This is a genomic window from Streptomyces sp. NPDC051636 (assembly GCF_044453765.1).
In the GTDB taxonomy this organism is placed as follows: domain Bacteria; phylum Actinomycetota; class Actinomycetes; order Streptomycetales; family Streptomycetaceae; genus Streptomyces.
The window spans coordinates 473,860-529,668 of sequence record NZ_JBITDA010000001.1 but is presented as its reverse complement, the minus strand read 5'-3'; the positions used below and the strand labels follow the sequence as shown (position 1 = coordinate 529,668).

50 protein-coding genes and 6 pseudogenes (2 of these 56 cut by a window edge) are annotated in these 55,809 nt (G+C 71.9%); 25 read left to right on the top strand and 31 right to left on the bottom strand.

Annotated elements, in window-relative coordinates:
* On the top strand, positions 1–897 hold the 3' portion of the coding sequence (locus tag ACIBBH_RS02510; RefSeq protein ID WP_399401480.1) for a S66 peptidase family protein. 105 nt of this gene lie to the left of the window's left edge; 897 of the gene's 1,002 nt are visible here — the last part of the coding sequence; its start codon lies beyond the left edge, outside the window; the stop codon is at positions 895–897.
* 59 nt (positions 898–956) lie between these two features.
* On the top strand, positions 957–2,267 hold the full coding sequence (locus ACIBBH_RS02505; RefSeq protein WP_399401111.1) for an MFS transporter: 1,311 nt from the start codon (positions 957–959) through the stop codon (positions 2,265–2,267).
* A gap of 30 nt (positions 2,268–2,297) precedes the next feature.
* Here the strand turns inward: ACIBBH_RS02505 and ACIBBH_RS02500 are convergent, their stop codons facing one another.
* From ACIBBH_RS02500 to ACIBBH_RS02480, 5 genes are all read right to left on the bottom strand, one after another.
* Positions 2,298–3,299, bottom strand: coding sequence for a TerC family protein (locus tag ACIBBH_RS02500; protein WP_399401109.1), 1,002 nt, complete (start codon positions 3,297–3,299; stop codon positions 2,298–2,300).
* Between the two features lie 222 nt (positions 3,300–3,521).
* A complete protein-coding gene (locus tag ACIBBH_RS02495) occupies positions 3,522–5,486 on the bottom strand; it encodes a TerD family protein (protein WP_399401107.1) in 1,965 nt (654 codons plus the stop codon).
* A gap of 49 nt (positions 5,487–5,535) precedes the next feature.
* A complete protein-coding gene (locus tag ACIBBH_RS02490; RefSeq protein WP_361810727.1) occupies positions 5,536–6,114 on the bottom strand; it encodes a TerD family protein in 579 nt (192 codons plus the stop codon).
* A gap of 157 nt (positions 6,115–6,271) precedes the next feature.
* The gene (gene uvrB / locus ACIBBH_RS02485) at positions 6,272–8,419 is read right to left on the bottom strand and encodes an excinuclease ABC subunit UvrB (RefSeq protein WP_399401105.1); all 2,148 of its coding nucleotides are present in this window, start codon (positions 8,417–8,419) and stop codon (positions 6,272–6,274) included.
* 40 nt (positions 8,420–8,459) lie between these two features.
* Entirely contained in the window at positions 8,460–9,323 is an 864-nt protein-coding gene (locus ACIBBH_RS02480; RefSeq protein WP_399401103.1) for an MHYT domain-containing protein, read from the bottom strand.
* Positions 9,324–9,623: 300 nt separating this feature from the next.
* On the opposite strand from ACIBBH_RS02480, the gene ACIBBH_RS02475 reads away from it, so the two are divergent.
* Together ACIBBH_RS02475 and ACIBBH_RS02470 are read left to right on the top strand one after the other, a co-directional pair.
* Positions 9,624–10,496 (top strand): glycerophosphodiester phosphodiesterase, encoded by an 873-nt coding sequence (locus ACIBBH_RS02475; RefSeq protein ID WP_399401101.1) that lies wholly within the window; start codon positions 9,624–9,626, stop codon positions 10,494–10,496.
* Between the two features lie 51 nt (positions 10,497–10,547).
* On the top strand, positions 10,548–11,099 hold the full coding sequence (locus ACIBBH_RS02470) for a methylated-DNA--[protein]-cysteine S-methyltransferase (protein WP_399401099.1): 552 nt from the start codon (positions 10,548–10,550) through the stop codon (positions 11,097–11,099).
* Between the two features lie 16 nt (positions 11,100–11,115).
* Here ACIBBH_RS02470 and ACIBBH_RS02465 read toward each other — a convergent pair whose 3' ends face one another.
* On the bottom strand, positions 11,116–11,544 hold the full coding sequence (locus tag ACIBBH_RS02465; RefSeq protein WP_399401097.1) for a VOC family protein: 429 nt from the start codon (positions 11,542–11,544) through the stop codon (positions 11,116–11,118).
* A gap of 100 nt (positions 11,545–11,644) precedes the next feature.
* Here ACIBBH_RS02465 and ACIBBH_RS02460 point away from each other — a divergent pair, with 100 nt between their 5' ends.
* Together ACIBBH_RS02460 and ACIBBH_RS02455 are read left to right on the top strand one after the other, a co-directional pair.
* Positions 11,645–12,553: a pseudouridine-5'-phosphate glycosidase gene (locus tag ACIBBH_RS02460; RefSeq protein ID WP_399401095.1), complete on the top strand. Its 909-nt coding sequence runs from the start codon at positions 11,645–11,647 to the stop codon at positions 12,551–12,553.
* Positions 12,550–13,482, top strand: a complete 933-nt coding sequence (locus ACIBBH_RS02455) for a carbohydrate kinase family protein (RefSeq protein ID WP_399401093.1) — start codon at positions 12,550–12,552, stop codon at positions 13,480–13,482. Before ACIBBH_RS02460 ends, ACIBBH_RS02455 begins: the two co-directional genes overlap by 4 nt.
* Before the next feature lie 176 nt (positions 13,483–13,658).
* Here ACIBBH_RS02455 and ACIBBH_RS02450 read toward each other — a convergent pair whose 3' ends face one another.
* On the bottom strand, positions 13,659–14,453 hold the full coding sequence (locus tag ACIBBH_RS02450; RefSeq protein WP_399401091.1) for a methyltransferase: 795 nt from the start codon (positions 14,451–14,453) through the stop codon (positions 13,659–13,661).
* 134 nt (positions 14,454–14,587) lie between these two features.
* On the opposite strand from ACIBBH_RS02450, the gene ACIBBH_RS02445 reads away from it, so the two are divergent.
* Complete coding sequence (locus ACIBBH_RS02445) at positions 14,588–15,715, top strand: magnesium and cobalt transport protein CorA (protein ID WP_399401089.1); 1,128 nt, start codon at positions 14,588–14,590, stop codon at positions 15,713–15,715.
* 27 nt (positions 15,716–15,742) lie between these two features.
* Here the strand turns inward: ACIBBH_RS02445 and ACIBBH_RS02440 are convergent, their stop codons facing one another.
* Positions 15,743–16,156, bottom strand: coding sequence for a PPOX class F420-dependent oxidoreductase (locus ACIBBH_RS02440; protein WP_399401087.1), 414 nt, complete (start codon positions 16,154–16,156; stop codon positions 15,743–15,745).
* Positions 16,157–16,221: 65 nt separating this feature from the next.
* A complete protein-coding gene (locus tag ACIBBH_RS02435) occupies positions 16,222–16,863 on the bottom strand; it encodes a uridine kinase (RefSeq protein WP_399401085.1) in 642 nt (213 codons plus the stop codon).
* Between the two features lie 61 nt (positions 16,864–16,924).
* On the opposite strand from ACIBBH_RS02435, the gene ACIBBH_RS02430 reads away from it, so the two are divergent.
* From ACIBBH_RS02430 to ACIBBH_RS02415, 4 genes and pseudogenes are all read left to right on the top strand, one after another.
* Positions 16,925–17,620 (top strand): DUF2293 domain-containing protein, encoded by a 696-nt coding sequence (locus tag ACIBBH_RS02430; RefSeq protein WP_399401083.1) that lies wholly within the window; start codon positions 16,925–16,927, stop codon positions 17,618–17,620.
* Between the two features lie 58 nt (positions 17,621–17,678).
* Positions 17,679–18,158 carry a DUF1772 domain-containing protein gene (locus tag ACIBBH_RS02425; protein WP_399401081.1) on the top strand — a complete coding sequence of 160 codons (480 nt, stop codon included), beginning with the start codon at positions 17,679–17,681 and terminating at the stop codon, positions 18,156–18,158.
* A gap of 158 nt (positions 18,159–18,316) precedes the next feature.
* Positions 18,317–19,804 (top strand): glutamate synthase subunit beta, encoded by a 1,488-nt coding sequence (locus ACIBBH_RS02420; RefSeq protein WP_399401079.1) that lies wholly within the window; start codon positions 18,317–18,319, stop codon positions 19,802–19,804.
* Between the two features lie 55 nt (positions 19,805–19,859).
* A pseudogene (locus ACIBBH_RS02415) lies at positions 19,860–20,774 on the top strand (IS982 family transposase).
* Positions 20,775–20,897: 123 nt separating this feature from the next.
* On the opposite strand, the gene ACIBBH_RS02410 reads toward ACIBBH_RS02415, so the two are convergent.
* Both ACIBBH_RS02410 and ACIBBH_RS02405 read right to left on the bottom strand, forming a co-directional pair.
* Positions 20,898–21,554, bottom strand: a complete 657-nt coding sequence (locus tag ACIBBH_RS02410) for an antibiotic biosynthesis monooxygenase family protein (protein WP_399401078.1) — start codon at positions 21,552–21,554, stop codon at positions 20,898–20,900.
* A gap of 183 nt (positions 21,555–21,737) precedes the next feature.
* A pseudogene (locus ACIBBH_RS02405) lies at positions 21,738–22,196 on the bottom strand (carboxymuconolactone decarboxylase family protein); the annotation flags it as partial.
* A gap of 103 nt (positions 22,197–22,299) precedes the next feature.
* Here ACIBBH_RS02405 and ACIBBH_RS02400 point away from each other — a divergent pair.
* Positions 22,300–23,667: pseudogene (locus ACIBBH_RS02400) on the top strand (PLP-dependent aminotransferase family protein).
* A 73-nt stretch (positions 23,668–23,740) separates the two neighbouring features.
* Here ACIBBH_RS02400 and ACIBBH_RS02395 read toward each other — a convergent pair.
* The 3 genes from ACIBBH_RS02395 to ACIBBH_RS02385 form a co-directional block, all read right to left on the bottom strand.
* A complete protein-coding gene (locus ACIBBH_RS02395) occupies positions 23,741–24,553 on the bottom strand; it encodes an SAM-dependent methyltransferase (RefSeq protein WP_399401076.1) in 813 nt (270 codons plus the stop codon).
* 108 nt (positions 24,554–24,661) lie between these two features.
* Complete coding sequence (locus tag ACIBBH_RS02390) at positions 24,662–24,916, bottom strand: DUF397 domain-containing protein (protein ID WP_132854465.1); 255 nt, start codon at positions 24,914–24,916, stop codon at positions 24,662–24,664.
* Positions 24,917–25,777, bottom strand: a complete 861-nt coding sequence (locus tag ACIBBH_RS02385) for a helix-turn-helix transcriptional regulator (RefSeq protein ID WP_399401074.1) — start codon at positions 25,775–25,777, stop codon at positions 24,917–24,919.
* A gap of 262 nt (positions 25,778–26,039) precedes the next feature.
* Here ACIBBH_RS02385 and ACIBBH_RS02380 point away from each other — a divergent pair, with 262 nt between their 5' ends.
* The 3 genes from ACIBBH_RS02380 (at position 26,040) to ACIBBH_RS02370 (ending at position 29,258) form a co-directional block, all read left to right on the top strand.
* Positions 26,040–26,741, top strand: a complete 702-nt coding sequence (locus tag ACIBBH_RS02380) for an ATP-binding protein (RefSeq protein WP_399401072.1) — start codon at positions 26,040–26,042, stop codon at positions 26,739–26,741.
* Between the two features lie 50 nt (positions 26,742–26,791).
* Positions 26,792–27,166, top strand: a complete 375-nt coding sequence (locus ACIBBH_RS02375) for a hypothetical protein (protein ID WP_399401478.1) — start codon at positions 26,792–26,794, stop codon at positions 27,164–27,166.
* A gap of 229 nt (positions 27,167–27,395) precedes the next feature.
* On the top strand, positions 27,396–29,258 hold the full coding sequence (locus tag ACIBBH_RS02370; protein ID WP_399401476.1) for an ABC transporter ATP-binding protein: 1,863 nt from the start codon (positions 27,396–27,398) through the stop codon (positions 29,256–29,258).
* 6 nt (positions 29,259–29,264) lie between these two features.
* Here the strand turns inward: ACIBBH_RS02370 and ACIBBH_RS02365 are convergent, their stop codons facing one another.
* From ACIBBH_RS02365 to ACIBBH_RS02345, 5 genes and pseudogenes are all read right to left on the bottom strand, one after another.
* The gene (locus ACIBBH_RS02365) at positions 29,265–29,441 is read right to left on the bottom strand and encodes a hypothetical protein (protein WP_399401070.1); all 177 of its coding nucleotides are present in this window, start codon (positions 29,439–29,441) and stop codon (positions 29,265–29,267) included.
* A gap of 208 nt (positions 29,442–29,649) precedes the next feature.
* A complete protein-coding gene (locus ACIBBH_RS02360) occupies positions 29,650–30,201 on the bottom strand; it encodes a hypothetical protein (protein WP_399401068.1) in 552 nt (183 codons plus the stop codon).
* 160 nt (positions 30,202–30,361) lie between these two features.
* Complete coding sequence (locus ACIBBH_RS02355; protein WP_399401066.1) at positions 30,362–32,236, bottom strand: FUSC family protein; 1,875 nt, start codon at positions 32,234–32,236, stop codon at positions 30,362–30,364.
* A gap of 533 nt (positions 32,237–32,769) precedes the next feature.
* The gene (locus ACIBBH_RS02350; protein ID WP_399401064.1) at positions 32,770–33,501 is read right to left on the bottom strand and encodes a hypothetical protein; all 732 of its coding nucleotides are present in this window, start codon (positions 33,499–33,501) and stop codon (positions 32,770–32,772) included.
* Between the two features lie 41 nt (positions 33,502–33,542).
* Positions 33,543–33,945, bottom strand: a pseudogene (locus tag ACIBBH_RS02345) (nucleotidyltransferase domain-containing protein); the annotation flags it as partial.
* Between the two features lie 154 nt (positions 33,946–34,099).
* On the opposite strand from ACIBBH_RS02345, the gene ACIBBH_RS02340 reads away from it, so the two are divergent.
* The 3 genes and pseudogenes from ACIBBH_RS02340 to ACIBBH_RS02330 all read left to right on the top strand — a co-directional run.
* Positions 34,100–34,516: a RidA family protein gene (locus ACIBBH_RS02340; RefSeq protein WP_399401062.1), complete on the top strand. Its 417-nt coding sequence runs from the start codon at positions 34,100–34,102 to the stop codon at positions 34,514–34,516.
* A pseudogene (locus tag ACIBBH_RS02335) lies at positions 34,513–34,763 on the top strand (histone acetyltransferase); the annotation flags it as partial. The gene ACIBBH_RS02340 and the pseudogene ACIBBH_RS02335, both read left to right, overlap by 4 nt.
* Positions 34,764–34,898: pseudogene (locus tag ACIBBH_RS02330) on the top strand (GntR family transcriptional regulator); the annotation flags it as partial.
* Between the two features lie 13 nt (positions 34,899–34,911).
* Here the strand turns inward: ACIBBH_RS02330 and ACIBBH_RS02325 are convergent.
* Positions 34,912–35,637, bottom strand: coding sequence for a uracil-DNA glycosylase (locus tag ACIBBH_RS02325; protein ID WP_399401061.1), 726 nt, complete (start codon positions 35,635–35,637; stop codon positions 34,912–34,914).
* Positions 35,638–35,736: 99 nt separating this feature from the next.
* On the opposite strand from ACIBBH_RS02325, the gene ACIBBH_RS02320 reads away from it, so the two are divergent.
* Positions 35,737–36,258 (top strand): RNA-binding S4 domain-containing protein, encoded by a 522-nt coding sequence (locus tag ACIBBH_RS02320; RefSeq protein WP_399401059.1) that lies wholly within the window; start codon positions 35,737–35,739, stop codon positions 36,256–36,258.
* A 95-nt stretch (positions 36,259–36,353) separates the two neighbouring features.
* Here the strand turns inward: ACIBBH_RS02320 and ACIBBH_RS02315 are convergent, their stop codons facing one another.
* Both ACIBBH_RS02315 and ACIBBH_RS02310 read right to left on the bottom strand, forming a co-directional pair.
* Positions 36,354–36,815, bottom strand: coding sequence for a DoxX family protein (locus ACIBBH_RS02315; RefSeq protein ID WP_399401057.1), 462 nt, complete (start codon positions 36,813–36,815; stop codon positions 36,354–36,356).
* A 53-nt stretch (positions 36,816–36,868) separates the two neighbouring features.
* On the bottom strand, positions 36,869–37,630 hold the full coding sequence (locus tag ACIBBH_RS02310; protein WP_399401055.1) for a class I SAM-dependent methyltransferase: 762 nt from the start codon (positions 37,628–37,630) through the stop codon (positions 36,869–36,871).
* Positions 37,631–37,874: 244 nt separating this feature from the next.
* On the opposite strand from ACIBBH_RS02310, the gene ACIBBH_RS02305 reads away from it, so the two are divergent.
* On the top strand, positions 37,875–38,195 hold the full coding sequence (locus ACIBBH_RS02305) for a DUF6343 family protein (protein WP_399401053.1): 321 nt from the start codon (positions 37,875–37,877) through the stop codon (positions 38,193–38,195).
* A 10-nt stretch (positions 38,196–38,205) separates the two neighbouring features.
* Here the strand turns inward: ACIBBH_RS02305 and ACIBBH_RS02300 are convergent, their stop codons facing one another.
* From ACIBBH_RS02300 to rpsA, 4 genes are all read right to left on the bottom strand, one after another.
* Positions 38,206–38,586, bottom strand: coding sequence for a tetratricopeptide repeat protein (locus ACIBBH_RS02300; protein WP_399401051.1), 381 nt, complete (start codon positions 38,584–38,586; stop codon positions 38,206–38,208).
* Positions 38,587–38,636: 50 nt separating this feature from the next.
* A complete protein-coding gene (coaE, locus tag ACIBBH_RS02295) occupies positions 38,637–39,269 on the bottom strand; it encodes a dephospho-CoA kinase (protein WP_399401049.1) in 633 nt (210 codons plus the stop codon).
* A gap of 64 nt (positions 39,270–39,333) precedes the next feature.
* Entirely contained in the window at positions 39,334–40,272 is a 939-nt protein-coding gene (locus ACIBBH_RS02290) for a PAC2 family protein (protein WP_399401047.1), read from the bottom strand.
* Between the two features lie 157 nt (positions 40,273–40,429).
* The gene (gene rpsA / locus ACIBBH_RS02285) at positions 40,430–41,929 is read right to left on the bottom strand and encodes a 30S ribosomal protein S1 (protein ID WP_399401045.1); all 1,500 of its coding nucleotides are present in this window, start codon (positions 41,927–41,929) and stop codon (positions 40,430–40,432) included.
* A 227-nt stretch (positions 41,930–42,156) separates the two neighbouring features.
* Between rpsA and ACIBBH_RS02280 the strand changes: the two genes are divergently transcribed.
* Together ACIBBH_RS02280 and hrpB are read left to right on the top strand one after the other, a co-directional pair.
* Positions 42,157–43,107 carry a class I SAM-dependent methyltransferase gene (locus tag ACIBBH_RS02280; RefSeq protein ID WP_399401043.1) on the top strand — a complete coding sequence of 317 codons (951 nt, stop codon included), beginning with the start codon at positions 42,157–42,159 and terminating at the stop codon, positions 43,105–43,107.
* A gap of 4 nt (positions 43,108–43,111) precedes the next feature.
* Positions 43,112–45,652 carry an ATP-dependent helicase HrpB gene (hrpB, locus tag ACIBBH_RS02275; protein WP_399401041.1) on the top strand — a complete coding sequence of 847 codons (2,541 nt, stop codon included), beginning with the start codon at positions 43,112–43,114 and terminating at the stop codon, positions 45,650–45,652.
* Here hrpB and ACIBBH_RS02270 read toward each other — a convergent pair.
* From ACIBBH_RS02270 to ACIBBH_RS02260, 3 genes are all read right to left on the bottom strand, one after another.
* Positions 45,642–46,634 (bottom strand): DUF3068 domain-containing protein, encoded by a 993-nt coding sequence (locus tag ACIBBH_RS02270; RefSeq protein ID WP_399401039.1) that lies wholly within the window; start codon positions 46,632–46,634, stop codon positions 45,642–45,644. The two genes, hrpB and ACIBBH_RS02270, sit on opposite strands and share 11 nt — an antisense overlap.
* Positions 46,635–46,659: 25 nt before the next feature.
* Positions 46,660–46,794 (bottom strand): SPW_0924 family protein, encoded by a 135-nt coding sequence (locus ACIBBH_RS02265; protein WP_399401037.1) that lies wholly within the window; start codon positions 46,792–46,794, stop codon positions 46,660–46,662.
* A 150-nt stretch (positions 46,795–46,944) separates the two neighbouring features.
* Complete coding sequence (locus tag ACIBBH_RS02260; RefSeq protein WP_399401035.1) at positions 46,945–48,708, bottom strand: lytic transglycosylase domain-containing protein; 1,764 nt, start codon at positions 48,706–48,708, stop codon at positions 46,945–46,947.
* A gap of 316 nt (positions 48,709–49,024) precedes the next feature.
* Here ACIBBH_RS02260 and ACIBBH_RS02255 point away from each other — a divergent pair, with 316 nt between their 5' ends.
* A complete protein-coding gene (locus tag ACIBBH_RS02255) occupies positions 49,025–49,879 on the top strand; it encodes a DUF4184 family protein (protein WP_399401033.1) in 855 nt (284 codons plus the stop codon).
* Here ACIBBH_RS02255 and ACIBBH_RS02250 read toward each other — a convergent pair.
* Entirely contained in the window at positions 49,800–50,207 is a 408-nt protein-coding gene (locus tag ACIBBH_RS02250; RefSeq protein WP_399401031.1) for a hypothetical protein, read from the bottom strand. The two genes, ACIBBH_RS02255 and ACIBBH_RS02250, sit on opposite strands and share 80 nt — an antisense overlap.
* Before the next feature lie 274 nt (positions 50,208–50,481).
* Positions 50,482–53,208, bottom strand: a complete 2,727-nt coding sequence (polA, locus tag ACIBBH_RS02245; RefSeq protein ID WP_399401029.1) for a DNA polymerase I — start codon at positions 53,206–53,208, stop codon at positions 50,482–50,484.
* Between the two features lie 236 nt (positions 53,209–53,444).
* Between polA and ACIBBH_RS02240 the strand changes: the two genes are divergently transcribed.
* Together ACIBBH_RS02240 and ACIBBH_RS02235 are read left to right on the top strand one after the other, a co-directional pair.
* The gene (locus tag ACIBBH_RS02240) at positions 53,445–55,724 is read left to right on the top strand and encodes an FdhF/YdeP family oxidoreductase (protein ID WP_399401027.1); all 2,280 of its coding nucleotides are present in this window, start codon (positions 53,445–53,447) and stop codon (positions 55,722–55,724) included.
* 49 nt (positions 55,725–55,773) lie between these two features.
* Positions 55,774–55,809 carry the 5' end (the start) of a PaaI family thioesterase gene (locus ACIBBH_RS02235; protein WP_399401025.1) on the top strand. Its footprint extends 435 nt past the window's final position, so 36 of the gene's 471 nt are visible here — the first part of the coding sequence; the start codon lies at positions 55,774–55,776; its stop codon lies beyond the right edge, outside the window.

The window sequence follows — 55,809 nt, the reverse complement described above, 5'->3', positions numbered from 1 at the left end:
TACCCCACGACGCGGAAGATGGGCGCGACGTCCCAGGATCGGGCCGACGACATCCACGCGGCCTTCGCCGACCCGGACGTCAAGGCGGTCATCGCGTCCATCGGCGGAGACGACCAGATCACCGTACTGCCGCTGCTGGACCGGGAGTTACTGCGGGCCAACCCGAAGCCGTTCTTCGGTACGAGCGACAACACCAACCTGCTCGCGTTCCTGTACAACACCGGCGTCGTCGGTTACCACGGCGCGACCGTGATGTGCGAACTCGGCCGGCCCGGCGCCATGCACCCGCGGACCGCCGACTCCCTCCGGGCCGCGCTGTTCACCTCGGGCCCCTACGAACTGCGGCCCGCCGAGCGCTGGAACGACGTCGACCGCGACTGGGCCGACCCGGCGACCTTCGAGGCGGAACCGGCGACCCGGCCCGGCACCGGATGGACCTGGCTGGGCGCCGACCGCGTGGTGGAGGGCCGGAGTTGGGGCGGCAACCTGGAGATCGTCTCCTGGCTGCTGATGGCCGACCGCGAGGTGTCGCACGACCTGTCGGTGTACGACGGCGGCGTGCTGTTGCTGGAGACCTCGGAGGACCTGCCGAGCGCCACGGAGGTCTTCTGGATCCTGCGCGGCATGGGCGAGCGAGGACTGCTGCAGCGCTTTCCCGCGCTGCTGATGGCCCGCGCGAAGACCTGGTCCTTCGAGCGACCCAACAGCCCGGAGGGGGGCGCGCGGTACGCCGCCGAGCAGCGCGAGGCCGTGCTGCGGGCGCTGCACACGTACGCCCCCGACACGCTGGCCGTCTTCGACGTGGACTTCGGCCACACCGACCCCCAGCTGGTCATCCCCTACGGGGGCACGATCCGCGTCGACGGGCCCGCGCGGCGCATCACGGTCACCTACTGACTCGGGAGGCGATCCCGGGCGCCCCGTAACCCGTGGTCACTGTGGGTAGTTGACGCGGCATGCACGACGTACGCACCGTAAGGGCGCCCTCCATGCTGCGGCTCGCGGCCGCCTCGCTCACCGGAACCGCGATCGAGTTCTACGACTTCTTCGCCTACGGCACGGCGGCGGCCCTGGTCCTGGGGCCGCTGTTCTTCCCCACTTTCTCGCCGGCGGCGGGGACGCTGGCGGCCTTCGGGACCTTCGGCGTGGGGTTCGCGGCCCGGCCGCTGGGTTCGGTGCTGTTCGGGCACATCGGGGACCGGCACGGGCGGCGGCCGGTCCTCGTCGTCTCCCTGCTGCTGACCGGCGCCTCCACGGTCGCGGTCGGCTGCGTGCCGACGTACGGCGCGATCGGTGTGACCGCGCCCGTGCTGCTGCTCGTCCTGCGGTTCCTGCAGGGGCTCGGGCTCGGCGGTGAGTGGGGAGGGGCGGTACTGCTGACCGCGGAGCACGCGCCGGCCGGACGGCGCGCACTGTGGTCGAGCTTCCCGCAGGTGGGGCCCGCGCTGGGGTTCGTGCTGGCCAACGGTGTGATGCTGGCGCTGTCGGCGGCGCTGTCCGACGCGCAGTTCGCGCAATGGGGGTGGCGCGTGCCGTTCTGGGCGGCCGGGGTGCCGGCGGTGGCCGGTCTGTGGCTGCGCTCGTCTCTGGTGGAGAGCCCGCGGTTCCTGGAGATCGAGGACCACGCGCGCGTGCCGGTCGCCGAGGTCGTACGTCACCACTGGCGGCTGGTGCTGCTGACGGCCGGTGCGCTCACGGTCGGCTACGCCGTGTTCTACGCGGTGACGACCTGGTCCCTGGCGTACGCGACAGAACGGCTGGAAGTGAGCCGTACCGTCATGCTGACCTGCGTCATGGCCGCTGTGGCGGTGAAGGGAGCCCTCACTCCCCTGATGGCGCTGCTGGGCGACCGGTTCGGGCGGCGGCCGATGTGCCTGGCGGGGTGTACGGCGACCGCGCTGTGGATGTTCCCGATGGTCGCGCTCCTGGCGACCGGGGCGCCCCTGCTGATGTTCCTCGGCTTCCTGGGGGCGCTGGTCGCGTTCATCACCATGTTCGCGGTGATCGCCGCGTACCTGCCGGAGCTGTACGAGCCGAGGGTACGGTGCACCGGCGCCGCGGTGGGCTACAACCTCGGCGGGGTACTCGGCGGCGCGCTCACACCCATCGCGGCCACCGCGCTCGCCCAGCACTCGGGGCGCGTCCCGTGGGGCGTGGGCGCCTATCTGACGGTGATCGCGCTGTTCAGCCTCGGCTGCTTCGCGCTACTGCCGGAGACGCGTCCGGTGCCGGCCCGCGGGGCGGCGGTCGAACCGGTCGGCGGCTGACGACGCGGGTCCCCACCTGTCCGGTGCCGATCAGGCGTCGACGCTGTCCCTCGCAGCGCCTTCGCTCCTCGCCTGTGCTTCCTCGGCCACCACCTGCTTCCTGGACGCCACGAGGCTGGTGAGGGTGGTGACGGCCAGGACCGCGCAGATCACGCCGAGCGAGACCGGGATGCTGATCTCCGGGACGTGCACCCCGGACTCGTGCAGCGCGTGCAGCACCAGCTTCACACCGATGAAGCCCAGGATGATCGACAGGCCGTAGGAGAGGTGGACCAGCTTCCGCAGCAGGCCGCCGATGAGGAAGTACAGCTGGCGCAGGCCCATCAGGGCGAACGCGTTGGCCGTGAAGACGATGTACGGGTCCTGCGTCAGGCCGAAGATCGCGGGGATCGAGTCGAGCGCGAAGAGGACGTCCGTGGTGCCGATCGCGAGCATCACGACCAGCATCGGCGTCATGACGCGCTTGCCGTTCTGCCGGATCCACAGCTTGGTGTCGTGGTAGCGGTCGGCCACGCCGAACTTGCGCTCGGCCGCTTTGAGCAGCCTGTTCTCCTCGTACTCCTCGTCCTTCTCGTCGGCCCGGGCCTCCTGGATGAGCTTCCAGGCGGTCCAGATCAGGAAGGCGCCGAAGAGGTAGAAGACCCACGAGAAGCCGGCGATGATCGCGGCTCCGGCGGCGATGAAGACGGCCCGCAGGACCAGGGCTATGAGCACGCCGACGAGCAGCACCCGCTGCTGGTACTGCGAGGGCACCGCGAACTTCGCCATGATCAGCACGAAGACGAAGAGGTTGTCGACGCTGAGCGACTTCTCGGTGACGAAGCCGGCGAAGAACTCTCCGGCGGGCTGTCCGCCGCCGAAGACGAGCAGGCCGAGGCCGAAGAGCCCGGCGAGGGCGATCCAGACGACGGTCCAGATCCCGGCTTCCTTGACGGACACGTCATGCGGCTTGCGGCCGATGAAGAAGTCGACCGCGATCAGGGCGGCGAGGCCGACCATGGTCAGGACCCACAAGGTGGCGGAAACTTCCACTGCGCCTCCGGCAGTTGCGTAACGGCGAACAGTCAGCGTCATCGCTGCCGGAGGTCTCTTCCGCCCGGGATGGGCCGACGCCCCGGGATCTCGTCCGATCCGTATTGACGGGTGCGTCGCAGTCAGGGAGTACTCCCCTCCGTACGGAAGACAGTACCCCATTCACCAAGGAAAGGTAAAGCAATCGGCAAAGAAAGAATCAAATGCCCTGGTCAGGCGAGTTTACTTGTACTTGGGACAGGCTGCCGCGACCTTGGCGAGCACGTGCTGGAGCACCTCGCTGCCGGGCGGCACCAGCGACGGCTCGTACGTCCATGCATGGCCGACCCAGGGGTCGGCGAGATGGTCGTCGGGCACCGGGCTGAGTCGCATGAGGGAACGCCACAGCGGGTCGAGCAAAGGCCCGTACGCGGCGGCGTCCTCGCGGTCGGCGACCACCAGCAGGTGCACGCCGACGGCCGGTCCCTCGTCCGCGAGGTAGCGCAACGCGGTCACGGCACGGTCGTCGAAGCCGTGCGGGAAGTCGGTCACGATCAGCAGCTGCCGGGACGTGTCCAGACCGGGCGGCAACGACTCGGCCGCGCCGCCGCGCACCGCCATCTGCACCAGGTCGACGCGCCGGGTGAGGCGGTCCAGGACGTCCGCCACGCCCGCGGCGCCGGCGGCGGGCGGAGCGGCGAGCACGCCGCTGCGCACCAGCGGTCCGAGCGCCTGGGCCGCCGAGCCGGCCGGGTCGATCACCTGGACGCCGAACTCCCCCGCCGGATGCACGGCGAGCAGCCGGGCGGCGAGCGCCACCGCCGCCCCCATCGCGAGGTGCCGCAGCTCGCCCGGCTCGGTGACCGAGCCGTCGGGGGCGGTCGCGCGACCGCTGTCGATCCACAGGCCCCGTTCCAGCGGGAGCCGGACCAGCATCGGGACGCGCAGCGGGGCGCTCTCCGGCAGGTGGAGGTCACCCAGGCGAAGGGCCAGCGGCGGTTCCGTCGGCACCTGGTAGCCGTGCCAGACGGGGTTGTCCCAGCGGGCGTAGGCCGGCGGCAGGGCGGGCTCGACGACCTCGGCCTCGGCGGTGAGCTGGGCGAGGTCGCGGTCGAGGGCCGCCCGCGCCTGGTCGACGATCCCGTCCCGCTTGGCGCGGGCCGCCTCGCGCGCCGCGTCGCCGGCCGAGCCGAGCCGGCCGCGCGGGTCGGACAGGATCTGGTCGAGCTCCTTCTCCAGGCGGGAGTCGGCGAAGTCGACGGCGCTGCGGTAGGCGGCCGTGGTGCGCGCGAGGTCCTCGAACATGCCCCACACCTGGTTGTACAGCCGCTCGTCCATGGACCAGCCGGCCGCGTCCCCCGCGATCGGCGCCGCGGGCTGGCCCGACGGGACGGGGGGCGCCTGGGGGGCAGGCGGTGGCGGGGTCGCGTTGCGGCGGGGGTGGGTGTAGTCGACGGGGCCGCCGGAGGGCTCGAACGGACCGGGGTCCACGGGCGGCGTCTGTCCGCCGTAGGGATGCGCGCGCCCGGGTGGTACGGCGTCGGGGGTGCCCCGCGGTGCCGAGTGGGGCTGATCGAAGCCGGCTGAGGGAGCCGCCGCTTGCTGGGAACGGTCCCCGTCCGCCGTGCGCGGCGGAGGCACCGGTATGGAACGGGCCTGGCCCCGCGCCACCGCCTCCTGGATGCTGCCCGCGAGTTCGTCGGCCTGCGGCAGCCCCTGGTCGGTGAGGAGCGCCGCCAGGCCGCCCGCGTAGCCCTGGCCGACGGCACGTACCTTCCACGCGCCCTGTCTGCGGTACAGCTCCATGGCGACGACGGCCGATTCGGCGTCCAGGCCGGTGATCGTGTAGCGCGCTGTTTCGGTCCCGTCGAGGCCGGTGACCGCGACGGAAGGGGCGGCGACGGCGCCGAAGCGGAGCGGGCCGCCCACACCGGAGGGCAGGGCGAGCAGCACGTCGACGCGGTGCACGGGCTCGGGCAGGGCGGCCAGGTCCACCGCGAGGCGGTGTTCGGCGGCCGCCTGGCGGGAGACCTCCAGGCCGGGCAGGGTGGGGGCGCCCGGGTGGGCCACCCATTCGACGCCGTGCACCTTGCCGTTCTCGTCGCTGAGCGTGGCCCCGGCCACGACCGGTACCCCGGCCGTGATCCGGATCTCCAGCCGGACCTGCGAGAGCGGGTGGTTCTGCCCCCGCACCAGCTCGGCCGTCATCGCCTGCGTCCCCCCGTGTCGTGTGTGGTGTGCCGTTCGCCGGACCGGCCTACAGGTGCGGCAGGATCGCCGGCATCAGGTCCTGGAAGGTGCGGCCGTTGGACGGGGTGCCCAGGGCGGTCATCGTCCAGCCCGAGCCCGACCGGTGCACCTTGGCCATGATCTGGGCGGTGTAGGCCCCGCCGCCCGCCAGCGTGTAACGGGCCAGTTCCTGGCCGTTGGTCTCGTCCACCAGGCGGCAGAACGCGTTCTGCACCTCCTGGAAGGTCTGGCCGGTGAAGGAGTTGACGGTGAAGACGATCTGGTCGATGTGGACCGGGACGCGCTGCAGGTCGACGAGGATGGCCTCGTCGTCACCACCCTGGCCGACGCCGCCCACGAGGTTGTCGCCCGTGTGCCGCACGGAGCCGTCGTCGCTGACCAGATGGCGGAAGAAGACAACGTCGACGGGCTGCTTGTCGGCGAACAGGACCGCGGAGGCGTCCAGGTCGATCTCCCGGGTGCGCGAGCCGAACAGGCCGCGTCGGGGAGCCGCCTGCCAGCCGAGACCCATACGGACCGCGGTCAGGCTGCCCCCGTCCTTCTTCTCCAGGCTGATGGCCTGACCCTTGGTCATGTTGACGGTCACGGCGGTTTCCCCTCTCGGATTTCCCCAGTTGCCGCGGAGCGCGCGGTTGACCAAAACCCTACGCAGATGCACTGACAGTGACGAACCCCGGCCCGCGCTTTGTGTCGGTGTTGCAACACTCTGCGCGGATGCCCGGGTCCGGCGGTGGCGGCCGGACTCAGGCCAGGCCCGCCTCCTTCATCTGGCGCAGCTCCTTTTTCATCTCGGCGACCTCGTCACGCAGCCGGGCCGCGATCTCGAACTGCAGGTCCGCGGCGGCGGCGCGCATGCGCTCGGTCATCTCCTCGATCTGCTCGGCGAGTTCGGCAGCCGGCCGGTCCGTGGGCACCGTGTCCTTGGCCTTGCCCTTGGCCGGCTTGGTGGCCTTCGCGCCCTTGGCCGCCTTGTCGCCGAGCGACGGCACCGGGGTCTTGGCGCCCTTGCCGTCCTTCAGCTTGCGGTAGCCGGAGCCGAGCAGCTGCTCGGTGTCGACCTCCTCGCGGGCGATCTGCGCGACGATGTCGTTGATCTTCTTGCGCAGCGGCTGCGGGTCGATGCCCTTGGCCTTGTTGTAGGCCACCTGCTTCTCCCGGCGGCGGTTGGTCTCCTCGATGGCCCGCTCCATCGCCGGGGTGATCTTGTCGGCGTACATGTGGACCTCGCCGGAGACGTTCCGCGCCGCCCGGCCGATGGTCTGGATCAGCGAGGTGCCCGAGCGCAGGAAGCCCTCCTTGTCGGCGTCCAGGATCGCCACCAGGGACACCTCGGGGAGGTCGAGGCCCTCTCGGAGGAGGTTGATGCCGACCAGGACGTCGAACTCCCCGGAGCGCAGCTCGCGCAGAAGCTCGACGCGGCGCAGGGTGTCGACGTCGCTGTGCAGATAGCGCACCTGGATGCCGAGCTCCAGGAAGTAGTCCGTGAGGTCCTCGGCCATCTTCTTCGTGAGCGTGGTGACCAGGACGCGCTCGTCCTTCTCGGTGCGCTTGCGGATCTCGTGCACCAGGTCGTCGATCTGCCCCTCGGTGGGCTTGACGACGACCTCCGGGTCGACCAGACCGGTGGGGCGGATGATCTGCTCGACCACGCCCTTCGAACGTGACAGCTCGTAGGTGCCCGGGGTCGCCGACAGGTAGACGGTCTGTCCGATGCGCTCCTGGAACTCCTCCCACTTCAGGGGGCGGTTGTCCAGGGCGGAGGGCAGCCGGAAGCCGTGGTCGACGAGGGTGCGCTTGCGGGAGGCGTCGCCCTCGTACATGGCGCCGATCTGCGGGACGGTGACGTGCGACTCGTCGATGACGAGCAGGAAGTCGTCCGGGAAGTAGTCGAGCAGGGTGTTGGGCGGGGAGCCGGGCGAGCGGCCGTCGAAGTGCATGGAGTAGTTCTCCACGCCGGAGCAACTGCCGATCTGGCGGAGCATCTCGATGTCGTACGTGGTGCGCATCCTCAGGCGCTGGGCCTCCAGGAGCTTGCCCTGCTTCTCCAGCTCGGCCAGGCGCTCCCCGAGCTCCTTCTCGATGTCGTTGACGGCCCGCTCCATGCGTTCGGGGCCGGCGACGTAGTGGGAGGCCGGGAAGATGTACAGCTGCTGGTCGTCACTGATGATCTCGCCGGTGAGCGGGTGGAGCGTGGACAGCGCCTCGATCTCGTCGCCGAACATCTCGATGCGGACGGCCAGCTCCTCGTACACCGGGAAGATCTCGATGGTGTCGCCGCGGACCCGGAAGGTGCCGCGCGTGAAGGCCATGTCGTTGCGTGTGTACTGGATGTCCACGAAGCGGCGCAGCAGCTCGTCCCGGTCGGTCTCGTCGCCGACCCTGAGGGGGACCATCCGGTCCACGTACTCCTGCGGAGTACCCAGGCCGTAGATGCAGGAGACCGAGGCGACCACGACGACGTCGCGGCGGGTGAGCAGCGAGTTGGTCGCCGAGTGACGCAGGCGCTCGACCTCCTCGTTGATCGAGGAGTCCTTCTCGATGTAGGTGTCCGACTGCGGGACGTACGCCTCGGGCTGGTAGTAGTCGTAGTACGAGACGAAGTACTCGACCGCGTTGTTCGGCAGAAGCTCGCGGAACTCGTTGGCCAGCTGTGCTGCCAGCGTCTTGTTCGGCGCCATCACGAGTGTGGGGCGCTGGAGCTTCTCGATCATCCACGCGGTGGTGGCGGACTTGCCGGTGCCGGTCGCGCCGAGGAGGACGACGTCCTTCTCACCGGCCTCGATGCGTCGGGCCAGCTCGGTGATGGCCGCAGGCTGGTCGCCGCTGGGCTGGTAGGGGCTGACGACCTCGAAGGGCGCCACCGTGCGTTCGATGTGGGAAACGGGCCGCATGGAATCAACCGTACGACCCCGCACTGACAACGGGTCCTGATCAGCGGTTCTGCGGAGTGCGCGAGCTGTGGTGCCCCTGCGGCCGGACCGGGCGCGGCGCCGGGCGGCGGCCCGGGTGGGCCACGCCGCCGGCCGGGACGCCCGGCTTGTGTTCGACCCGGGTGAAGTCGGGTTTGCCCATGACCATCAGCGGGTCGAACATCACGACGACGCCGGCGAGGAGGAGGAAGGCGAGGGGGCCGATCAGCATGGGCGCGAGCAGAGCGGCGGGCGAGTCGCCCGCGGGCGTCCCGGCGGTGCCGTGCAGGTGGATGCTGAGGGCGGCCATGCCGGTGTAGTGCATGCCGCTGACGGCGAGCCCCATGACCAGGCTCGCGCCCACGCTCCACAGGAAGCCTCGCACCTGTCCGGCCGCCCACAGGGCGGCGGTGGCGGCCACGACCGCTATCACGACCGAGGCGGCGACGGTGAGCGTGTTGTACTCGAGCTTGCCGTTGAGGCGCATGCCCGCCATGCCGAGGTAGTGCATCGAGGCGACACCCAGACCGGTGATCGTGCCGCCGGTGAACAGGGCCGTGCCCGTGGCGCCGCGGTAGCCGACGATGAAGATCCCGATGCCGACCATGACGATGGCGAGGCCGAGGCTCGCGTACGTGGTCGATTTGTCGTAATGGACCGGCGTCTCCCTGACGGTGAAGCCCATCATCGCGACGAAGTGCATGGTCCAGATGCCGGAGCCGATCGCGGCCGCGCCGAGAGCGAGCCAGGCGGGGCGCGAGGAGCGGGCCACGAGCATGGACCGTGTGGTGCAGCGCAGGCCGAGGGCGCCACCCAGGCAGGCCATCAGATAGGCCACCAACGGGGTGACGACCCCGTAGCTGAATCCGTCGACCGTGCCTTGCATGCGCGGCTGTCCTTCCGCCCTGTTGCGTCCCGGAATGTATGACGAGCGCCCCCGTCCCAGGACCGCTCCAGCGGTCAGGGTCGTCGCAGAGAGTATGACTCCCACCGGAATGGTCGAACGATTTTCCGGCAAAGAAACACACCCTTGCCCCACTTGTGCGGCACCAGTGAGCGGACTTGGGCAAGTCCATTCAATGTGTGGCCATCGCACGCACCACCGCCGTTGACCCTCTGCTGTCAGTCTAGTGCTGTCCGTATTCGTCAGTTGACCGTCAGCATCCGCTCGACGCGAGGAGTACGCATGCACGCGCGCGCCATTGCCGCCACGACCACCGCACTCCTGGGGACGGCCGCCCTGCTGACCCCCACCTCCCACGCCCGGACGGACGACGTCAGCGGGCAACCCGAGATCATCGCCCACCGGGGCGCCTCCGCTTATGCGCCGGAGAACACCCTGCCCGCCATCGACAAGGCGGCCGGCCTGGGCTTCACCTGGGTCGAGAACGACGTCCAGCGCACCAAGGACGGCGAACTGGTCGTCATCCACGACGACAGCCTCGCGCGCACCACGAACGTCGAGGACGTCTTCCCCGGCCGGACGCCCTGGAAGGTGAGGGACTTCACGGCCGCCGAGATCGCCCGCCTGGACGCGGGCAGCTGGTTCGGCCGCGCGTACGCGGGCACGCGCGTGCCGACGCTGAAGCAGTACATGCGCCGGGTCGAACACAACCACGAGAAGCTGCTCCTGGAGATCAAGAACCCAGAGCTGTACCCGGGCATCGAGCGGCAGACCCTGAAGCTGCTGAGCAACGAGGGCTGGCTGGACCACCGGCACCGGGGACGGCTGATCGTGCAGAGCTTCAGCGCGGACAGTCTGCGGATCGTCCACGACCTGAGGCCCGGCCTCACCACCGGCTTCCTCGGCAAACCGTCGGTGGGGAGCCTGCACCGGTACGCGGGCTTCGCGGACCTGATCAATCCCTCGTACACATCGCTCTCCGCCGGCTACGTCGCCACCGTGCACAGGTTCGACGGACCGCACGGCAGGCCCATGGGCGTGTTCGCCTGGACCGTCGACGACGCGGCCACGGCCCGGACCGTGGCCCGCTACGGCGTCGCGGGCTTGATCACGAACAAGCCCGATGTGGTGCGGGCGGCACTGAACGGGTCGTGAGCGCCGGCCGGCGGCGGGGCATTGTCGGTGGCGGGTCGTACGGTGGGGCGCATGGACAGCCATGGGCAGTACGAGCAGCGGGTCGCGTGGGCCGTCGTCGGCACCGACATCGGCCCGCTGCTGCTGGCGGCGACCGGTGAGGGGCTGGTCAACGTCGTGTTCCACGCCACCGACGCGGTCCGTGACCGGGCGCTGGAGCGGCTGGCGGCCCGGCTGGGCACCGAGCCCGTCGAGGCGCCCGGCTCGCCGTTGCTGGCCGAGGCGATACGCCAGGTGCGGGCGTACCTCGCGGGGGAACGGCACGACTTCGAGCTGCCGCTGGACTGGTCGCTGATCTCCGGCTTCAACCGGCAGGTGCTGCGCGAGCTGGCCGCCGTCCCGTACGGCACGGTCGTCGGGTACGGCGACCTGGCCGGGCGGGTGGGCCAGCCCGGCGCGGCGCAGGCGGTGGGGGCGGCGATGGGCGCCAATCCGCTGCCGGTCGTCGTGCCGTGCCACCGGGTCGTCGAGAGGGACGGCGGCATCGGCGGGTTCGGCGGCGGGCTGGAGACCAAGCGGAAGCTGCTCGCCCTGGAGGGCGTGCTGCCCGAGCCGCTGTTCTGACGGCCCGGGCCCGCGGTCACTCGTAGTGCCGGGCCTCGAAGACGTTGCCGTCGGGGTCGCGGAAGTAGAAGCTGCGCCTGGCCTTGCCGCGGGCGCCGTAGGAGTCGTGCGCGATCTCGGACACCGGGACGGCGCGCTCCTCGAGGCGGGCGCGGAGCGCGTCGAAGGCGTCGGACGGCAGGGAGAGGCAGACGTGGTTGACAGGGTGGCCCGCGCTGTCGGCGGAGGCCGGGAGCATGTTCATGCCCTCGGCGAGGGTGAGGGGCGCGAGGTCGAGGATGGTCTCGTCGTTGACCCGTACGGAGGGGAACGACACCGTGCCCGCGGTGAACTCGGCGAGTCTCAGGGGTTCCAGGCCCACCGCCTTCTCGTAGAAGTCGGCCGCGGCGGCCGGATCGCCCACCCACAGGACGATGTGGTCGAGACGTGTGCTGTTGTCGGTCATACGGCCAAGGCTGGTGGCGGCCGCTACAGGCCGCAAGCGTTTATCCGGGGGTGCGGCCCGCCAGAGATGAGGGAGGAACGGACTGACAGGAGGCAGGTGCGTGGTGCTGGTGGTGTCCGAGGAAGTACGTGAGGCGATTGACGCGCGTCGACCCGTGGTGGCGCTGGAGTCCACGATCATCGCGCACGGGCTGCCACGCCCGCGCAACCTGCAGGTGGCTCTGGAGCTGGAGGAGGCGGTACGGCGGGAGGGTGCCGTGCCCGCCACGATCGCCGTGCTGGACGGGCGGCCCCGTGCCGGCCTGGACAAGGAGCAGTTGGAGCGGGTCGCGAACGAGGACGGGATCCGCAAGCTGGGCCACCGCGACCTGCCGCTCGCGGTGGCGGCGGGGGCGAGCGGGGCGACCACGGTGTCGGCGACCGCGCTGCTGGCGGCGCTGGCGGGCGTCCGGGTGTTCGCGACGGGCGGGCTGGGCGGTGTGCACCGGCAGTGGACGGTAACGCAGGACGAGTCCGCGGACCTGGGTCTGCTGGCGCGGACGCGGATCACGGTGGTCTGCGCGGGGGTGAAGTCGATCCTGGACGTCCCGGCCACCCTGCAGCGCCTGGAGACGCTGGGCGTGGCCGTCGCCGGGTACGGCACGGACCGCTTCCCCGGCTTCTACCTGTCCGACTCCGGGCACCCCGTCGACTGGAGGCTGGAAACCCCGGAACAGGTGGCGGAGGCCATGCGGGCCCAGGACGGCCTCGGGGTGCCGGAGTCGGCTCTGATCGTCGCCAACCCGGTCCCGGAGGAGGAACAGCTCGACCCCGCGCTCCACGCCCGTGTGCTCGCCGACGCGCTGCACGCGTGCGAGGAGGAGGGCGTCACCGGTCAGGCGGTCACACCGTTCCTGCTCGACTATCTGGTCCGGCACACGGACGGTGCCTCCCTGAGCGCCAACCTCGCGGCGGTGCGCGGCAACGTACGCCTGGCCGCGCGGATCGCGGCGGCGTGGGCGCGGGGGTGACGACGGACGCCGGGGCCGCGAGCGGTGGCAACGGTGCGCTGCTGGTCGTCGGGGACGTCGTCACGGACGTCGTCGCCCGGCACCGGGGGCCGCTCGCGGCCGGCACCGACACGGCGGCCGCGATCCGGACGCTGCCCGGCGGCGCGGGTGCCAACGTGGCCTGCTGGGCCGCCCACACGGGCTGTGCGGACGTACGGCTGCTGGGGCGCGTGGGCGCGGACGCGGCGGTGTGGCACGAGCGGGAGCTGCGCGCCGCCGGAGTGCGGCCACGGCTCGTGGTCGACCCGGAGGCGGCCACCGGGACGGTGGTCTGCCTGGTCGACACGGGCGCCTCGGCCGAGCGCACGTTCCTCACGGACAGCGGCGCGTCGTTGCGGCTCGAACCCGCGGACTGGTCCGGCGCGCTGCTCGACGGGGTCGCCCGGCTGCACCTGTCGGGCTACCTGCTGTTCTCCGAGCCGAGCCGGGCACTGGCGGCGGTGGCCCTGGAGGCGGCACACGCGCGCGGTGTGCCGGTGAGCCTGGATCCGGCGTCCGCGGGCTTCCTCGCGGAGCTGGGGGTGGACCGGTTCCTGGCCTTCGCCGAGCGGGTGGACGTGCTGCTGCCCAGCCGGGACGAGGCGGCCCTGCTGACCGGGTTGCCGGATCCGGTGGACGCGGCGGCCAAGCTGAGCCGCCACGTCCCGCTGGTGGTGGCCAAGGCGGGCGCGGACGGGGCGCTGGTGGCCCGGTCCGGTGCCTTGCTCGCCCGTGTCCCGGCCGCCCCGGCGAAGCCGAGGGACACCACGGGCGCCGGGGACGCGTTCACCGGCGCGTTCCTCGCCTCACTCGTGACGGGCGCGGACCCCGAGGAGGCGGCGGTCTCAGGCTGTCGGGCAGGCGCGCGGGCGGTGGAACGGGTGGGCGGCAGACCGCCGGTACCCCACTGACGGCACCACGTCAGCGAGCCCGCGCGACCTGCGCCCCGGGCGGGCATCGGGTGCCTCGGGCCGGGCACCTCACACGAGGCGCCGCACCACGCCCCGGCCGAACCGCACCGCGGAGGCGGCCCCTCACCCGACGCGCACACGCCCCCACTCCCCCACCGGACCCCGCCCGAAACGATCTATCCCTTCCGTCCCCACGCCGAGATCATCGGTGCCGTGGCCAGGTCCATGGTGCCGGAGGCGAGGCTGGACAGGTGCCGGTCGATCTCCTCGTCGGTGGCCAGGCCCGCGGCCACGAGGCGGCCGCGGATCTGGCGGACGGTGGCGGCCTCCAGAGCGGTGCAGGCGGGTGAGGTGACGGGGAAGTAGGCGTCGGCCTCGACGTCGTGCAACCCGGCCTCGCGGAGCAGGCGGGGGAGCTTGCGGCCGTACGACAGGTCGGCGCCGCGGTCGGCGAGCAGCTTGCGGAAGCCGTGCCGCAGCCGGTTGGCGAGCCGCTGCTCCGGGCCGTACTCGTCGGGGCAGAGGAGGGGTTGCAGGGCGGGATCGGCGTCCTCGACCAGGAGCCGGCCGCCTGGCCGCAGCGACTCGACCATCGACCGCAACGCCCTTTCGCGCTCCGGCACATGGACGAGGACGAGCCGGGCGTGCACCAGGTCGAAGCCCTCGCCCGGCGGTTCCTCGGCGCCGACGTCGTGGACGCGTACCTCCACCGGCGGGCGGGCGGCGACGGCGACCCGCGAGACGTCGATGTCCGTGGCGACCACCTGGCCGCCGGGTCCGACCTTCCCTGCCAGCCAGGACACCACGGAGGTGCCACCGGCCCCGACCTCCCAGCAGCGCCATCCGGGCCCGGTACCGAGCCCTTCCAGGTGCCGGAAGGTGGTGGGGTCGAAGAGGGTGGCGAAAGCGTCGAAACGCTGCTCCGCCTCAGCCTGCCGGTTGGCGAGGAGATACCCGTCGGATCGCGTCATACCCCGATCATCCAACGTCCGTCCACAGCCGGGAACAAAGCGGAATCACCCTTTTCCACAGGCTTACCCGCAGCTCAGCCCGGGCTGGCAGACTTGCCCGGCAAGGCGCGGTGGCGTTACGCAAGGAGATCCGGATGTCCATGGCAGGGAACCTGCGGAAGGTCAGGGGCCTCGGCGGGGTCGGCGGTCTGCGCAGGGTGGCGCAGCTGGCCCGGCGGCGGCCGAAGGTCGACCTGAGCCATCCCGCCCGCTCCCCGCTGGGCTCCTCGGTGGTGAACTGCGTGACGTACCGGGACGGCGTCCGGGTCCCCGGGGACGGCGATCTGGTGGACACCGTGGAGCGGGTCCGCAAGAGCGGCGACGGCTTCGTCTGGCTGGGGCTGCACGAGCCGACGAACCGTGAGTTCGCCGGCATCGCGGAGCTGTTCGACCTGCACCCACTGGCGGTCGAGGACGCGGTCGAGGCCCATCAGCGGCCGAAGCTGGAGCGGTACGACGAGACGCTGTTCGCGGTGTTCAAGACGGTCTGCTACGTCGAGCACGAACAACTGACGGCGACGAGCGAGGTGGTGAACACCGGCGAGATCATGGTGTTCGTCGGCCATGACTTCGTGATCACGGTCCGGCACGGACGGCACGGCTCGCTGGGCCCGCTGCGCGAGGAGCTGGAGGCGGATCCGCAGCAGCTCGCCAAGGGGCCGGCGGCCGTGCTGCACGCGATCGCGGACCTTGTGGTCGACGACTATCTGACCGTCACGGACTCGGTGCAGGCCGACATCGACCAGGTCGAGACGGCAGTGTTCGCGGAGAACGGCGCGCGGGTGGACCCGGGGCGCATCTACCAGATGAAGCGCGAACTCCTCGAATTGAAACGGGCCGTGGCGCCCCTCGGCCGCCCGATCGAGGATCTCGCGACCCGGCCGATCCGGGTGGTCGCCCCGGAGATACAGGCCTACTTCAGGGACGTCCTCGACCACCTGATGCGGGCCAAGGAACAGATCGCGTCCTTCGACGAACTGCTCAACTCCATCCTGCAGGCGCACCTCGCGCAGGTGACGGTCGCGCAGAACGAGGACATGCGGAAGATCACGGCCTGGGCGGCGGTGATCGCCGTACCGACCATGGTGTGCGGTGTGTACGGCATGAACTTTGATCACATGCCGGAGCTGCACTGGCGGTTCGGCTATCCGCTCGTCATCGGTGTCATATCCGTCGCGTGTCTGGCGCTGTACCGCGGGTTCCGGCGCAACGGCTGGCTCTGACACCGGCCGGCGGTCGGTGGCCGTGCCTCAGGCCGAGAAGGCCACGACCTTCCGCGGGACGATCCGGATGATCACGCGGGCCTCGTCGTCCTTCTCCGCGGGCGGGTCGATGCCGAGGTACTTGTGCGAGAGCTCGTGCGGGAGCCGCTTGTTCGGGTCGGGGAGGATCTCGGCGGTGCCGCGGATCTCGGCCGAGTCGTAGGGGTTGGCCAGGTCGAAGACCGAGAGGCTGACGCGCGGGTCGCGGCGGAGGTTGCGGACCTTCTGGCGCCCGTCGACGGAGGAGAAGAGCACGGTGTCGCCCTCGCGTTTGATCCAGACCACCGAGTTCTGCGGGGCGCCGTCGGGGCCGAGCGTGGCGACGCCGGCGAAGTTCCTGCCGTCGAGGAGCGCGCGGACGGATTCGTCGAGGGAGACGTGATCGTTTGGGGAGATCGTCATGACGCCAGCATAGTTACATGCACGTGCATCGAAAAGGGGTTTGCGGAATCGGCTGCCGGGCCGGGTCAGCCGTTCCACGCGGGATGCCGGGGATCGTCGGCGCGGACCAGGACGTCGGCCGTCCCCGCGGGGTCGGTCTCGGCCGCGTAGCGGTCGAAGGCGGGAAGCGTCCAGTGGTCGGGCTCGGGGGTGCGGCGGCGCAGGGCGGCCGGGGAGAGCGAGACGTGGACGGTCAGGTCGAAGGGGAACCAGTGCCGCAGGAGGAGGGGGCCGTGCAGCAACAACAGACCGCCGGGCGGGAGTTGGACGTGGGGGCTGCGGGTGGCACGGTCGGTGGCCGGATCCCACAGGTCGGGCAGGACGCGGCCGGTGCCGCCGGGGTCGAGCGGGCCGAAGACCTCGCGCCACAGGGCGCCGGTGTCGAACCAGCCGCTGTAGTAGGACTCCACGTCCCGCCGGCCGTGCTCCAGCCGGAGCGAGGCCGGGCGCAGGAAGCCCTCGGCGCCGACGACCAGCGAGGGCCGCCCGCGCACCCGCAGCGCCGCCGCGACACGCTCGGCAAGGTCTCCCGGCCGGGCCGCCGGAGCCCCGTCGAAGCCGACGCGGGTCCAGGAGCTGCCGTCGGCGGTCCTCAACTCGGCCAGCCGCTCGGCGAGCAGCTCACCGAGCCGGTCCCAGGTGATCGCTTCGAGTCGCACAGGGCCCATGATGCCGCGCGGCCGGGACGGACGAGGTGGCAGCCCGGACCACAGGGGGAAGGAACCGGATATGGCACGACCCGCAACTCCCCTGCCGTACCCCGGACTTCTCGTCATCCAGCCCCTGCGGCGCAAGCATTGTGCCGCGTGCCGGCGCGGGCCGCTGTCGCTGCTCGTGCTGGAGGAGGGCGTGCCGCGCTGCCTCGTCTGCGCAGACCTCGGGCACCTGGTGTTCCTGCCGCGCGGAGACGCCGCGCTGACACGCAGGTCGCGGGAGGAGAGCACGCTGTCGGCGGTGGTGGTGCGCTTCAACCGGCGCAGGAGCCGGTACGAGCGGCAGGGCGTCCTCGTCGAGGAGCGGGCGCTGGCCCGGGCCGAGGAGCGGTGCCTGGCGGACGCGGAGGCGCGGCGGCGGCGCCGGGCGCGGGACGCGCGGCGCAGGGCGGCGCAGGACACGCGGTTCGCGGAGGCGTTCGCGGCGGAGATCCGGCGGCTGTTTCCCGGGTGCCCGGCCGAGCGGGCCGGGACGATCGCCGCGCACGCGTCGGTGCGCGGCAGCGGGCGGGTCGGGCGGAGCGCGGCGGGGCGTGCGCTGACCGAGGGCGCGGTGATCTCGGCGGTCGTGGCGTCCGTGCGGCACGTGGACACGCCGTACGACCAGCTGCTGATGAGCGGGGTGCCGCGGTACGAGGCGCGGCGGCGGATCGCGGCGGCCGTGGAGACGATGCTGCAGGGATGGCGGGCGGCCGAGGTGGCGGCCTGCTGATGTGGCGGCGGCCGGGGGTTGCCGGGGTGCCCGGTTCGAGGCGGGAGGTGGTCGCGGCATGATCGAGGGGCCGTATCTGGTGCTGGTGGTGCTGGGTGTGCTGGGGACCGGGCTGGTGGCCGGGGTCTTCTGCGCCTTCTCGGCGTTCGTGATGAGGGGGCTCGCCGCACTGCCGCCCGCACAGGGCGTCGCCGCGATGAACGCGATCAACGTGGCCGCGGTGACACCGGCCTTCATGATGGTCTTCGTCGGGTCGGCCGTGCTGTGCGCCGTGATAGCGGTGGTGACCTTCGTGCTGTGGCCGGACGACGGGAAGGTGGAGCTGCTGCTGGGCAGCGGGCTGTACCTGTTGGGTTCGTTCGGGCTGACCATGGTCGCGAACGTGCCGCGCAACGAGACGCTGCTCCGGCTGGATCCGGGCACCCCGGAGGCCGCCGCGCACTGGCCGGCGTATGTGCGCGAGTGGACCTTCTGGAACCACCTCCGCACGGCCGCCTCGGCCGCCGCCGCGCTCGTGTACGTGCTGGCTCTCACCTGAGGGAGGTCTCGGAGAAACCTGGCCCCCGGCTGGGGCAGGCCCCGCAGAAAGCGCTGTCGACCACTCTGCGGGCGGGGCGGACGGGACGTAAAGTGGCCGAAAGAGTGTGCCGCCCGATGACGCACGGCCCGTCCCACGCCTACACAAGGAAGACGGCCATGGCCGATCCCAAGGGTTTCATGACCACGCCCCGCCAGGAGTGGCCGCGCAGGCCGGTCCCGGAGCGGGTCCGGGACTGGGACGAGGTCTACGTCCCCGGTGCCCTGCTGCCCATCATCAGCAAACAGGCCGACCGCTGCATGGACTGCGGTGTCCCGTTCTGCCACGACGCCTGCCCGCTGGGGAATCTCATCCCCGAGTGGAACGACCTGGTCTCGCGCGAGGACTGGCGGGCGGCGAGCGACCGGCTGCACGCCACGAACAACTTCCCCGAGTTCACCGGACGGTTGTGTCCGGCGCCCTGCGAGGCGGGGTGCGTGCTCGCGATCAACCAGCCGGCCGTCACCATCAAGAACGTCGAGTGCGCGATCGCCGACCGGGCCTGGGAGGAGGGTTTCGCGCCGCCGCGGCCACCGGACCGGCTGTCCGGGCGGACGGTCGCGGTGATCGGCTCCGGTCCGACGGGGCTGGCGGCGGCCCAGCAGCTGACCCGGGCCGGGCACACCGTCGCCGTGTACGAGAAGGACGACCGGATCGGCGGGCTGATGCGGTACGGCATCCCCGCGTTCAAGATGGAGAAGCACCATCTGGAGCGGCGGCTGGAGCAGATGCGCGCCGAGGGCACGAAGTTCCGCACGTCGACAGCGGTCGGGCGGGACGTCGACGCGGCCGAGCTGCGGACGCGGTACGACGCCGTCGTCATCGCCACGGGAGCCACCGCCTGGCGGGAACTGGACGTACCGGGCCGGGAGCTGGCCGGGATACACCAGGCGATGGAGTACCTTCCGCTGGCCAACCGGGTGTGCGAGGGCGACCTGGAGGTGTCGCCGCTGTCGGCCGCCGGGAAGCACGTCGTGATCGTGGGCGGCGGCGACACGGGCGCCGACTGCCTGGGCACGGCGGTGCGGGAACAGGCGGCGTCCGTCAGCCAGCTGGACATCTACGCCCAGCCGGGCACCGAGCGCGACGAGGACACCGAGCCCTGGCCGACGTACCCGAAGATCTACCGGCTGTCGGCCGCGCACGAGGAGGCGCGCGACCTGCGGACCGCGCCGGCGGCGGACGCGGACGCGCGGCTGTTCGCGGCGTCCACGCTGCGCTTCACCGGCGACGAGGACGGGCACGTGCGGTCGCTGCACCTGGTCGAGGTGGACGCACAGCGCCGCCCGCTGCCCGGCACCGGACGGGCCATCCCCGCCGACCTCGTCCTGCTCGCGCTCGGCTTCTCCGGGCCCGACCGCGAGGACGGCCTCGTCGACCAGCTGGGACTGGGTCTCCAGCCGCGCGGCACGATCGCCCGTGACGCCGGCTTCGCGACCAACGTCCCCGGCGTGTTCGCCGCCGGGGACGCCGCGCGCGGGCAGTCGCTCATCGTGTGGGCGATCGCGGAGGGGCGGGCGGTGGCGGCGGCCGTCGACCGCTATCTGACCGGCAGTTCAAGGCTGCCGGCGCCGATCGGGCCGTACGACCGCCCCATGGCCGTCTAGATGATCAATTCCAAGGGGTGTCTGCGGAGACGAGAACGAGGGTGTAGATCGTTGTGTGACGAACAACCTGGACACCCTCGCGACAGCACTCTATGCGACGACCGACGACCTGCTGAAGGAGCGTCCGGACCTGGCGCCGTGGCGGCCGGCCGTGGGGATCGCGCCGCAGCTCACTGACGCCGAACTGGTCACCCTCGCGATGATGCAGGCCATGCTCGGCTTCACCTTCGAGGCGAGATGGCTCCGCCATGCCCGGGCCCACCTGCGGCACCTCTTCCCGTACGTGCCGCAGCAGCCCGCTACAACAAGCGGCTGCGCAAGGCCGCCGAGTTGCTCCGCCGCATCACCCGGATCCTGGCCACCAGCACCTCGGTGTGGAGCGACGACGTGTGGATCCTGGACTCCACGCCCGTGGAATGCGGCCGCTCGCGGGAGACGGTGAAGCGCTCCGACCTGGCCGGATGGGCCCAGTACGGCTACTGCGCCAGCCACAGCCGCTTCTTCTGGGGCCTGCGGCTGCTTCTGGTGTGCACCCTCCAGGGCCTGCCCGTCGCCTTCGCCCTGACCGGGGCCAAGACCGACGAGCGCGAGACCGTGCTGGACCTGCTCGCGGCCGAACGAGACCTCCTCGCCGCCCTGCCCGACCAGACGCTGATCGGGGACAAGAACTACTTCGGCCGCGACTTCGAACGCGAACTGGCCGAGTACCGCACCCAGTTGCTGCGACCGACCCGCAGGGGCGAACGGCAGCGGCCCGGCGAAACCCTGTTCAAGCCATTGCGGCAGATCATCGAGTCGGTCAACGAAACGTTCAAGGGCCAGCTCGACCTCGAACAGCACCGAGGACGCACCCCCCGTGGTGTCATCGCCCGCGTCATGCAGCGCATCCTTGCGCTGACCGCCGCTCTCTGGCACAACGACCACACCGGACAGCCCCGTCCTTCGCTCACTGACCGCCTATGATCACTGACGACAACGCCGGGCGGCGCGCTACGCGGGCCGCCCGGCGTTCGGATTACTTGTCGTAGTTGCCCGTTGCCTACATCGCGGATCCGACCACCGGGGCGAACGGCTCGGGAGCAACGACCCGCGCTCAGAACTCGACGACAACCCGGAAGAGTGCGGGGTCGGCGATGGCGAAGTCAGGGAAGGTGGACAGGCGCTGTCGGAAGCGGGGGTCATTGCCTGCTGTGCGCCATGCATCGGGGCTGTCCCAGTGTGCGATGCTGACCAGCTGGAAGCGAGTGTCGGGGTCCACCGCACGGTGCAGCCGGTTGTCCCGGAAGCCGGGCGCCTTGCTCATCAGCTCCGCGCGGCCGAGCCAGTGCGGGAGGAATTCATCGATCCGCTCGGCGGGCAGCTCGAAGACATTGACGAAGGTGATTCCCGGCCCTTCGCCTGAATCGTTTCCCACTGCGCAAAATTCGGCCGCCACCTCATACCAGCCGCCGTGCACGGTGGCATAGCTGGCCGCGGTGGCTGCCGACGCGGTGAAGCCGGGATTCGCCAGCGCCGCGTCCCGGGCTTCGATGCTGTCCCAGTGCGCCACATTGACCAGGCCGAGCCGGGACTCCGGGGACAGTCTGCGGTGCAGTCGGGCATCCCGGAAACCGGGGGCGGCATGGATGAGCCCGACGCGCTCCCGCCAGCGTGCGATGGACTCGTCGATCCGGTCCTCGGGCAGTTCCCACGCGTCGATCAGAGTGATTCCGTTGTCAGTCACCGCACCATCGTGAAACCTCAACCACACTTCAGGTCAAGATGATCCGGTCACCCTACCCGGCGAGCGACGCACTATGTCCAGGACCCGCCTGGGCATAGTGGGACTCCTTCGCCCCCGGCCGACCCATCACCCGATCCCTGATTTGCCGACCACTGACCGCTTGGAATCGATCATCTAGGGCATCGTCTAGGGCCTGTCCGGCCGGTCACCTCAGCGGCGCCGCTCGTCCGTGCCGGCCACCTTGGCCGTCGACAGGGCCACCCGGTTCCAGGTGTTGATCGCGAAGATCAGGGCGAGCACGTGGGCGAGTTCCGTCTCGTCGAAGTGGGCCGCCGCCTCGGCGTAGACGTCGTCGCGGACTCCGCCGTCGGCGACCAGGGTGACCGCTTCGGTGAGAGCGAGCGCGGCCTGTTCCCGCTCGGTGAGGAAGTGGCGGGCCGCGCGCCGGACGGCGACCATGTGCAGCCGGTCCTCGCTCTCGCCGGCCTTGCGGGCGTCGTTGGTGTGCATGTGCAGGCAGTAGGCACAGTGGTTGAGGTGCGAGCTGCGGATCTGGATCAGCTCGGCCAGGGCGGGGTCGAGGCCCGCACGGGCGGCGGCGTCGAAGCCGACGAGGGCGCGGAAGGCCTTCGGCGCGGACTTGGCGAAGTCGAGGCGGGGATGCCCGGCCTCGGCCGCGGTGAGGGGGAAGCTGTGGCTTGAGGGGTTTGAGGGGTTTGGGGGGTTTGGGGGAGGCTGTGGTGTTCGTCGTCATGTCCATCAACCAACCGACCTGCATCTTGAGCTGTCCGGGCCCGGCGGACGGCGCGCGGTGCTGATCCGGGCCCTGCGCGGCGGCCGGCTGGCACCTGGTACCCGGCTGCCGCCGTACCGTTCGCTCGCCGCCGACCTGGGCGTCGCCCGCAACACGGTCGCCGACGCGTACGCGGAACTCGTCGCCGAGGGCCGGCTGACCGCCCGTCAGGGCTCGGGCACCCGGGTCGCCGACCGGGCCGAGCCGCTGCGGGCCGCCGTACGGACGCCGAAGAAGGCACCTCCGCGCGCGTGGGCCCCGGCACGACCTGAGGCAGGGCACTCCGGACGCGTCGGCGTTCCCGCGGGCGGCCTGGAGCGCGTCGTACCGTCGGGCGCTGCAGGCCGCCCCCAGCCAGGCGTTCGGGCCGGGTGACCCCGCCGGGCGACCGGAGCTGCGGGCGGCGCTTGCGGAGTACCTGGCACGCGCGCGTGGCGTGCGCACCGAGCCGGGCCGGATCGTGACCTGCTCGGGCTTCGCGCACGCGCTCCGGCTGCTCTTCGGGCAGGGGCAGGCCGGCGGCGGTGTGCTGCGCGGCCCGCTGGCGGTGGAGGCGTACGGGCTGGGGTTCCACCGGCAGGTGCTCGCGACGGCCGGGGTACGGACCGTACCGCTCCCCTCGACGAACACGGCGCCCGGGTGAACCGGTTGGGGCGCGAGCGTGCGCTGCTGCCCACGCCCGCGCACCAGTTCCCCACCGGCGGCCCGCTGCACCCGGAACGCCGGGCGGCCGTGATCAACTGGGCACGCGCGCGTGGCGGGGTGGTTCTGGAGGACGACTACGACGGCGAGTTCCGGTACGGTCGCAAACCCGTCGGCGCGCTCCAGGGCCGCGGCCCGAGCGGGTGATCCACATCGGCTCGGCCGGCAAGAGCCTGTCACCCGCGCTGCTGCTGGGGTGGATGGTCCTGCCGGAGCGGTACGTCGACGCCGTGCTCGCGGCCAAGGGCGAGCGCGAGGCGTGGGCGAGCGTCCCGGAGCAACTGGCGCTGGCCGACTTCGTCGTCTCGGGGTCGTACGACCGTCACGTACGGCGCATGCGGCAGCGCTACCGGCGTCGCCGTGACCGGCTCGTCGCGGCGCTCGCCGCGCACGCCCCGCGCATCGAGGTCACCGGCGTCGCGGCCGGGCTGCACGCGGGTGCTGCGGCTGCCGCCCGGCACCGAGCCCTCCGCCGTCAAGGCCGCCGCCTGGCACGGCGTGGCCCTCGACGGCCTCGGCGCGTTCCGGCACCCGGAGACGGACATGGCCGCCCAAGACGGCCTTGTCGTGGGCTACGCGACGCCGCCGGAACACGGGTACGCGGCGGCCGTGGACGCGCTGTGCGCCGTACTGCCGCCGCCGTGAACCGCAGGCCGGAAGCCGTAAGCCGCGCGCAAGCCGCAACCCGCAACCCGCACCCGTGAGCGGACGCCAAGCCCTACGCCTTGCGGCCCACCGCCCCGTATCCCGGAATCACCCCGTCGTCCTGCCCCGGAACCGGATCGCCCAGCTCGGGATGCCACTTGTGGACGATCTCGACGCCGGGTTCGACCAGTTCCAGCCCGTCGAAGAAGCGGCCGAACTCCTCGCGGGAGCGCAGCGCGAGCGTGACGCCCGCCGCCTTGAGCTTCTCGGTGGCCGCCGCGGACTCCTCCGGGGTGAAGTCGGCGGTGGCGTGGGTCATCACCAGGTAGCTGCCGGAAGGCAGTTCGGACAGCAGCCGGTCGACCAGCTCGTGCGCGCCGTCCTCGTCGGAGACGAAGTGCAGCAGGGCGACGAGCGAGAGGGCGACGGGACGGTCGAGGTCCAGGACCCGCCTCGCGCCCGCGATGATGGCGGCCGGGTCGCGCACGTCGGCCTGCAGGTACTCGGTGGCGCCCCCGGGCGTGCTGCGCAGCAGGGCCGCCGCGTGGGCCAGCACGATCGGGTCGTTGTCGCAGTAGACGACACGGGAGTCCGGCGCGACCTCCTGGGCGACCTGGTGGAGATTCGGCTCGGTCGGGATGCCGGTGCCGATGTCCAGGAACTGCCGTACGCCGTGCTGGGCGAGCCAGCGCGTGGCGCGGTGCATGAACGCGCGGTTGACCCGGGCCATCACCGGCACCCTGGGGTCGAGGGCCAGCATCTGCCGGCCCATCTCCTCGTCGACGGGATAGTTGTCCTTGCCGCCGAGATACCAGTCGTACATGCGCGCGGGGTGCGGCCTGCTGGTGTCGATCTCGATGGCGGCCGTGGGGTCCTGCCCGGTCATGCGGCACTCCGTAAGCGTCTGACGCGGTGAATGATCAACTCGGAACCGGCAGAGGGAAGTTGAGCCAACCAAAAAAGGGAAGTTGAGCCAACATAAAATCAACAGGAGTCAGGACAGCAGGAAATCGGCCTCCCCCGCCTTGGCGCCCTCGATGAAGGCGGTCATCTCGTCCGTGGTGTAGATCAGCGCCGGACCGTCCGGGTCGGTCGACTGGCGCACGGCGATCCGGCCGTCGGCGAGTTTCATCGCCTCCAGGCAGTTCCCGCCGTTGCCGCCGCTCCAGGGCTTGTGCCACCCCTCGCTGCCCAACTCCCGCGCGGGCATGCCGTTGTAGACGCGACTGCGCGGCTTGATGCGATCCATTCACAGCTCCTTGCGGAGATCCCGGAGGATCTCCTTCGTGCGTTGTGCCGTAGCGGCCTGCGCCGCCATGCGGTCCATGACCTCGAGATGGGTCGCCACCTCGGTGCGCGCGTCCAGGTAGACCGCGCCGGTCAGGTACTCGCTGTAGACCATGTCCGGCAGTTCGGGCATGGCGAACCGGAACAGCACGAAGGGCCCGTACGTGCCGGGGTGCGGCCCGTTGGCGAACGGGGCGACCTGGAGCGTCACGTTGGGCAGCTTCGTGGCCTCCAGCAGCCTGTCGATCTGCGCGCGCATCACCTCGGGGCCGCCGACCGGGCGGCGCAGGGCCGTCTCGTCCATCACCGCCCAGAACCGGGGCGCGTCGGAACGGGAGAGCAGCTGCTGGCGTTCCATGCGCAGCGCGACGTGCCGCTCGATGTCCTCGGGCCGGGTCTGGCCGATGGCGCCCGACTTCAGCACCCCGCGCGCGTAGTCCTCGGTCTGCAACAGGCCGGGCACGAAGTGCGGTTCGTACGACCGGATGAGACTGGCCGCGCCCTCGAGGCTGACATACATCGAGAACCAGCCGGGCAGGATGTCGTGGAACCGCTGCCACCAGCCGGGCCTGTTGGCCTCCTCGGCCAGCTGGACGAAGGCCTCGGCCTCCTCGTCGCAGACGCCGTAGGCCTTCAGGAGCAGTTGGAGGTACGGGATCTTGAGGGCTACCTCGGCCATCTCCATACGGCGGACGGTGGCGGGGGCGACGCGGAGGATGCGGGCGGCCTCCTCCCGCTTCAGCCCGGCGCGTTCCCGCAGGTCCAGCAGGCGCCGGCCGAGGACCACCTGACCCACCGTCGGCGCGGACCGCGGTTCGCTCACGCTCCCACCTCCACGGACGAATACTGGACGAATACCGGACGGGCCCTGGACGAACACGACTGACGCGAACGAACCCTGACAGACCTGCGGCGCCACTCGAAATCCCGTTCGAAGATCCGGTGGATCCTCGACGATCCCAACTGGCGCCGCCCGACGTGCTGTTGCGAGCAGTGTGCCACGGCGTCCGACCGAGTCACCCAGCACTCTGCAATTTTCAGAGTGACACTTGCCAAGTGTTCACGGCGGGGCGATAGTGGCAAGCGTGATTCCGTCCGCGCCCTTAGGAACAGACGCCGCCGCAGACCGTCTCGGTCTCGGTGCCGCCACGGGAGTCGCCCCAGGTGGGGGCGCTGCCGAGCGCCGGTTCCGCTTCGAGCTGGCCGCACATCCGGCATCGCCCGCCCAGGCGAGACGCCTGGCGCGTGCCCGGCTGACCGGCTGGTCGGTCTGCGCGGACACCTGCGACACCGCGGCTCTGGTGATATCCGAACTGGTCACCAACGCGATCGTGCACACCGCGAGCAGTCGCGTCGTGTGCGAGCTGCACGACCACGACGACACGGTGCGCATAGCCGTGTACGACGAGGGCTGTGCGCCCGGCGAGCCCCACCCGTCCCCGCAGCGGCCCGAGGAGGAGCACGGGAGGGGATTGCTTCTCGTCGACGCAATGTGCCGCGCCTGGGGTGCCCAGGAACACGGCCCCGGCCTGCTGGTCTGGGCCGAACTGCCGCGCAAGGCCGACCATCCGTGTGACGACGTGGAGGAGCCGCGCAACGACCTGGGCTGGGGCGCCCGCTCCGCGCCGGTCCCGCCGCACGGGTCGGGTCACGGCACGAGGCACGGCTCCGGGCACGGCTCGGGCCACGGCTCGGCCGAGGAGGAGCAGGCCACGGCCCGGCGCGGCGGCGCGGACGCCCTGGGAAGGATCCCGCACGAGCGGGACCGGTCGTGGGGAAGGCTGTGACCGGCGCCCCTGGCCCCGGCCAGACGATCGGCCTGGACACCCTGGTGCGCATGAGGCGCGAGCAGGGCCCGTCGGGCGGTGCCCCGCGGCTGCCCGTGCCCGACGGCATGACGGCGCCCCTGGGCTGCGACGCGGTGGCCGTCCCGGCCCGCTTCGGACCGGTGGTCGTGCCCCGGCTGCCGCGCGTGGGGTGCGTGTACACCGACGGCGCGCACTGGTGGTGGATCGTTCCGTCCGACTCCGACTACGCCCTGCCGTGGCCCGCCCCCGCCCACTACGCCACCGGCGCCCCGCTTCCCGAGTCCGCCCGCCTCATCCACCGACCGGAGGGCACCCTTCCGTACACGCCGCCGATTCCGCTGTACCTGGCCCTGTGCCGGGTCATCGGGGCCACACCGGACTGGTCACGGCCGATCAGCGCGTAGCGCTCCACCCCGGGGCGTACTCTCCCGGCGCCGCGGCACTTACGGAGTACGCCCCGCGCGCCCCCGTCCATGTGGCTTGCGCCCTGCCCCGCGCCCGCTCGCGCCGGGATAGTGGCCGTTCGGTCACGACCCCGGGGGGAGGCTCACGGTGGGCAAGAAGCGCGGCTCGGTGGAACCAGAGGTGTCCGAGTCGGAGCGGCTGCTGTTCGGAGGGCCGCTGCGCTACGACATGGGGTGGAACCAGCACGGGGACGCCTTCCTGGAGCTGGACTTCAAGGCCATGCTGACCCGGCTGCCCGGCATGCTCGCATCCAGCTTCCGGCTGGCCCGGGAGGCCGACCGGAGAGCCGCCCGGACGGTGCTGGCCGCCGAGGCGGGCCGGGGCGTGGCGCAGGCGGTCAGCCTGCTGGCGGTGAACAGCGTGCTGGGCCGGCTGATCACCGGCGGCCCCCTGGAGGACCGGCTGCGCGGCGCCGCCCCCGCGCTGGTCGCGATGGCCGCGGTGATGCTGGTGTCCGCGCTGCTGCGGGCCACGTCGACGTACGCGACCGGCCGGCTGGAGCCGAAGGTGGAGCGGGTGGCCACCGAGCGGTACCTGGAGCGGGCGGCGGCCGTGGAGCTGTCCGCGATCGAGGACCACGCCTTCCACAAGCTGCTGGACACCGCGCGGTACGGCGCCCAGTCCGCCCGGCGCATGATCACGTACGGTACGCGCGTGATCAACGCGGTGATCTCCCTGGTCGCTGCGGCCGGTGTCCTCACCGTGCTGCACCCGTCCCTGCTCCCGCTGCTGGTCACGATGACCGTGCCGAGCGCCTGGGGTGCGCTGACCAACGCCCGGCGCCGGTACGAGTCCTTCCACACCTGGGTGCAGCACGCCCGCGCCGGGTTCCTGATCGGCGACCTGCTCACCGAGCCGGAGGCCGCGCCGGAGATCCGCGTGCACGGCGTCGGCCCGTTCCTGCTGCGTCACTTCCGGGCGATGTCGGAGACCGCGGAGGCGGAGCAGGCGCGGCTGGCCCGGCTCGCGGCCCGTACAGGTCTGATCGCGGCGGCCTGGACGGGCCTGGCGACGGTGGCGACGTACGCGACGCTGGGCGCGCTGCTGCTGTCCGGGGCGATGGCGCTGGCCGTGGCGGGCACCGCGGTGATCGCCATCCGCACCGGCTCGGCGAGCCTCGACACACTGGTGCTGGAGATCAACTCGCTGCACGAGGAGGCCCTGTTCGTGGGTGATCTGCAGCGGCTGTACGCCGAGGCGGCCGAGCGGGCGATCCCGGTCGGCGGGGAGGCGCTGCCCGAGGACCCGCGCGAGATCCGCTTCGAGAACGTCACCTTCAGCTATCCGGGCGAGTCCACCCGTCCCGCCCTTGACGAGGTCACGCTGACCCTCCCGCTGGGCCGGATCGTGGCCCTGGTGGGCGAGAACGGCTCGGGGAAGACGACCCTGGTCAAGCTGCTCGCGGGCCTGTACAAGCCGGACCGCGGCCGGATCCTGTGGGACGGCGTCGACGCGGCGCGGGCCGACCGGCACCAGCTCGCCGAACGCATCGCGATGGTCGCGCAGGACTTCAAGCGCTGGCCGTTCACCGCCCGGGTCAACGTCGCCGTCGGCCGTTCCTCGGCGCCCCGCACCGAGGAGCGCCTGGCCGCCGCGATCGACGAGGCGGGCGCACAGGAGGTGGTCGCGGATCTGCCGCGCGGCCTGGATACCCTGCTGGCCCGCAACTTCAGCGGCGGACACGAGCTGTCCGGTGGCCAGTGGCAGCGACTCGGCATCGCCCGGGCCGCGTACCGGCGCGGGCACATCCTGATCGTGGACGAGCCGACCGCGGCCCTGGACGCCCGGGCCGAGCTGGAGGTCTTCGAGCGGATCCGCGCGCTGGCGGCCAGCGGCCAGACGGTCGTGCTGATCACCCACCGGCTGGCGTCGGTGCGCCACGCGGACCTGGTGCACGTCCTGGAGCAGGGCCGGCTCGTGGAGTCCGGCACCCCCGAGGAGCTGCTGGCCACCGGTGGCCTCTACGCGGAGCTGTACGCGCTCCAGGCGGAACAGTTCACGGCGAAGCTGCCCGCCCCGAAAGCGGGCTGAGCCCTCTCACTCGACCGCGTCGGCGCCCCGGACGATGACCAGGAACGTGTCGGTCGCGAGATCCATGACGACCTCGGCGGGCATGCCTTCCAGGCGCCGCGCCTGCGCGAACTCCTCGGCCGGCCAGGATCCCCGCGGTCCACCGGCGGGAAAGCGCTCGAGCACCGTTCGCCCGTTCACCATCCTGCACCTCCAGTAAGCGTCGTACTTGTAGGAGTTAACGCCCTGGGAAGAGGAAAGGCCTCGCTCAGTGACGGGACTGAGACATTGTTGACACCCGTTCACTGCGGTGGGTGAGATTCCGTTCACTTTGTGACATCAAAAGCACTGAAAGTGACGGGTTCAGCACAGATGACACCCGTCCACGACTGGTCGCGGACGGGCCGCTCGATCAGTGGTTCTTGGCGTACACCACGGTCACATGGAAGCCGCGGTCTGCCGGCGCCCCCGCCGAGTTGAAGGTCTCGATGTACAGACAGTTGTTGGTGCCGATCCGGCCCACGACGGTGATCTCACCGGGTTCCGACGCGTTGACGTTGCCGGGAAGGCCGATGGTCGCGACATAGGTGCCGTTGGTGATCGGCACATTGAAGCAGACCTGGTAGGCGCCGACGGCGCTGTCGACCCTGGCCGCCGACACGGCACCGGAGCTCTGCCCGGGGACGAGGGTTCCGTTGCTCCTCACGACGGCCCGCACGATCCTCTGCTCCTGGTTCTCGTGGGGATCGCTCTGCCCCTTGACGGCTGTTTCCGCGGCCGTCGAGTTCGTCGTGTTCGGCGGGGCCGGTGTCACCGCACCGGCCGAATTCGCGGCGACCGCGGGAGAGGCGACAAGAACGCCCGCAATGACGGATCCGGCCACCGCCGAAAGACCTCTTGCCGTCCAGGTGAAGCCCTTGGACCGGCCGTCGAGACGCCGTGGGACCCTGTATGCAGATTTCACGCTTGCTCCCTGTTCGGTGAGTGCCACCCTGATCGCAATCAGCAATTCCACGGACATCGCACCCGGATGCGCAATCAATACGATTAATCACCTGTGTGGGCCGTGGAATGCGCCGAACGGGGGCGAAGCAGCGGGCTCGGCGGGGGCCGAGGTCATGGCCTCAACGTGGGAGCGGCGAGATCCGCGGTGCCGGACGCGGAACCCGCAGCCCGAGCCGCTCGCGTCCCCGCTCCAGTTCGCCGACGAGTTCGGTCAGGAGCCGGGTCTGGTGCGGGGTGAGCCGCCCGGTGTCGTCGAGGTGCACGGCGCACGCCGTGGTCGTGTCGACCAGCCGTTCGAGGACGGCGGCGACGGCGTCCGTGCCCTCCGTGTGCCGGGCGAGGGCGGGCAGTTCGGCGGCCGACACCGCGATGGCGGTACGGGCCTCGGCGAGCGTGCGGTAGGCCTCGCGGCGCAGAGCCCACCGTTCGGCGTGGTCGTCGGACTCGCTCAGCACGTGGGCGAGGTAGGCCTGCGCGGCGCTCCCGGCCGCCGCGAGCCGCTGCCGTACGCCCGCGCCGCGCGCCCCCGGCATCGGCAGGTGCCCGACGATCAGCACGATCGCGCAGGCCAGCAGGGTCTCGCCGATCCGGCCGGCGGAGGCCTGCGGCTCCCCGCCGGCCATGACGAGAGCGAGGACGAGCACGGTGACGACGGCGGTCTGGGCGGCGAAGTGCCGGGTGGCGACGGGGATGAGCGCCCCGCTGACGGCCACGAGCACGATGAGCCCCTCGGGCCGGGGGAGGACTGCGGCGAAGCCGGCGAAGACGAGGGCGCCCAGCACGGTCCCCGCGGCCCGGCACAGCACCCGGGACGCGAGCGGGCCGAGGTCGGGCTTGACGAGGAAGACGGCGGTGGCGGGCAGCCAGTACCAGTGCTGGTGCTGCCCGTACCACCGGGACTGGTGCAGGGCCTGGGCGATGGCCGCGCTGGCCCCGAAGCAGAGGGCGACGCGCAGCCCGTACTCCCGTCCGCCGGTCCCGAGGGCGGCCCGGACCAGGTGCTTCGCACCGGGTCGGCGGGTGTGCAGCCGGTGCTGTGCGCCCTCGGCCCGGTCGAAGGCCTCGGCGGCGTGCAGCAGGGCGTCGTCGAGGGCGCGCAGGGCGGGAGCGGAGCGGTTGGGGGCGGGCAGCGGGCCGGTGGCGCTGTTGTCCCGGACGGCGGCGGCGAGCCGCCGGGGCCCCTCCGAGGCCCGCTCGTCGACGGCCTCCCCGGCCCAGGCGAGGGCGGTCGCGGCCTCGGCGAGGGGCAGTGCGGCGGTGTACTGGGCGTGCAGCCGGCGCTCGGTCGCGGAGCTGGCGTGCCGCCGCAGCCGGGGTCCGGCGAGGGCGTCCTGCGCGTGGTCGAGGGCGGCGGTCAGCGCGGCCCGCCGCACGGTGGCGGCGTCCGTGCCGACGGCGTCGAGCAGCGCGGCGGCGGCTTCGTACACCCCGGCGACGGCGTCCCGCTCCCCGTCGAAGCGGAAGTCACCCGTGAGGGAGCCGGGTGTGGGCAGCGCCAGCCGCAGCGCGAGCAGCCACCCGGCCCCGGCGAGGAAGGCGAGGGCACGCTGCCACCCCGGTTCGGGCAGCGGCATCCCGGCGCCGATGGCGGCGGCGACCAGCAGCTGGGTACCGGCGGTGCTGGCCACGGGCCCGACGGCGATCACGCCGCCGGCGACCAGGCCGAGCCCGGTGAGCAGCAGCGTCAGCGGGACGGCTCCGATGTGCTGCCCGGCGTACGTCCCGACGAGCAGCCCCGCCGCCCCGGCCAGCGCGGGCACGCCGAGCCGCGCGACCGAGGTCCGCCGGCTGCCCGGCCGGTCGTTGATCCCGGCGAGCATGGCGGCGATGGCGGCGACGACCCCGAGCGCGGTGCGGTCGGTGAGCACGGCGACGAGGAGCAGCGGACCGGCGGAGAGTGCCCCTCGCGTGACCGCGCTCCAGGGGACGGGTCCGCGCTGGGCGCGGAAGGCGTGGGCGAGCCAGGGGGGCAGGGCGACGGAGGTGCGGTTCACTGGGCTCCTGTGCGGACGAGGGCGGGGATGTGCCTTCGGGCGACGGTGGCCGGGCTGGTCGGTGTTTCAAGCGTAAATCGTGTTCCCGGGCGGACGGGTGCGTATGTGTTTCGCCGGTGTGACAGACGGCCGGGGAGCCGGGTTCTTTATGAACGCAATTCCGTCGTGTTCGCCGTGAAAGCAGGCGGACCCGGGGGCGTAGCCTGCCCCCGGGTCCTGTGATGCCGCCCATGTGCGCACGCCGGCACGCTTGAGAGCCCAGGTCAGTCGTTATGTCGCCGCGTCCTGCCTTTGGACCACCGCGCATCGAGCTGCGCGGGCAGGACTTGAACCTGCATTTCGACGTCCCGGGGCCTGGGCCCGGTCGATCCGGCGATCGGCGGCGAATGCTGAGTCTGGAGCGAGAGTCTGAGATTGAATGCGATCCGTCCCTGAGATCTTTGGCGGGAACGGACCGCTCATCACGACAAGCCTCAGCTTCAGCTTGCGCTCCTCGCGCACCCCGGCCGCGACGGGCCGGGGAGTCTCCAAGATTACCCGAACAGGTAACCGAACACGGCGTCACCGGCCCGCTGGTCGACGACCTCGGCGCCGTTCGCCTCCTCCCGGGCGAACTTCACGGCCTGCTGCAACTTCTCGACCCGGTCGAGGATTTCGTTGACTCGCCGGGCCGGGAGGGCGCCCGAGAACTTCACGGTGGTCCAGTACCCGACCGGAACGTCCTCGTAGTAGACCTCGACCTGCGCCGGGTGCTTGTCGGTGGCCTCCGCCTTCACGTGGTTGCGCGGCACCTTCTTGGTGCGCAGCGTCCGTACCGGCTCCGTCTTCCACGCGTCGGTGGAAGGGTCCTGCACCCAGGACTCGGAGGCGTCGAGGACGGGCAGCTTCCGCACGAAGGTGTTGAGGTCGACGAGCTGCTTCTCCAGGAACAGCAGGTAGGCCACCGGCACGTCGGCGAGCAGTACCCGCCCGTCCACCTTGACGTCCGCGCGGGCGGTGCAGTTGGCCCAGTCCTTGGTGGCGGTCACGTCGAACAGCCGCGTCAGGGTCGCCGCCGTCTCCCGCAGCACGTCCTCGGCCTTCACCTGCACCCGCGTGGACTCGGGCGGCAACTGCTCGCCCTCCTCGTCCTTCGGCTGGTACGTCCGCGAGATACCGGCGAGCAACGCGGGCTTCTGCAGGCCGTGGTGAGCGGCGGTCAGGTCCTGGTGCGCCTTGGACTTGACGCCCTTCTCGACTGCGATGATCTGGTTGAGTTTCGCCACGGGAGGGACGTTAACAGCGTCAGTTGTTCTGATCCCAGGCATTATTCGGGGCGAGGATCGTCTCCGCCGTGCGGGACCCCGTCCCGGAGGGCATCGGGGTCGGGGCGCAGTGCCCCGAGGACCTCGTCGATCCTGCGCAGAACCTGCCCGCTCCAGCAGCCGCTCCTCGTTCGTCACCCACTCTCCCCGCTTCGCGAGCACCGCGTGCCCGGCCTGTACGGCGGCCAGGGCCGCGGCTCCGGCGACCTCGGTGAGGCGGCCCGCCGGGGCATGGTTGGCCTCCGCGCAGGAAAGGGTGGCTCGGGCGGTGCCGTACCAGCGCTCGGCGGCCGTGTGCCGGAGCTTGTCCGGATAGCCGGCAGGCCTCGGCAGCTCCCCGCGCAGCATCCGGTTCACCGCCGGCTCCGCCACCACCAGGTAGCTCGGAATTCCCGCGAGATGGAAAAAGCTCCGGGCACTGACGCGACGGCCACGGGACAGGGGAACCTCACCCTCCCGCCGGCAACACACCTTTCTCGCCCGGAAATTGGGATGCGGCGAAGCACGGTGATCCGGATGATCGGGTGGTTGCCCGCCACCTCACCGAGGAGCCCCGCCCATGATCCGGCGCGTCACCGCCCCCGGTCTCTTCCCGCCGCCCACCTACTCGCACGCCACCGTCGTCGAGGCCGGCACGAAGCTCGTGTTCCTCGCCGGGGCCGTGCCTCTGGACAAGAAGGGGGAGGTCGTCGGCCTGGAGGACCCCGTGCGGCAGGCCGGGCAGGTCATCGCGAACCTGGGCGAGCAACTTCAGGCGGTGGGAAGCGACCTGGCTCACGTCGTGTCGACGGACGTGTACGTGGTGAGCAGTGAGCCGTCGGTGCTGTCCGCCGTGTGGGAGGTGGTCGAGGCCTCCGGACTCAGTGCGGGACCGCATTCGTCCACGCTGATCGGTGTGGCGTGCCTCGGGTACACCGGGCAGCTCGTGGAGATCACGGCGACGGCCGTGGTGCCGGAGGAGGGGGCACGTCCGTGAGTACGGTCGTTCTGCGCCGGGCGGCCGGCCCCGACGCCTTCGCCGTGGCCGACGTCTGGCTGCGGTCCTTCGCCACCGCGCTGCCGACGGTCGTCCGGCCGCGCTCCGACGGCGAGGTGCGCGCGTACATCCGGGACGTGGTCGTGCCGTCGCGGGAGACCTGGGTCGCGAGGAGACCGGCACGGCCGTCGGGATGATGGTGCTGCAGGACGGGCTGCTGTCCCAGCTCTACCTCGACCCGGACTGGCACCGCGAGTGGTACGAGGCGATCGCCTCCGGCGATCCGGACCGCGCCCGCTCCCACGCACTGAGCCACGTCCAGGCCAACTACCGGTCCACCGTGCGGCATCTGTTCGGCGAGGGCGTCGACGGGCCCCGCTGATGCCGGGCCGTCCTCACAACCCGGCCGCCTCCGCCGCCGTCCGCAGCACCTCCCTCAGCATCTCGGGGGTGAGCCGGCCGGTGAAGGTGTTGCGCTGGCTGACGTGGAAGCAGCCGAAGAGGTCGAGCCGGTCCTGAGAGCCGTCGTGGGGGCCGTCGTGAGGGCCGTCCAGGGGCACGCGGGCGCCGTGGGCGAAGGCCGGCCGGGGGCGGGGGACGCTCCAGCCCGCCTCGGCGAACGCGGGCAGCGCGGCCTGCCAGCCGAAGGCGCCGAGCACCACCGCCGCCCGCAGCGTCGGCCGCAGCAGCCGCAGCTCCTGCACCAGCCAGGGGCGGCAGGTGTCCCGCTCCCCGGGGGTCGGCCTGTTGGCGGGCGGGGCGCAGTGCACGGGTGAGGTGACGCGGACGCCGTACAGCTCGAGCCCGTCGTCGGCGTGCACGGAGGTGGGCTGCGAGGCCAGTCCGACCTCGTACAGGGCCTGGTACAGCACGTCCCCGGAACGGTCTCCGGTGAACATGCGGCCGGTGCGGTTGCCGCCGTGCGCGGCCGGGGCCAGGCCGATGATCAGCAGCCGGGCGTCGGGCGGCCCGAAGCCGGGCACGGGCCGTCCCCAGTACGTCCAGTCGGCGAAGGCGGCGCGCTTGGTGCGGGCCACCTCCTCCCGCCAGGCGACCAGCCGGGGGCAGGCCCGGCAGCCGGCGACGCGCCGGTCGAGCCGGGCGAGGCCACGTGTGTCCATGCTTCCACCGTAGGGGGCGGGCGGACGCCGGTGGCGCCGGAGGAAGAGGGAGCGAAAAGGGGTCGGGCTCCCGCGCCCCGGCGAGCTAAGGTCGAGGGCATGGCTTTGCAGGATGGGGATGAGGACACCACCCGCGAGACCGGCGGCGCCGGGGGCGCGGACGCCCAGGCCGTCGATCCGAAGGTGGCCGCCGCCGTGGCCGCGGCCGAGGCGGCCGGTCCGGCAGGCGGCGAGACCGTGCGCATCGACAGCTGGATCTGGGCCGTACGGCTGATCAAGACCCGCTCCCTCGGAGCCGCCGCCTGCCGTGGCGGACATGTCCATGTGAACGGCGAGCGCGTCAAGCCCGCGTACTCCGTGCGCGTCGGCGACGAGGTGCGTCTGCGGCACGAGGGCCGGGAGCGGGTCGTCATCGTCAAGCGCCTGATCCGCAAGCGGGTCGGCGCCCCCGTGGCCGTGCAGTGCTACATCGACAACTCGCCGCCGCCCCCGCCCCGCGAGGCCGTGGCTCCCGCCGGCCTCCGCGACCGCGGCACCGGCCGCCCCACCAAGCGCGACCGCCGCGAGCTGGAACGCCTGCGGGCGCTGAACGGGCTCAGGGGACGCCCAGGAGGCCAGTGACCGCGCCGCCCGCGCACGCCGGTGGCGATCAGACACGCCGGTGACGCCCGGCAGGCCCCCGCGGCCCGCCGGGCGTCACCGCCGCCGTGCGGAGGTCACGCCCGTCGCCGGGCCGGCCGCAGCAGCCGCAGCAGTTCCGCGTTGTGCCCGCGCCGGACCCAGGCGATGAGGGCCAGCGGGACGATCAGGATCAGCGGTGTCGCCGCGTACTGGCCGTCGAAGACGGTGAGCTGGACGATGAAGGCGCCCACCATCAGCGCGCTGAGCGCTGTCGCCGCCACCGACTGCAGGACCGGGATCAGCAGGGCGACGGCCCCGGCCAGTTCCAGCGCGCCGATGGTGTACATGCCCGCGCTGCCCCACCCGATCCTGTCGAAGGACTCGACGGCCGACGGGTGGGCGATGAGCTTGGGCAGCGCGCTCGCGATCCCGTAGAAGAGAGCGAGCAGCACCTGTGCCGCGCGCAGGGCGACACGGGCGCGGCGGCCACGGGCGCTGCCGGAGGCGGCAGGGCGGAGGGGGGTTGCGGAGGCGGAAGAGACGGTGGTCTCGGACATGGGGGTCTCCTGGGTGAAGCGGTACCGGTTGCTGTCACCGGGGTAGACCCGCCTCAGGCCGAGAACTCATCGCCGCCGCCCGGAATCGCGCGGTCCTCTCGTCCGAGACCCCGCTGGGCCGCCGGCACCACCCTCACCCACGTCCGGTCCGGTGTCAGGTACGCGTCCACCTCCAGTCCCGCTTCCGCCAGCGCCTCCTCGAACTGCTCCCTGCTCAGCGGGCGGGCCCGGAACGTCTGCGTCCGGACCGCGTCCGGGAACTCGTACTCCGCCCGCACCGCGTTCAACCCGTCTCCGACCGGTTCCGACGACACCACCCGCACCGTGAAACCGGCGGGGTCCTCCCGCTCGCGCGGCAGGTTGGTGTGGTAGTCCTCGCCCTCCCGCTGGATCAGCACGCGGCCGCCCTTCGCCACGTGCCGGGCGCAGGTGCGCAGCATGCCCCGGCGGACCTCGGCGTCCCCGGCGTGCACCAGGAACGAGGCGAGCATCACCACGTCGAAGGTCTCACCCAGGTCGAGGTCCTCGATCGGGCCGCATATCGTGCGCGCCCCGCGGACGCGCGCCAGCATCTCGGCGGACTCGTCGACCGCAGTCACCGTGAACCCGCGCTCCAGGAGAGCGTGGGTCACGCGCCCCACGCCGCTGCCCAGCTCCAGGATGCGCGCGCCCGCCGGCACGGCCGCCGCGATGATGTCCGGCTCGTCCCGCACCGGCAGGCGCGCGTAGAGCTCCACCGCGCAGCCGTCCGGTGTGATCGCCCCGGGGCCCGTCCCCTCGTACCCCCACGCATTCCAACCCTCATGCCCGGCCAACGGCCCACCACCGCAAGCCCGTTCCCGCCCGGGACCGGTTCACTCGTCCGAGTCATTTTCCCTCGCAGCGGGAACTCGCCACCGGGCAAAGGGGAGTCGCCGTCGCCCACGGGCAGTCCGCCGCCGCCCAGCGGAGACCACCCGGCCTCCCGCCGTCCTCCCCGGTCCGGGACGGCGAGGTGCGATCCCCCTTGGGTGAACGTCCTCGTCGAAGGGTACGTGGCAGGAAGGAGCGTGATCGGCGATGCGTACGGGCAGTGAACCGGCGACCGCGCGCAGTGCACTGCGGGCGCGGTTCTGGCTGAGCGTGTGGGGGCTGGTCTGGACGATCTTCGGCACGGCGGCGTTCGCGTTCGCCGGGCGCCCGGGCTGGGCGGCCGCGTGCGGGGTGCTGTGGCTGGTGGTCACCGTCGACATGGCCGTGATCCTGCGGCACATCCGGCAGGGCCCGCACTACCAACCCGGCCGGGACATCCCGCCGTACCCTCCGCCGGAGGACCACCCGCCCTACCGCCGGCCGGGACGCCGCACGCAGTTCCGGCCGCCGCGGCATCGGCATCCTTGAGCGGGGCGGGTCACGAGTCGAACCGGGCCGCCTTCAGGTACCGCGGGTTCGGGTCCAGCGCGGCCGCCAGCCGGAAGTGGCGCCTGGCCTGGTCGTGCCGTCCCTGGCGTTCGTAGGTGCGGGCGAGTGCGAAGTGCGCGAAGGCGTTGTCCGGCTCCCGTTCCAGAACGATGGTGAACTCCAACTCCGCGGGCCGCAGTTGCGCGGCGGCGAAGAAGGCACGCGCGCGCAGCAGCCGCGCGGCCGTGTTCTCCGGGTGCGCGGCGATGACCCCGTCGAGCAGCTTCACGGCGCCCCGCGGGTCCCGTGCGTTGAGCAGTTGCTCGGCGGCGCGGAAGTCGATGACATGCGTCTCCGGGGTACGTCCGGTGGAACCGCTGGTCTCGGGCACGGCAAAGTCCTTCCCTCACTGGGAGGGTTCAACGCCCGCACCGGGGGCCGCTATTCCTGGTGCGGCTCCTGTGCGGCCCCCCGGGTCGCGTGCGCCCGGCGGACCAGGTCGTCCCACACCTCCCGCACGCGCCGCTCCAGCGCCTGGAGGGGTACGTCGTTGTCGATGACGATGTCCGCGATCTCCAGGCGCTTCTCGCGCGTCGCCTGTGCGGCCATGCGCGCGCGTGCGTCCTCCTCGGTCATGCCCCGCAGCCGGACCAGCCGGTCGAGCTGGGTCGCGGGACTGGCGTCGACGACCACCACGACGTCGTACAGCGGCGCGAGGCCGTTCTCCGCGAGGAGCGGGACGTCGTGGACGACGACGGCGTCGCCGGCCGCCGCGTTCTCCAGTTCACGGGAGCGGGCGCCCACCAAGGGGTGCACGATCGAGTTAAGGAGGGCCAGTTTCTCCGGGTCGGCGAAGACGATGGAACCCAGTCGGGGCCGGTCCAGGCTGCCGTCCTCGGCGAGCACCTGCTCGCCGAAGGCCTCGACGACGGCCGCGAGGCCGTCGGTTCCGGGCGCCACGACCTCGCGCGCGATGCGGTCCGCGTCGATCAGCACGGCTCCGTGCTCGACGAGCAGCCGCGACACCTCGCTCTTGCCGGCGCCGATCCCACCGGTCAGGCCCACTGTCAGCATGAGCGGAAGCTTAGGCCCTGCCGCTGACAGGGCGCCCGGCGGGCGCCCTGTCAGCGGCAGGCCGCTAGTTGTCGCCCTCCCGCTCCGCCAGGAAGCGTTCGAACTCGCGGCCGATCTCGTCCGCGGAGGGGATGTCGGCCGGTTCGGCGAGCATGTTGCCGCGGGTCTCGGCGCCCGCCGCGGCGTCGTACTGGTGCTCGAGGCCCTGGACGAGGGCCGTCAGCTCCTCGTCGCCCTCCCGGATCTGCCGGTCGATCTCGGTCTGCGTGCGGTGGGCGTCCGTGCGCAGGGCGTGCGCGATGGCGGGAAGGACCAGACCGGTCCCGGCCGTGATGGCCTCCAGGACGGACAGCGCCGCGTCCGGGTACGGGGAGCGCGCGATGTAGTGCGGAACGTGCGCCGCGACACCCAGGACGTCGTGACCGGCCTCCAGGAGGCGGTACTCCACGAGCGACTCGGCGCTGCCGGGCACCTGGGCCTCGTCGAAGGGGCTGCGGTGACCCGGGACGAGGTCGGTGCGGTTGCCGTGCGGGGTGAGGCCGACGGGCCGGGTGTGCGGGACGCCCATGGGGATGCCGTGGAAGTTCACGGACAGGCGGACGCCGAGCCGCTCCACGATCTGCCGTACGGCGGCGGCGAAGCGTTCCCACTCCACGTCCGGCTCGGGGCCCGACAGCAGCAGGAAGGGCGCCCCGGTGGTGTCCTGGACGAGCCGCACCTCGATGGTGGGCTCCTCGTACTCGGTCCAGCGGTCACGCTTGAAGGTAAGCAGCGGGCGGCGCGCGCGGTAGTCCACGAGCCGGTCGTGGTCGAAGCGGGCGACCACCTGGTGGGGCAGTGAGTCGAGGATCCGGTCGACGATCTGGTCGCCGGTCTCCCCCGCGTCGATGTATCCGTCGAAGTGGTAGAGCATGACAAGACCGGCCGATTCCTGGGCGAGCGCCATGTCGACGACGGCCAGCCCCTTCGGCTCCCACGCGTACAAACCCTGCGGATCAAGCACAGTGACCGCCCCTCCTCGTATTCGTCATGTACAACGCGGGAGGTCGCGCGGGCATTCCCGTGCGGCGCCTGTGAACAGGCATGCGGACACACCGAGGGCCCGCACCCAGGAAGGGTGCGGGCCCTCGGTCGAGTCAGCTACGCCTCAGCGGCTGCGCTCAGCTCTGGCCACCGGCCAGCTTCTCGCGCAGCGCGGCCAGCGCCTCGTCCGAGGCCAGCGCGCCGGAGCTGTCCGGGCCCTCGGAGGAGTACGAACCGCCACCGGACGCGGCCGGAGCGGCACCCGCGGCACCGGCACCCTCGGCCTCGGCCTGGGCGTCCGCCTCGCGGGACTTGATGACCTGCGCCTGGTGCTGCTCGAAGCGCTGCTGCGCCTCGGCGTACTGGCGCTCCCACTCCTCGCGCTGCTTCTCGTAGCCCGGCAGCCAGTCGTTGGTCTCCGGGTCGAAGCCCTCGGGGTAGATGTAGTTGCCCTGGTCGTCGTAGGACGCGGCCATGCCGTACAGGGTCGGGTCGAACTCGACCGAGGCCGGGTCGGCACCGAAGGACTCGTTGGCCTGCTTCAGCGAGAGACTGATGCGACGGCGCTCGAGGTCGATGTCGATGACCTTGACGAAGATCTCGTCGTTGACCTGGACGACCTGCTCCGGGATCTCCACGTGGCGCTCGGCCAGCTCGGAGATGTGGACCAGACCCTCGATGCCCTCGTCGACGCGGACGAACGCACCGAACGGAACCAGCTTCGTGACCTTGCCGGGCACGACCTGGCCGATCTGGTGGGTGCGGGCGAACTGCTGCCACGGGTCTTCCTGGGTCGCCTTCAGCGACAGGGAGACGCGCTCGCGGTCCATGTCGACGTCGAGGACCTCGACGGTGACCTCCTGGCCGACCTCGACGACCTCGGAGGGGTGGTCGATGTGCTTCCAGGACAGCTCGGAGACGTGGACCAGACCGTCGACGCCACCCAGGTCCACGAAGGCACCGAAGTTGACGATCGAGGAGACCACACCGGAACGGACCTGACCCTTCTGCAGGGTCGTGAGGAACGTCTGGCGGACCTCGGACTGGGTCTGCTCCAGCCAGGCACGGCGGGACAGGACCACGTTGTTGCGGTTCTTGTCCAGCTCGATGATCTTGGCCTCGAGCTCCTTGCCCACGTAGGGCTGGAGGTCGCGGACGCGGCGCATCTCGACCAGGGAGGCCGGGAGGAAGCCACGGAGGCCGATGTCGAGGATGAGACCACCCTTGACGACCTCGATGACGGTACCGGTGACGATGCCGTCCTCTTCCTTGATCTTCTCGATGGTGCCCCAGGCACGCTCGTACTGGGCGCGCTTCTTCGAGAGGATCAGGCGGCCTTCCTTGTCCTCCTTCTGGAGGACCAGGGCCTCGATCTCGTCACCGACGGCGACGACCTCGTTCGGGTCGACGTCGTGCTTGATCGAGAGCTCGCGGCTCGGGATGACACCTTCGGTCTTGTAACCGATGTCGAGCAGGACCTCGTCCCGGTCGACCTTCACGATGACGCCGTCGACGATGTCGCCGTCGTTGAAGTACTTGATCGTCTCGTCGATCGCGGCGAGGAAGGCTTCCTCGTTACCGATGTCGTTGACCGCTACCTGCGGGGTGGTGGCGGTGGTCTCGGTGCTGCTCGTCATGTGGGAAAGGGCTCCGGTACGGACATTGAAGTCGTAGGTACTGCTTACGCCGGGAGCCCGTTTCGCTCTGCAGAAGCCGGACAGCCAAGGAAGCGCCCCACCACTAGTGGTGATGGCGCCTCGACAACCGAGGGGACATACAACAGATGCGAGCGCAGCCTGCTACGTCTGAGGTGCGCAGGCCCGCAGCGCAACTTGTAGCATACGGGGGCAGCCGGGCAGGGTCAATGCGCGAAGGCGCCCACCCGGGGCGGATCGCCGCATACCCGGCACAAGAAACGTCCCACGAGGCCGGGCAGGCCCGAAAGGCCTGCTCCGTGGCGCGGCCCCGGCGGGCTGGACGGAAGAGTACGACGAGGGAGCCGATCATCCAAGAGCCCGAACCGTTCGAACCGGAAGCCACCCGGCGTGACGCCGGGGCGACGGAGAGCTCCCGGGCCAACCGGGGCTGGTGGGACCGGAACGCGGACGAGTACCAGACCGAGCACGGCACGTTCCTCGGCGACGACCGCTTCGTGTGGGGCCCGGAGGGCCTGGACGAGGTGGAGGCGGAGCTGCTCGGCCCGCCCGAGGACCTCAAGGGCAGGGACGTCCTGGAAATCGGCGCCGGCGCCGCCCAGTGCTCGCGCTGGCTGGCCGCCCAGGGGGCCCGCCCGGTGGCCCTCGACCTCTCCCACCGCCAGCTCCAGCACGCGCTGCGCATCGGCGGATCGTTTCCGCTGGTGTGCGCAGACGCCGGCGCGCTGCCGTTCGCGGACGGCTCCTTCGATCTGGCGTGCTCGGCGTACGGGGCGCTGCCGTTCGTCGCCGACCCCCGGCTGGTGCTGCGCGAGCTGCGCCGGGTACTGCGGCCGGGCGGGCGGTTCGTGTTCTCGGTGACGCATCCGATCCGCTGGGCGTTCCCGGACGAGCCCGGGCCCGAGGGGCTGTCGGTCGCCGCCTCCTACTTCGACCGCACGCCGTACGTCGAGCAGGACGACGAGGGCCGGGCGGTGTACGTCGAGCACCACAGGACGCTCGGCGACCGGGTACGGGACATCGTGGCGGCGGGCTTCCGGCTGGTGGACCTGGTGGAGCCGGAGTGGCCGGCGTGGAACACCGCGGAGTGGGGCGGGTGGTCGCCGCTGCGCGGGAACCTGATCCCGGGGACGGCGATCTTCGTCTGCGTACGAGACTGAGCGTGTGATCCGTTACGACGCTCTGGACGCCCTGCCCGTACGCGGCGCCCTGCCCGCGCTGAACGAAGCCCTGGAAGGGCACGGCACCGCCGTCCTCGGGGCGCCGCCCGGCACCGGCAAGACGACGCTGGTGCCGCTGGCGCTGGCCGGACTGCTCGGGGACGGACCCGCACGTCGGGTGGTCGTGGCCGAGCCGCGGCGGATCGCGGCCCGGGCCGCGGCGCGGCGGATGGCCTGGCTGCTGGGCGAGAAGGCCGGAGACAGCGTCGGTTACACCGTGCGCGGCGAGCGGGTGGTGGGGCGGCACGCGCGCGTGGAGGTCGTCACGACCGGTGTGCTGCTGCAGCGGCTGCAGCGGGACCAGGAGCTGACCGGTGTCGACGTGGTCCTGCTCGACGAGTGCCACGAGCGGCATCTCGACGCGGACACGGCGGCCGCGTTCCTGTGGGACGTACGGCAGACGCTGCGGCCGGAACTGGCGCTGGTGGCCGCTTCGGCGACCACGGACTGGGCGGAATGGGCGCGGCTGCTGGGCGGAGCGCCCATTGTCGAGGCGCGGGGTGCCGCGCACGCGGTCGGGATCGTCCATGCGCCGCCGGCGCGTCCGGTACGGCCGTCGCACGGCATGTGGGTGGATCCGGCGCTGCTCGCGCACGTGGCGTCGGTGGTGCGGCGGGCGCTGGCCGAGCGGACCGGGGACGTGCTGTGCTTCCTGCCGGGCGTCGGCGAGATCGCGCGGGTCGCCGGGCAGTTGGGGGACCTGGGCGACGTCGAGGTGCTCCAGGTGCACGGGCGGGCGCCGGCGGCCGTGCAGGACGCGGTGCTGGCGCCCGCGGAGCGGCGCCGGGTGGTGCTGGCGACCTCCGTGGCGGAGTCGTCGCTGACGGTCCCCGGGGTCCGGGTGGTCGTCGACTCGGGCCTGGCGCGGGAGCCGCGGGTGGACCACGCGCGCGGGTTGAGCGCGCTGACGACGGTACGCGCGTCGCACGCGGCCGGGCGGCAGCGGGCGGGGCGGGCCGGGCGTGAGGCGCCGGGCGTCGTCTACCGGTGCTGGTCGGAAGCCGAGGACGCCCGTCTGCCGCGTTTTCCGTCGCCGGAGATCAAGGTGGCCGACCTGACCGCGTTCGCCCTCCAGGCGGCCTGCTGGGGCGATCCCGACGCCTCCGGGCTGGCGCTGCTGGATCCGCCGCCGGCCGGGGCGATGTCGTCCGCGCGGGAGGTCTTGGCGGCGGTGGGGGCGGTGGACTCCGCCGGGCGGGCCACGGAGCGGGGGGTGCGTCTTGGGCGGCTCGGAGTGCATCCCAGGCTGGGGCGGGCCTTGCTCGATTCGGCGTCGTCGGTGGGCCCCGAGCGGGCCGCGGAAGTCGTCGCGCTGCTCAGTGAAGAGGCGCCCCGGGAGTACGGGGACGATCTTGCCGCCGCGCTGCGGAGCGCCCGGCGCGGGGGTGACGCCTATTCCGGGCGGTGGCGTGCGGAGGTTCGGCGGCTGCGGGCCGTCGTCGATGGTGTTTCCCACTCGCCCGCTCGGGACTCTCGGTCACACGGGGCCGTCACGGTCGGACCACGCGCCGGCGACGCCCAGATCACCGGGCTCGTCGCCGCCCTCGCCTTTCCCGAGCGGGTCGCCAGGCTCGACGGCGGGTCGTACCTCATGGTCTCCGGGACCCGGGCCGAGCTGCCCGGGGGATCCTCGCTGCGCGGTGCGCCCTGGATCGCCGTCGCGGTGGCCGACCGGCCGCTCGGCCGGGGGCACGCGCGTGTGCGGCTGGGGGCCGCTGTCGACGAGGGGCTCGCGCGGGTCGCGGCGGGGGCGTTGTACGAGGAGCGGGACGAGGTGCGCTGGGCGGACGGGGAGGTCGTCGCGCGGCGGGTGGAGCGGCTGGGGGCCGTCGAACTGGCGGTACGGCCGCTGAAGGAGGTCGACTCCGCCGCCGTACGCGAGGCGCTGCTCGACGGGCTGCGGCAGGAGGGGTTCGGGCTGCTGCGGTGGTCGGCGGAGGCGGTGGCCCTGCGGCAGCGGCTGGCCTTTCTGCGGCTGCGGCTCGGGGAGCCCTGGCCGGACGTGTCCGACGAGGCGCTGCACGCGCGCGTGGAGGAGTGGCTGGAACCCGAGCTCGGGCGGGCCCGGCGGCGCGCCGACCTCGCGCGGATCGACGCCGGGGCGGCGCTCGGGCGGCTGTTGCCCTGGGCCTCTGGGGAAGCGGCGCGGCTCGACGAACTCGCCCCCGAGCGCATTGCCGTACCGAGTGGGTCCAGAATCCGGATCGACTACGGCGACCCGGAGCGGCCCGTCCTCGCCGTGAAGCTGCAGGAGATGTTCGGGCTGCAGGAGTCGCCCACCGTGGCCGGGGTGCCCCTGCTCGTCCATCTCCTCTCCCCCGCCGGGCGGCCCGCCGCCGTCACGGCCGACCTCGCCTCCTTCTGGAAGGACGGCTACAAGGGCGTACGGGCCGAGCTGCGCGGGCGGTATCCGAAGCATCCGTGGCCCGAGGACCCGGCCACGGCCGGGCCGACGCGGCACACCAACGCCCGGCTCAGGCGCTGACCGGCTCCGGTTCGGCCGCCTCGGCCGGTGCCGGGTCCCCCGGCCGGCGTCCGCGTGCCTCCAGCCAGAGGGACAGGGCCAGCAGCAGGGTGCCCAGGATCAGGAAGCCCCAGGGCAGGTAGGACGTCAGCAGCAGCACGAGCGTGCGGTTGTGCTTGACGAGGGCCGCGGTGTGCTCGATGTAGTCCTCGCGCATCTTCACGTGCCCCGCGAACGCCGTCACCTCGGCGCGTCCGCCGAGCAGGGTGCCGCCGCGCAGCTCCTCCTTGTGGATCTCCTCGCCGTAGACGGGTGCGCCGGTGACGGGCTCGACCCAGAACCTGCGGACGGTGGTGTACCAGCGGGTCGTGCCGGTCTTGGCGACCGACTCGGCGGTGATGCCCTTGACGGGCATGGTCCTGGGCATGCCGACCTTGGTCCACGGGACGGTCTGCTCGAAGCGGTAGACCTCCAGGCCGCGGAATGTCTCGGTGCCCTTGTAGTGGATGGGGCTGGTGGTGCGGGTCTGCGCGTCGAAGTACTCGTAGTCCCGCTTCTGTGTCAGGAAGGGCCACTTGAACTCGATGCCGTCCCGCCGGACGGGGTCGCCGTCGACCATCTCGCCGGTGGTGTGGACGGGTTCCTGGGAGTGGGCGTCGAAGATGTAACGCTCGGGGATCCTGGAGACCATCTTGCCGTCGGGGCCCTGGACGTAGGACAGGCCGTCCCAGACGACGACGTCCCGGCCGGCCGTCTCCTCGATCTTCTTCGCGGCCTCCACGTCGCCCTTGAGGGTCTGCACGATGGTGACCTTGGAGACCTTCTTCGCCTTCATGCTGCCGTAGTCGAGGAGGGTGGCGCCCTTCGCCTCCAGGACCATGTCCTGGTACTGGTTCGCGGGAATCCTGGCCAGGCGCGGGAAGGCGTACCAGCGCAGCAGCGGGGACAGGGCCGCGCAGCACACGGCGCAGGCGAGCAGGACCAGACCGGCCTTGCGGCGCATCTCGGCCTCCCTCCCGGGCGGATGGTCACGGGTGTGCGGGCACCGTGGTCAGCAGTGGCTTCGGGGATGTGCCGCCGGTCGGCGAGCCCGTGGCGGTGAGCGCGAGGACCAGGGCGAACGCGAGGGCGAGACCGCTCGCGGCGGCGATCAGGGCACGCATGCGGGACCTCCCCGTATCGTCCGGAACTGATGCTTCGTCAGGTCCGGGCACGGTAGCAACGGGACGGCGAGATGAGAACACGTCGCGCACACGGAACGAGGGCGCCCTTCCGCCGGAGCGGAGGGGCGCCCTCGGGAGCGCGGCCGGTCCCTATGCGGACGGGCTGGGGGAAGGACTCGCGGAGGTGCTCTCGGTGCTGCTCGGCGACGGGCTCGCCGTCGAGTCGGCCGCGGCGACCTTCAGCTCGACGGTCAGCGTCGCGCCACCGGTGGTGGTGATGCGCAGCAGGAAGGTGCCGGTGGTGTCGTCCGCGTACAGCTTCGGCAGCTTCAGCAGGCCCTTGGCGTCCGTCTCCAGGCCCGTGAGGGTGCGTACGGTCTTGCCGTCGGCGTCCTTGAAGTAGGGGCCCTTGTCGTTCTCGGTCGCGTCGGCGGCCGACTTGATGAGGGTCGCGGTGGCCGCCACCTTGTCGGCGACAGCGCCCTTGTAGGTGGCCTTCACCTCGACCTGGTCGGCGAACTCGCCGCCCGGCGTGCAGGTCAGCGCGGTGTCGCTGGTGCGGGCGAGGGCGTCGGCGGCGCGCGCTGTGACGGTCGCCTTGTAGTCGAGGCCGCTGACCGTGCGGCCCACGACGGTGGCGCGGACCGTGAAGCCGCCGGTCTTCTCGCCCGCCTGGAGCGCGGGGGCGACGGCGGTGCCGGTGCTGTCGGTGGCCACGGTGGCGACCTTGTCACCGCCGGTGAAGGTGGCGTCCGTGTCACCGATGACGGTGAACCGGATCCTGACCTTGCCGACGGCCTTGCCCGCCTCGGTCTCGGCGCGCGTGCTGATCCGCTTGGTGAAGGCGTCCCCGGCCATCGCGGTGAGCTTGGCGGTGCCCGCGTCCTCCAGGTGGTCCACCGTGTCGGTGGGGGTGGGGGACGGCGTCGGGGTGCTCGGCGTGGGCGGGGCAGGGCTGTGGGGGCTGGTGTTGCCGCCTCCCGGCTTGCCCGGCTTCGGGCGGGGCGTGGACGTCTCCGGCTGCGAAGGCTGCGGCGGCTTCGGGGTGGGACTGGTCCCGGGCGTGTGGTCGTCGCTGCGGTGCGAGGGGACCGAACCGGTGCCGTCGGGGATCGAGTGGATGCCGTTGCGGTAGTACTCCAGCCACGACAGGACCAGGTTCAGGTAGTCCTGCGAGTTGTTGTAGCTGAGGATCGCGCTGTTCATGTCGGCCTGGTCGGACAGGTCCCAGCCGTTGCGGCACAGGTAGTGCCCGGCGGCCAGCGCGGCGTCGTAGACGTTGTTGGGATCCTTCACGCCGTCGCCGTTGCCGTCGCGGCCGGCCCAGGCCCAGGTGGACGGGATGAACTGCATGGGTCCGACGGCCTGGTCGTAGGAACTGTTGCCGTCGTACTGACCGTTGTCGGTGTCCTTGATGAGCGCGAAGCCGTTGCCGTCGAGCTGCGGGCCCAGGATCGGGCTGATCGTGGTGCCGTCCGCGTCGACGCGGCCACCGCGCGCCTGGCCGGACTCGACCTTGCCGATGGCGGCGAGGAGTTGCCAGGGCAGGTTGCAGCCGGGCTTGGAGCCGCGCAGTTCGGCGGCGGCCTTCTTGTAGGCGGCGAGAACGGTCGCGGGGATGCCCGCCTCGCCCTCGCCCGTCGAGGCGGGCGCGCCGATGGTCGGGGACGGGCTGGTGCCGGGCTCGGGGCTGTTCAGCGGCGGCAGGTCCGTGTAGTACGGCGAGTTACCGGTGGCGTTGCCGTCGGACGCCGTCGCCTCCGGCGCGGTGGTGACGCCGGCGGCGGCCTGTCTGCCCTGGTCGTCGGCCGTCACTGCCGGAGCCTGGGACGCGGAGAGAGCCGCGACCGCTGCCGCGGCCACGGCGCTGGTCGCCGCCCCTTTGCGCAGCCGACTGCCGAAATGCGCCGCCATAGCGTGAACCCCTCCCGTGGACGTCCGAGCGCCCGTCTTTGTCTTTCCGCTCTTTTCCGCTCGCCCTGTTGTGACGGTTGATCCGTGGCTGTGGTTGCCCCCGTTGCGCTTTTCCAGTCGTACGGTGATGCGTTCGACCGTGCGTCCCGGCACGGTGACCGAGGTGACCCTACGACAACTTCCTTTGCGGGGGCACCCGTTGGCGCCCGGTTTTCACCGGTTGGCCACGTGCCGTTGGCCCGGGGCGCGCTCGCGCATACTGGGCGGCGTGATCACCGGGCCGGCCGCCCGGTAACGTCCGCCGAAGGGGGCCCCGTTGCCGTTCACTCTCAGCCATGCGGCAGCGGTGCTGCCCGCGGTCCGCGGGGACGGATCCGGCCGGGGCCGGCTGATACCGGCGGTGCTCGTCGCGGGGTCCTTCTCGCCCGACATGACCTTCTACGCGGCGAGTGTCCTGCCCGGGGCGATGCGGTTCGGGGACGTCACCCACTCCTTCGCCGGTGTGTGCACCGTCGACGTGCTGGTGTCCTGGTTCCTGCTGGGGCTGTGGCTGGCACTGCGCGAACCACTGGTGGCGCTGCTGCCGCGGAGCCGTCAGGGCCGGTGGGCGGCACTGACGCGGTGCGGGGCGCCACGCGCGCGCGTACGGCCCTCCTCGGTCGCCTGGTGGTACGTCTCCGCGGTGCTCGGCGCGCTGACGCACGTCGTGTGGGACGCGTTCACACACCACGACCGGTGGGGCGTGCGGTTGTTCCCGGTCCTGGACCGGTCCCTTGCGGGCATGCCGCTGTACTCCTGTCTCCAGTACGGCTGCTCGCTGGTGGCCGCTCTCGTGGTCGCGGCGTGGGTGGGGCGCGCGGTCCGGCGGGCCCCCGGGGGAGAACCGGTGGGCGTTCCGCTGCTGTCGGTACGGGACCGGTGGTGGGCCGGTGCGGTGATCGGCGGCTGCGCGGCGGCCGGGGCCGTGCAGCGGGCGGTGCGGTGGTGGGTGTACTGGGGCGTCACCGCGAAGTCCTGGGCTCTGGTGCCGACTCTGTGCTTCGGGGTGGGCGCGGGGCTGGTGCCGGGCCTGCTGCTGTACGCCGTGGGGGTCAGGATGTGGCGCCCGGCCCGGGTTTCCACCGGTCCCGGAGGGGTCGGTGCCCGGCCGAGCCGGTCGGCCGCTCGGTGAGGGTCGCCACGAAGACGGTCATGGTGTGCGCGGGGCGGGTTCTCGGAAGCCGGGCGGAGAGCAGCGCGAGGTAGCCGCGGCCGAGGTCGGCCCAGGAACGCCAGACGGTGGCCTTTCCCGCCCGGGAGAGCCGGCCGGTGAGCCGGCGGCCGAGGTCTGCCGCCGTCCGGCGCACGACCGTGGCCGGGGCGGTCGGGATGCGGGCAGTGCTTGCGCCGGCCGCGAAGGCCGGAACCGGCGGGGGCGGCGTGCCCGGGGCCGCGTCGGCGCCCGCCTGGGCCGTCGGCCACGCGTGGGCCGTCCGGCTGTGGAGCGTGCGTATACCCATGCCCGCATCCTGACGGGCGGGGGCGGCGGGGGCGTTCTGACGGGGGCCACGTGAGTGACGGCTCCCGGCGGGGCCTGGGTGGGGATTGTGCGGGTGACCTGGGAAAAGGGGGTGCGCTGGGCCGGCGCCGCCGGGATGCGCCGTTGTGGTGGCCCGCCGTGACGGCGGAGACACGGGCGCGCGGCGATCGGGAATTGCGGCTCCCTCATGCGGCCGGCGGAGAGGGCGTTGCCGGGAACATGGCCGGAACGCCCCTCCGTCGAGCCGTCGACTGCTAGTGCGCGGCGGACTCCCAGTCCGGGCCGACGCCGACCGAGACGTCCAGGGGGGCCCTGAGGCTGACCGCGCCGGCCATCTCGCGGCGGACGAGTTCCTCCACGGTCTCACGCTCGCCGGGGGCGATCTCCAGGACGATCTCGTCGTGGACCTGGAGGAGCATGCGGGACTTGAGGCCGGCCTCGCGCAGCGCCTGGTCCACCTTGAGCATGGCGATCTTGACGATGTCGGCCGCCGTGCCCTGGATGGGCGCGTTGAGGGCCATGCGCTCGGCCGCCTCGCGGCGCTGGCGGTTGTCGCTGTTGAGGTCGGGCAGGTAGCGGCGGCGACCGAAGAGCGTCGCCGTGTAGCCGGTCGCCCGGGCCTCGTCGACGGCTCTGCGCAGGTAGTCCCGGACGCCGCCGAAGCGCTCGAAGTACGCGTCCATCAGGGCGCGGGCCTCGGCCGCCTCGATGTTCAGCTGCTGGGACAGCCCGAAGGCCGACAGCCCGTACGCCAGGCCGTACGACATCGCCTTGATCTTGCGGCGCATCTCCGCGTCCACCGCCGAGGGGGCGACGGAGAACACCTGCGCGGCCGCGGTGGTGTGCAGGTCCTCACCCGATGTGAACGCCTCGATCAGGCCCGCGTCCTCGGAGAGGTGGGCCATCACGCGCAGTTCGATCTGGCTGTAGTCGGCGGTCATGAGGGACTCGAAGCCGTCGCCGACCACGAAGCCGCGGCGGATCGCCCGGCCCTCGTCCGTGCGGACCGGGATGTTCTGCAGGTTCGGGTCCGTGGAGGACAGGCGGCCGGTCGCGGCCACCGTCTGGTTGAAGGTGGTGTGGATGCGGCCGTCGCCCGCGATCGTCTTGATCAGGCCCTCGACCGTGACCCGGAGCTTCGCCTGCTCGCGGTGGCGGAGCATGATCACCGGTAGTTCGTTGTCCGTCTGGGTCGCCAGCCAGGCCAGGGCGTCGGCGTCCGTGGTGTAGCCGGTCTTCGTCTTCTTCGTCCTGGGCAGGGCCAGCTCGCCGAAGAGGACCTCCTGGAGCTGCTTGGGCGAGCCGAGGTTGAACTCGTGCCCCGCCGCCGCGTGCGCCTCCTTCACCGCCTGCTGCACCGCACCCGCGAACGTCTGTTCCATCGCTTCGAGGTGCGCCCGGTCGGCCGCGATGCCGTGCCGCTCCATGCGGGCCAGCAGCGCGGAGGTGGGCAGCTCCATGTCCCGCAGGAGGTCGGCCGCGCCCACTTCCTGAAGGCGGCCCTCGAAGGCCTCGCCCAGGTCGAGGACCGCGCGGGCCTGGATCATCAGCGCCTCCGCCTCGGCGCCGTCGTCCGCGCCGAAGGCCAGCTGGCCGTCGGCCGCCGCGGCGGGGACCAGCTCGCGGTGCAGGTACTCCAGGGACAGGGCGTCCAGGTCGAAGGAGCGGCGCCCCGGCTTGACCAGGTACGCGGCGAGCGCGGTGTCCATGGCCACGCCCTCGACGGACCAGCCGTGCTCGGCGAAGACGCGCATGGCGCCCTTGGCGTTGTGCAGGACCTTGGGCCGGTCCGCGTCGGCGAGCCAGGCCGCGAACGCGTTCTCGTCGGTCTCGTCCAGCTCGGCCGGGTCGAACCAGGCCGCGGCCCCGTCGGCGGCGGCGAGCGCCACCTCGGCGACCGAGCCGGCGCCCAGCGCCCAGGCGTCGACGGTGGCGACACCGAGCGTCCGCGTACCGTGCTCGGCGAGCCACGCGGCGAGCTCACCGGTGCCGAGGACCGTGCCGTCCAACTGCACGCCGTCCGTTTTGATCGGAGTGGTCTCGGCCTCCTCCGCGCCGGGGTCGACGGCGAAGAGCCGCTCGCGCAGGGACGGGTTGCGGATCTCCAGGGTGTCCAGGATCATCGCGACGGCCTTGCGGTCGTACGGGGCCCGCTCCAGGTCGGCGACCGCCTTGGGCAGCTCGACCCGGCACTCCAGCTCGGTGAGCCGGCGGTTGAGCTTGACCGCCTCCAGGTGGTCGCGGAGGTTCTGCCCGGCCTTGCCCTTGACCTCGTCGACGCGCTCGACCAGCTCCGCGAACGAACCGAACTGGTTGATCCACTTGGCTGCCGTCTTCTCGCCGACGCCGGGGATGCCGGGGAGGTTGTCGGAGGGGTCGCCGCGCAGCGCCGCGAAGTCCGGATACTGGGCGGGCGTCAGGCCGTACTTCTCGAAAACCTTCTCCGGGGTGAACCGGGTCAGCTCCGAGACACCCTTCGTCGGATACAGCACCGTCGTGTGCTCGGAGACCAGCTGGAAGGAGTCGCGGTCGCCGGTGACGATCAGCACCTCGAAGCCCTCGGCCTCGGCCTGGGTGGCGAGGGTGGCGATGACGTCGTCCGCCTCGTACCCCTCGACGGCGAAGCGCTGCGCGTGCATCGCGTCGAGCAGCTCACCGATCAGCTCCACCTGACCCTTGAACTCGTCCGGTGTCTTGGAGCGGTTCGCCTTGTACTCCGTGAACTCCTCGGAACGCCAGGTCTTGCGGGAGACGTCGAACGCCACCGCGAAGTGCGTGGGGGCCTCGTCACGCAGGGTGTTGGCCAGCATCGACGCGAAGCCGTAGATCGCGTTCGTCGGCTGGCCCGTCGCGGTCGTGAAGTTCTCCGCGGGCAGCGCGAAGAACGCGCGGTAGGCCAGCGAGTGCCCGTCCATGAGCATCAGCCGGGGTCGGGTGCCGCCGGGGGTCTTGTCGGTCGTCTTCGATGCTGTCTCTGCCACGCCCCCGATCCTGCCACGCCCCACTGACAGTCCGGGCCGGGGTGCTGCGCCGGCTTCCGCGGCGGACAGGAAGGGACGCCCCCTCTCTCCGTCTCCGTCCCGTGACGAGCCCCGCTCGGCAGCCGCCCCGCGCGACCGACGCTCACGCCCCCACTCAGCCCGCCGCCGGGCATTGTCACTGCCGCGTGCGAGGATCGGTGCCGCATGGCACACACGCAGTCGAAGGGGAGCGCGCGATGGCGACGAAGCCGCCCAAAGGGGATCCGGTTCAGGACGCGCCGCAGGTCGCGCAGCCCAAGCACGCGGCGGCGGGGCTCCCGGCCATCGGGCACACCCTGCGCATCGCCCAGCAGCAGATGGGCGTGAAGCGCACCGCGCTGACACTCCTGCGCGTCAACCAGAAGGACGGCTTCGACTGCCCGGGCTGCGCCTGGCCCGAGCCGGACCATCGGCACACGGCGGAGTTCTGCGAGAACGGCGCGAAGGCGGTGGCCGAGGAGGCGACCCTGCGCCGGGTCACCCCCGAGTTCTTCGCCGCGCACTCCGTCGCCGACCTCGCCGGCCGCAGCGGTTACTGGCTCGGCCAGCAGGGCCGGCTCACACACCCCATGTACCTGCCCGAGGGCGGCGAGCACTACGAGCCGGTCAGCTGGGAGCGTGCCTTCGCCATCATCGCGGAGGAGATCACCGCCCTCGGCTCTCCCGACGAGGCCGTCTTCTACACCTCGGGCCGGACGAGCAACGAGGCCGCGTTCCTCTACCAGCTCTTCGCGCGCGAGCTGGGCACGAACAACCTTCCCGACTGCTCGAACATGTGCCACGAGTCGTCGGGTTCGGCGCTGAGCGAGACCATCGGCATCGGCAAGGGCAGCGTCCTGCTGGAGGACCTCTACAAGGCCGACCTGATCATCGTCGCCGGGCAGAACCCCGGGACCAACCACCCGCGCATGCTCTCGGCCCTGGAGAAGGCGAAGGCGAACGGCGCGAGGATCATCAGCGTCAACCCGCTGCCCGAGGCCGGCCTGGAGCGCTTCAAGAACCCGCAGACTCCCCAGGGCATGCTCAGGGGCGCCGCCCTCACCGACCTGTTCCTGCAGATCCGCATCGGCGGCGACCAGGCGCTCTTCCGCCTCCTCAACAAGCTGATCCTGCAGACGCAAGGCGCGGTCGACGAGGACTTCGTCCGCGAACACACCCACGGATACGAGGAGTTCGCCGACGCCGCCCGCGCCGCCGACTGGGACGAGACGCTCACCGCGACCGGTCTCACGCGCGCGGAGATCGAAGAAGCCCTCGGCATGGTCCTGGCCTCCGAGCGCACGATCGTCTGCTGGGCCATGGGGCTCACCCAGCACAAGCACTCCGTCCCGACCATCCGCGAAGTGGTCAACTTCCTGCTCCTGCGCGGCAACATCGGCCGCCCGGGCGCGGGCGTCTGCCCGGTGCGCGGTCACTCGAACGTGCAGGGCGACCGCACGATGGGCATCTTCGAACGCCCGGCCCCGGCCTTCCTGGACGCCCTGGAGAAGGAGTTCGGCTTCGCGCCCCCGCGCGAGCACGGCTACGACGTCGTACGGGCCATCCGCGCGCTGCGCGACGGCGAGGCGAAGGTCTTCTTCGCCATGGGCGGCAACTTCGTCTCCGCCTCCCCCGACACCGAGGTCACCGAGGCGGCCATGCGGCGCGCCCGGCTGACCGTGCACGTGTCGACCAAGCTCAACCGCTCGCACGTCGTCACGGGCGCGCGTGCCCTGATCCTGCCGACGCTCGGCCGCACCGAGCGCGACGTGCGGGGCGGCGGCGAGCAGTTCGTGACCGTGGAGGACTCCATGGGCATGGTGCACGCCTCGCGCGGCCGTCTGCAGCCCGCGAGCGAGCACCTGCTGTCCGAGCCGGCCATCGTGTGCCGCCTCGCCCGCCGCGTGCTCGGCGAGGACAGCAGGGTGCCGTGGGAGGAGTTCGAGAAGGACTACGCGAGGATCCGTGACCGCATAGCGCGCGTGATCCCCGGATTCGAGGACTTCAACACCCGCGTGGCCCGCCCCGGGGGCTTCGCCCTGCCGCACGCCCCCCGCGACGAGCGCCGCTTCCCCACGGCCACGGGCAAGGCGAACTTCACCGCGGCCCCGGTGGAGTACCCCCGACTGCCCGAGGGCCGCCTCCTGCTCCAGACGCTGCGCTCGCACGACCAGTACAACACCACGATCTACGGCCTCGACGACCGCTACCGGGGCATCAGGAACGGCCGCCGGGTGGTCCTGGTCAACCCCGAGGACGCGCGGAGGCTCGGCGCGGCCGACGGGTCGTACGTCGACCTGGTCGGCGAGTGGCGGGACGGCGTGGAGCGGCGGGCACCCGGCTTCCGGGTCGTGCACTATCCGACGGCCCCGGGCTGCGCGGCGGCGTACTACCCGGAGACCAACGTCCTGGTCCCGCTCGACGCCACCGCGGACACCAGCAACACCCCGGCCAGCAAGTCCGTCGTAGTACGTCTGGAACAATCAGCGACCGACTGAGCGTTTGCTCAGCCGACAGACAGGTGCACGACGAACGGAGCCGGGCCCCATGGGCGAGCAGCAGAACGTGAAGTTCCCGCAAGAG

Bases quoted from the DNA above. Each gene is read 5' to 3' on its own strand.
- ACIBBH_RS02505 (WP_399401111.1), top strand. From the start codon at position 957: ATGCACGACGTACGCACCGTAAGGGCGCCCTCCATGCTGCGGCTCGCG.
- ACIBBH_RS02495 (WP_399401107.1), bottom strand. From the start codon at position 5,486: ATGACGGCCGAGCTGGTGCGGGGGCAGAACCACCCGCTCTCGCAGGTC.
- uvrB (WP_399401105.1), bottom strand. From the start codon at position 8,419: ATGCGGCCCGTTTCCCACATCGAACGCACGGTGGCGCCCTTCGAGGTC.
- ACIBBH_RS02480 (WP_399401103.1), bottom strand. From the start codon at position 9,323: ATGCAAGGCACGGTCGACGGATTCAGCTACGGGGTCGTCACCCCGTTG.
- ACIBBH_RS02475 (WP_399401101.1), top strand. From the start codon at position 9,624: ATGCACGCGCGCGCCATTGCCGCCACGACCACCGCACTCCTGGGGACG.
- ACIBBH_RS02470 (WP_399401099.1), top strand. From the start codon at position 10,548: ATGGACAGCCATGGGCAGTACGAGCAGCGGGTCGCGTGGGCCGTCGTC.
- ACIBBH_RS02465 (WP_399401097.1), bottom strand. From the start codon at position 11,544: ATGACCGACAACAGCACACGTCTCGACCACATCGTCCTGTGGGTGGGC.
- ACIBBH_RS02450 (WP_399401091.1), bottom strand. From the start codon at position 14,453: ATGACGCGATCCGACGGGTATCTCCTCGCCAACCGGCAGGCTGAGGCG.
- ACIBBH_RS02445 (WP_399401089.1), top strand. From the start codon at position 14,588: ATGTCCATGGCAGGGAACCTGCGGAAGGTCAGGGGCCTCGGCGGGGTC.
- ACIBBH_RS02440 (WP_399401087.1), bottom strand. From the start codon at position 16,156: ATGACGATCTCCCCAAACGATCACGTCTCCCTCGACGAATCCGTCCGC.
- ACIBBH_RS02435 (WP_399401085.1), bottom strand. From the start codon at position 16,863: ATGGGCCCTGTGCGACTCGAAGCGATCACCTGGGACCGGCTCGGTGAG.
- ACIBBH_RS02430 (WP_399401083.1), top strand. From the start codon at position 16,925: ATGGCACGACCCGCAACTCCCCTGCCGTACCCCGGACTTCTCGTCATC.
- ACIBBH_RS02425 (WP_399401081.1), top strand. From the start codon at position 17,679: ATGATCGAGGGGCCGTATCTGGTGCTGGTGGTGCTGGGTGTGCTGGGG.
- ACIBBH_RS02420 (WP_399401079.1), top strand. From the start codon at position 18,317: ATGGCCGATCCCAAGGGTTTCATGACCACGCCCCGCCAGGAGTGGCCG.
- ACIBBH_RS02395 (WP_399401076.1), bottom strand. From the start codon at position 24,553: ATGACCGGGCAGGACCCCACGGCCGCCATCGAGATCGACACCAGCAGG.
- ACIBBH_RS02390 (WP_132854465.1), bottom strand. From the start codon at position 24,916: ATGGATCGCATCAAGCCGCGCAGTCGCGTCTACAACGGCATGCCCGCG.
- ACIBBH_RS02375 (WP_399401478.1), top strand. From the start codon at position 26,792: ATGAGGCGCGAGCAGGGCCCGTCGGGCGGTGCCCCGCGGCTGCCCGTG.
- ACIBBH_RS02370 (WP_399401476.1), top strand. From the start codon at position 27,396: ATGGGGTGGAACCAGCACGGGGACGCCTTCCTGGAGCTGGACTTCAAG.
- ACIBBH_RS02365 (WP_399401070.1), bottom strand. From the start codon at position 29,441: ATGGTGAACGGGCGAACGGTGCTCGAGCGCTTTCCCGCCGGTGGACCG.
- ACIBBH_RS02340 (WP_399401062.1), top strand. From the start codon at position 34,100: ATGATCCGGCGCGTCACCGCCCCCGGTCTCTTCCCGCCGCCCACCTAC.
- ACIBBH_RS02325 (WP_399401061.1), bottom strand. From the start codon at position 35,637: ATGGACACACGTGGCCTCGCCCGGCTCGACCGGCGCGTCGCCGGCTGC.
- ACIBBH_RS02320 (WP_399401059.1), top strand. From the start codon at position 35,737: ATGGCTTTGCAGGATGGGGATGAGGACACCACCCGCGAGACCGGCGGC.
- ACIBBH_RS02315 (WP_399401057.1), bottom strand. From the start codon at position 36,815: ATGTCCGAGACCACCGTCTCTTCCGCCTCCGCAACCCCCCTCCGCCCT.
- ACIBBH_RS02305 (WP_399401053.1), top strand. From the start codon at position 37,875: ATGCGTACGGGCAGTGAACCGGCGACCGCGCGCAGTGCACTGCGGGCG.
- coaE (WP_399401049.1), bottom strand. From the start codon at position 39,269: ATGCTGACAGTGGGCCTGACCGGTGGGATCGGCGCCGGCAAGAGCGAG.
- rpsA (WP_399401045.1), bottom strand. From the start codon at position 41,929: ATGACGAGCAGCACCGAGACCACCGCCACCACCCCGCAGGTAGCGGTC.
- ACIBBH_RS02280 (WP_399401043.1), top strand. From the start codon at position 42,157: ATGCGCGAAGGCGCCCACCCGGGGCGGATCGCCGCATACCCGGCACAA.
- ACIBBH_RS02270 (WP_399401039.1), bottom strand. From the start codon at position 46,634: ATGCGCCGCAAGGCCGGTCTGGTCCTGCTCGCCTGCGCCGTGTGCTGC.
- ACIBBH_RS02265 (WP_399401037.1), bottom strand. From the start codon at position 46,794: ATGCGTGCCCTGATCGCCGCCGCGAGCGGTCTCGCCCTCGCGTTCGCC.
- ACIBBH_RS02260 (WP_399401035.1), bottom strand. From the start codon at position 48,708: ATGGCGGCGCATTTCGGCAGTCGGCTGCGCAAAGGGGCGGCGACCAGC.
- ACIBBH_RS02250 (WP_399401031.1), bottom strand. From the start codon at position 50,207: ATGGGTATACGCACGCTCCACAGCCGGACGGCCCACGCGTGGCCGACG.
- ACIBBH_RS02240 (WP_399401027.1), top strand. From the start codon at position 53,445: ATGGCGACGAAGCCGCCCAAAGGGGATCCGGTTCAGGACGCGCCGCAG.